At 59.5% G+C, this 57671-nt stretch carries 52 protein-coding genes and 1 pseudogene (2 of these 53 running past the window's edge); 27 read left to right on the top strand and 26 right to left on the bottom strand.

Annotation, left to right across the window (positions count from 1 at the left end; translation table 11 throughout):
* The 3 genes from ACM6IV_RS06910 to ACM6IV_RS06900 form a co-directional block, all read left to right on the top strand.
* Positions 1-636, top strand: partial view of an efflux transporter outer membrane subunit gene (locus ACM6IV_RS06910; RefSeq protein WP_414869286.1) — the 3' end only. The gene continues 759 nt to the left of window position 1, outside the view; only the last 636 of its 1395 coding nucleotides appear in the window; the start codon falls outside the window, past its left edge; it ends in the stop codon at positions 634-636.
* 156 nt (positions 637-792) lie between these two features.
* On the top strand, positions 793-1398 hold the full coding sequence (locus tag ACM6IV_RS06905) for an SCO family protein (RefSeq protein WP_007915980.1): 606 nt from the start codon (positions 793-795) through the stop codon (positions 1396-1398).
* Positions 1398-1877, top strand: coding sequence for a copper chaperone PCu(A)C (locus ACM6IV_RS06900; RefSeq protein WP_414869285.1), 480 nt, complete (start codon positions 1398-1400; stop codon positions 1875-1877). The genes ACM6IV_RS06905 and ACM6IV_RS06900 overlap by 1 nt, the downstream gene beginning before the upstream one ends.
* A gap of 77 nt (positions 1878-1954) precedes the next feature.
* On the opposite strand, the gene ACM6IV_RS06895 is transcribed toward ACM6IV_RS06900, so the two are convergent.
* On the bottom strand, positions 1955-2410 hold the full coding sequence (locus tag ACM6IV_RS06895; protein ID WP_414869284.1) for a hypothetical protein: 456 nt from the start codon (positions 2408-2410) through the stop codon (positions 1955-1957).
* A 256-nt stretch (positions 2411-2666) separates the two neighbouring features.
* Here ACM6IV_RS06895 and ACM6IV_RS06890 point away from each other — a divergent pair, with 256 nt between their 5' ends.
* Positions 2667-3041 (top strand): hypothetical protein, encoded by a 375-nt coding sequence (locus ACM6IV_RS06890; RefSeq protein WP_414869283.1) that lies wholly within the window; start codon positions 2667-2669, stop codon positions 3039-3041.
* The gene (locus ACM6IV_RS06885; protein ID WP_101159038.1) at positions 3038-3235 is read left to right on the top strand and encodes a helix-turn-helix transcriptional regulator; all 198 of its coding nucleotides are present in this window, start codon (positions 3038-3040) and stop codon (positions 3233-3235) included. The genes ACM6IV_RS06890 and ACM6IV_RS06885 overlap by 4 nt, the downstream gene beginning before the upstream one ends.
* 36 nt (positions 3236-3271) lie before the next feature.
* On the opposite strand, the gene ACM6IV_RS06880 is transcribed toward ACM6IV_RS06885, so the two are convergent.
* On the bottom strand, positions 3272-4288 hold the full coding sequence (locus ACM6IV_RS06880) for an ABC transporter substrate-binding protein (RefSeq protein ID WP_414869282.1): 1017 nt from the start codon (positions 4286-4288) through the stop codon (positions 3272-3274).
* Positions 4289-4697: 409 nt separating this feature from the next.
* Between ACM6IV_RS06880 and ACM6IV_RS06875 the strand changes: the two genes are divergently transcribed.
* Positions 4698-6905: an LTA synthase family protein gene (locus tag ACM6IV_RS06875; RefSeq protein WP_414869281.1), complete on the top strand. Its 2208-nt coding sequence runs from the start codon at positions 4698-4700 to the stop codon at positions 6903-6905.
* A gap of 94 nt (positions 6906-6999) precedes the next feature.
* Here the strand turns inward: ACM6IV_RS06875 and ACM6IV_RS06870 are convergent, their stop codons facing one another.
* On the bottom strand, positions 7000-7413 hold the full coding sequence (locus ACM6IV_RS06870) for a hypothetical protein (protein ID WP_414869280.1): 414 nt from the start codon (positions 7411-7413) through the stop codon (positions 7000-7002).
* A gap of 286 nt (positions 7414-7699) precedes the next feature.
* Between ACM6IV_RS06870 and katG the strand changes: the two genes are divergently transcribed.
* Positions 7700-9973: a catalase/peroxidase HPI gene (gene katG / locus ACM6IV_RS06865; RefSeq protein WP_414869279.1), complete on the top strand. Its 2274-nt coding sequence runs from the start codon at positions 7700-7702 to the stop codon at positions 9971-9973.
* 485 nt (positions 9974-10458) lie between these two features.
* On the opposite strand, the gene pepN is transcribed toward katG, so the two are convergent.
* The 6 genes from pepN to ACM6IV_RS06835 are packed head-to-tail and all read right to left on the bottom strand — an operon-like array spanning position 10459 to position 16976.
* On the bottom strand, positions 10459-13116 hold the full coding sequence (gene pepN / locus ACM6IV_RS06860) for an aminopeptidase N (RefSeq protein ID WP_414869278.1): 2658 nt from the start codon (positions 13114-13116) through the stop codon (positions 10459-10461).
* A 10-nt stretch (positions 13117-13126) separates the two neighbouring features.
* Entirely contained in the window at positions 13127-13957 is an 831-nt protein-coding gene (locus ACM6IV_RS06855) for a DUF2797 domain-containing protein (RefSeq protein WP_414869277.1), read from the bottom strand.
* Positions 13954-14214 carry a YeaC family protein gene (locus ACM6IV_RS06850; protein ID WP_007919229.1) on the bottom strand — a complete coding sequence of 87 codons (261 nt, stop codon included), beginning with the start codon at positions 14212-14214 and terminating at the stop codon, positions 13954-13956. Before ACM6IV_RS06850 ends, ACM6IV_RS06855 begins: the two co-directional genes overlap by 4 nt.
* Positions 14215-14248: 34 nt before the next feature.
* Complete coding sequence (locus ACM6IV_RS06845) at positions 14249-15118, bottom strand: rhomboid family intramembrane serine protease (protein WP_414869276.1); 870 nt, start codon at positions 15116-15118, stop codon at positions 14249-14251.
* Positions 15115-16086, bottom strand: a complete 972-nt coding sequence (locus ACM6IV_RS06840) for a metallophosphoesterase (protein ID WP_414869275.1) — start codon at positions 16084-16086, stop codon at positions 15115-15117. Before ACM6IV_RS06840 ends, ACM6IV_RS06845 begins: the two co-directional genes overlap by 4 nt.
* Positions 16086-16976, bottom strand: coding sequence for an NAD(+) kinase (locus ACM6IV_RS06835; protein ID WP_414869274.1), 891 nt, complete (start codon positions 16974-16976; stop codon positions 16086-16088). Before ACM6IV_RS06835 ends, ACM6IV_RS06840 begins: the two co-directional genes overlap by 1 nt.
* 115 nt (positions 16977-17091) lie before the next feature.
* Between ACM6IV_RS06835 and ACM6IV_RS06830 the strand changes: the two genes are divergently transcribed.
* On the top strand, positions 17092-18042 hold the full coding sequence (locus ACM6IV_RS06830; protein ID WP_414869273.1) for a DUF1853 family protein: 951 nt from the start codon (positions 17092-17094) through the stop codon (positions 18040-18042).
* 105 nt (positions 18043-18147) lie between these two features.
* Here ACM6IV_RS06830 and ACM6IV_RS06825 read toward each other — a convergent pair whose 3' ends face one another.
* Complete coding sequence (locus tag ACM6IV_RS06825; protein WP_414869272.1) at positions 18148-19431, bottom strand: arsenic transporter; 1284 nt, start codon at positions 19429-19431, stop codon at positions 18148-18150.
* Between the two features lie 146 nt (positions 19432-19577).
* Positions 19578-20135, bottom strand: coding sequence for an NADPH-dependent FMN reductase (locus ACM6IV_RS06820; protein WP_414869271.1), 558 nt, complete (start codon positions 20133-20135; stop codon positions 19578-19580).
* A gap of 183 nt (positions 20136-20318) precedes the next feature.
* Here ACM6IV_RS06820 and ACM6IV_RS06815 point away from each other — a divergent pair, with 183 nt between their 5' ends.
* Positions 20319-20549, top strand: coding sequence for a hypothetical protein (locus ACM6IV_RS06815; protein WP_414869270.1), 231 nt, complete (start codon positions 20319-20321; stop codon positions 20547-20549).
* Between the two features lie 85 nt (positions 20550-20634).
* Positions 20635-21528 carry a LysR family transcriptional regulator gene (locus ACM6IV_RS06810; RefSeq protein ID WP_414869269.1) on the top strand — a complete coding sequence of 298 codons (894 nt, stop codon included), beginning with the start codon at positions 20635-20637 and terminating at the stop codon, positions 21526-21528.
* Here ACM6IV_RS06810 and ACM6IV_RS06805 read toward each other — a convergent pair.
* From ACM6IV_RS06805 to ACM6IV_RS06785, 5 genes and pseudogenes are all read right to left on the bottom strand, one after another.
* Entirely contained in the window at positions 21494-22108 is a 615-nt protein-coding gene (locus ACM6IV_RS06805; RefSeq protein WP_414869268.1) for a GNAT family N-acetyltransferase, read from the bottom strand. The genes ACM6IV_RS06810 and ACM6IV_RS06805 overlap by 35 nt on opposite strands.
* Positions 22109-22122: 14 nt before the next feature.
* Positions 22123-22467, bottom strand: a pseudogene (locus tag ACM6IV_RS06800) (lysine decarboxylase); the annotation flags it as partial.
* Positions 22468-22638: 171 nt separating this feature from the next.
* On the bottom strand, positions 22639-23397 hold the full coding sequence (gene dnaQ / locus ACM6IV_RS06795; protein WP_414869267.1) for a DNA polymerase III subunit epsilon: 759 nt from the start codon (positions 23395-23397) through the stop codon (positions 22639-22641).
* A 193-nt stretch (positions 23398-23590) separates the two neighbouring features.
* Entirely contained in the window at positions 23591-24061 is a 471-nt protein-coding gene (gene rnhA, locus ACM6IV_RS06790) for a ribonuclease HI (protein WP_064390484.1), read from the bottom strand.
* Between the two features lie 91 nt (positions 24062-24152).
* Positions 24153-24911 carry a class I SAM-dependent methyltransferase gene (locus ACM6IV_RS06785; RefSeq protein ID WP_414869266.1) on the bottom strand — a complete coding sequence of 253 codons (759 nt, stop codon included), beginning with the start codon at positions 24909-24911 and terminating at the stop codon, positions 24153-24155.
* Positions 24912-24977: 66 nt separating this feature from the next.
* Between ACM6IV_RS06785 and gloB the strand changes: the two genes are divergently transcribed.
* The 9 genes from gloB (at position 24978) to ACM6IV_RS06740 (ending at position 39503) form a co-directional block, all read left to right on the top strand.
* Positions 24978-25745, top strand: a complete 768-nt coding sequence (gloB, locus tag ACM6IV_RS06780) for a hydroxyacylglutathione hydrolase (protein WP_414869265.1) — start codon at positions 24978-24980, stop codon at positions 25743-25745.
* Between the two features lie 99 nt (positions 25746-25844).
* On the top strand, positions 25845-27308 hold the full coding sequence (locus ACM6IV_RS06775; protein ID WP_414869264.1) for a transglycosylase SLT domain-containing protein: 1464 nt from the start codon (positions 25845-25847) through the stop codon (positions 27306-27308).
* 441 nt (positions 27309-27749) lie between these two features.
* Positions 27750-29582, top strand: a complete 1833-nt coding sequence (locus tag ACM6IV_RS06770) for an extracellular solute-binding protein (protein ID WP_414869263.1) — start codon at positions 27750-27752, stop codon at positions 29580-29582.
* The gene (locus ACM6IV_RS06765; RefSeq protein WP_414869262.1) at positions 29579-31420 is read left to right on the top strand and encodes an extracellular solute-binding protein; all 1842 of its coding nucleotides are present in this window, start codon (positions 29579-29581) and stop codon (positions 31418-31420) included. Before ACM6IV_RS06770 ends, ACM6IV_RS06765 begins: the two co-directional genes overlap by 4 nt.
* 4 nt (positions 31421-31424) lie before the next feature.
* Positions 31425-32498, top strand: coding sequence for a microcin C ABC transporter permease YejB (locus ACM6IV_RS06760; RefSeq protein WP_007910584.1), 1074 nt, complete (start codon positions 31425-31427; stop codon positions 32496-32498).
* A gap of 1 nt (position 32499) precedes the next feature.
* Complete coding sequence (locus ACM6IV_RS06755; protein ID WP_007965317.1) at positions 32500-33519, top strand: ABC transporter permease; 1020 nt, start codon at positions 32500-32502, stop codon at positions 33517-33519.
* 1 nt (position 33520) lies between these two features.
* Entirely contained in the window at positions 33521-35131 is a 1611-nt protein-coding gene (locus ACM6IV_RS06750; protein WP_414869261.1) for an ABC transporter ATP-binding protein, read from the top strand.
* A 19-nt stretch (positions 35132-35150) separates the two neighbouring features.
* Positions 35151-35945: an enoyl-ACP reductase FabI gene (fabI, locus tag ACM6IV_RS06745; protein ID WP_007906751.1), complete on the top strand. Its 795-nt coding sequence runs from the start codon at positions 35151-35153 to the stop codon at positions 35943-35945.
* Between the two features lie 144 nt (positions 35946-36089).
* Entirely contained in the window at positions 36090-39503 is a 3414-nt protein-coding gene (locus ACM6IV_RS06740) for a hypothetical protein (RefSeq protein WP_414869260.1), read from the top strand.
* A 126-nt stretch (positions 39504-39629) separates the two neighbouring features.
* Here ACM6IV_RS06740 and ACM6IV_RS06735 read toward each other — a convergent pair whose 3' ends face one another.
* From ACM6IV_RS06735 to ACM6IV_RS06710, 6 genes are all read right to left on the bottom strand, one after another.
* The gene (locus ACM6IV_RS06735) at positions 39630-40865 is read right to left on the bottom strand and encodes a hypothetical protein (protein ID WP_414869259.1); all 1236 of its coding nucleotides are present in this window, start codon (positions 40863-40865) and stop codon (positions 39630-39632) included.
* Positions 40866-41286: 421 nt separating this feature from the next.
* Positions 41287-42252, bottom strand: a complete 966-nt coding sequence (locus tag ACM6IV_RS06730; RefSeq protein WP_414869258.1) for a sensor domain-containing diguanylate cyclase — start codon at positions 42250-42252, stop codon at positions 41287-41289.
* A gap of 152 nt (positions 42253-42404) precedes the next feature.
* Positions 42405-45317, bottom strand: a complete 2913-nt coding sequence (locus ACM6IV_RS06725) for a hypothetical protein (RefSeq protein ID WP_414869257.1) — start codon at positions 45315-45317, stop codon at positions 42405-42407.
* Positions 45318-45459: 142 nt separating this feature from the next.
* Positions 45460-46038, bottom strand: a complete 579-nt coding sequence (locus ACM6IV_RS06720) for a hypothetical protein (protein WP_414869256.1) — start codon at positions 46036-46038, stop codon at positions 45460-45462.
* 1 nt (position 46039) lies between these two features.
* Positions 46040-48202, bottom strand: coding sequence for a molybdopterin cofactor-binding domain-containing protein (locus tag ACM6IV_RS06715; RefSeq protein WP_414869255.1), 2163 nt, complete (start codon positions 48200-48202; stop codon positions 46040-46042).
* Between the two features lie 19 nt (positions 48203-48221).
* Complete coding sequence (locus ACM6IV_RS06710; protein WP_003224136.1) at positions 48222-48677, bottom strand: (2Fe-2S)-binding protein; 456 nt, start codon at positions 48675-48677, stop codon at positions 48222-48224.
* Positions 48678-48944: 267 nt separating this feature from the next.
* On the opposite strand from ACM6IV_RS06710, the gene ACM6IV_RS06705 reads away from it, so the two are divergent.
* Positions 48945-49784, top strand: a complete 840-nt coding sequence (locus ACM6IV_RS06705) for an alpha/beta fold hydrolase (protein ID WP_414869254.1) — start codon at positions 48945-48947, stop codon at positions 49782-49784.
* Between the two features lie 170 nt (positions 49785-49954).
* On the opposite strand, the gene ACM6IV_RS06700 is transcribed toward ACM6IV_RS06705, so the two are convergent.
* The gene (locus ACM6IV_RS06700; RefSeq protein WP_414869253.1) at positions 49955-50347 is read right to left on the bottom strand and encodes a GFA family protein; all 393 of its coding nucleotides are present in this window, start codon (positions 50345-50347) and stop codon (positions 49955-49957) included.
* A 226-nt stretch (positions 50348-50573) separates the two neighbouring features.
* On the bottom strand, positions 50574-50720 hold the full coding sequence (locus tag ACM6IV_RS06695; protein WP_163004822.1) for a hypothetical protein: 147 nt from the start codon (positions 50718-50720) through the stop codon (positions 50574-50576).
* Between the two features lie 555 nt (positions 50721-51275).
* On the opposite strand from ACM6IV_RS06695, the gene ACM6IV_RS06690 reads away from it, so the two are divergent.
* From ACM6IV_RS06690 to ACM6IV_RS06660, 7 genes are all read left to right on the top strand, one after another.
* Entirely contained in the window at positions 51276-51641 is a 366-nt protein-coding gene (locus ACM6IV_RS06690) for a DUF6124 family protein (RefSeq protein WP_414869252.1), read from the top strand.
* Positions 51642-51804: 163 nt separating this feature from the next.
* Positions 51805-52473, top strand: coding sequence for a class I SAM-dependent methyltransferase (locus ACM6IV_RS06685; protein ID WP_414869251.1), 669 nt, complete (start codon positions 51805-51807; stop codon positions 52471-52473).
* Between the two features lie 142 nt (positions 52474-52615).
* Positions 52616-53119: a VOC family protein gene (locus ACM6IV_RS06680; protein WP_414869250.1), complete on the top strand. Its 504-nt coding sequence runs from the start codon at positions 52616-52618 to the stop codon at positions 53117-53119.
* Between the two features lie 35 nt (positions 53120-53154).
* A complete protein-coding gene (locus ACM6IV_RS06675) occupies positions 53155-53988 on the top strand; it encodes an AraC family transcriptional regulator (RefSeq protein ID WP_414869249.1) in 834 nt (277 codons plus the stop codon).
* Between the two features lie 191 nt (positions 53989-54179).
* Positions 54180-54482, top strand: a complete 303-nt coding sequence (locus tag ACM6IV_RS06670) for an ArsR/SmtB family transcription factor (protein ID WP_077572353.1) — start codon at positions 54180-54182, stop codon at positions 54480-54482.
* 61 nt (positions 54483-54543) lie between these two features.
* Positions 54544-55527 carry a zinc-dependent alcohol dehydrogenase family protein gene (locus ACM6IV_RS06665; protein ID WP_414869248.1) on the top strand — a complete coding sequence of 328 codons (984 nt, stop codon included), beginning with the start codon at positions 54544-54546 and terminating at the stop codon, positions 55525-55527.
* Positions 55528-55548: 21 nt separating this feature from the next.
* Complete coding sequence (locus tag ACM6IV_RS06660) at positions 55549-55857, top strand: antibiotic biosynthesis monooxygenase family protein (RefSeq protein ID WP_414869247.1); 309 nt, start codon at positions 55549-55551, stop codon at positions 55855-55857.
* Positions 55858-55994: 137 nt separating this feature from the next.
* Here the strand turns inward: ACM6IV_RS06660 and ACM6IV_RS06655 are convergent, their stop codons facing one another.
* Both ACM6IV_RS06655 and ACM6IV_RS06650 read right to left on the bottom strand, forming a co-directional pair.
* Positions 55995-56582: a LysE family translocator gene (locus ACM6IV_RS06655; RefSeq protein ID WP_414869246.1), complete on the bottom strand. Its 588-nt coding sequence runs from the start codon at positions 56580-56582 to the stop codon at positions 55995-55997.
* 207 nt (positions 56583-56789) lie between these two features.
* Positions 56790-57671 carry the 3' portion of an ATP-binding protein gene (locus ACM6IV_RS06650; RefSeq protein ID WP_414869245.1) on the bottom strand. It continues 1356 nt past the right edge of the window, so 882 of the gene's 2238 nt are visible here — the last part of the coding sequence; the start codon falls outside the window, past its right edge; it ends in the stop codon at positions 56790-56792.

The following is a 57671-nucleotide window of genomic DNA, read 5'->3' as shown; positions in this document are numbered from 1 at the left end:
CCCGCCCGTCCACTGGCCAGCGAGCTGGTCCGGCAACTGCCCGCCGGTTTGCCCTCGGATCTGCTGCAACGGCGCCCGGACATTTTGCAGGCCGAGTACAAACTCAAAGCCGCCAACGCCAATATCGGCGCGGCGCGGGCGGCGTTTTTCCCCAGTGTCAGCCTGACGGCGAATGCCGGCACGTCAAGTCGCGATCTGTCCGGGCTGTTCGGCGGCGGCTCGGGTGCCTGGACCTTTCAGCCGCAGATCAGCCTGCCGATTTTCAATGCCGGCAGTTTGCGCGCCAGTCTTGATTATTCGAAGTTGCAGAAGGATGTGGCGGTGGCCGAATACGAAAAATCGATTCAAACCGCGTTTCAGGAAGTTGCCGACGGCCTCGCCGCGCGCAGCACCTATGAGCAGCAATTGCAGGCGCAGCGCGATCTGGTCGCGGCCACGCAGACTTACTACAACCTGGCGCAGAACCGTTATCAGAATGGCGTCGACAGCAGCCTGACGTTCCTCGACGCGCAGCGTTCACTGTTCAATTCGCAGCAAGGTCTGATCACCGATCGCCTGGCGCAACTGGTCGCCGAGGTCAATCTGTACACCGCGCTGGGCGGCGGCTGGGGCGCCGATGGATCGCGTGTGCAGTAAGCCGTAGTCACTTTTTCTTACACCTTTTGTCGCGCGATCCTGTGCCGTGCGGCGATCCGTGGCCGGCGTCTGCCTTCAGTTTGGTATCATGCGCCGCTTTTACGGTTAACCCCCCGCCAGTCCTGCAGACTGACGGGCTGCAAAAGGCGGTATTAGATGACGGCTTTGTTGACTCGCCGCAAGGTGCTTGCGGGAATGGGCGTGCTCGGGCTAGGCCTGCTCGCCGGCTGCGACACCCGCGGCCAACTGTCGTACAAGTACGGCAAGGATCTGAGTAACAAGATCATGGGGCGCACCTTCAAACTGAAGAATACCGATGGCGAAACCATGACGCTGTCGAGCTTCCGCGGCATGATGCCGATGGTGTTCTTCGGCTTCACCCAATGCCCGGCAGTCTGCCCAACCACCCTCGCCCGCGCGGCGAAAATCAAGAAACTGATGGGCGCCGATGGCGATCGCTTGCAGGTGATCTTCATCACCCTCGACCCCGAGCGCGACACCCCGGAAATCCTCGACGCCTACATGAAAGCCTTCGACCCGACGTTCGTTGCGCTGTACGGCACGCTCGAGGAAACGGCAGCCACGGCCAAGGAATTCGACGTGTTCTACGAGAAAGTCCCGGCCGGCGACACGTACACCATCTCGCACACTGCCACCAGTTACGTTTACGACTCCAATGGCGGCCTGCGCCTGGGTCTGTCCACCTCGCTTTCGGCAGAACAATGCACGGAAGATTTGCTTACTGTTATGGAGGTTTGCTGATGCAACCTGTTCTGAACCAGATCAAACGCGCTGTCATCGGTCTTTCGCTGCTGGGCCTGGCGTTCCAGGCGTCCGCAGCGACCAAGGTCGATGACGCTTGGGTCCGTGCCACCGTGCCGACCCAGTCCGCCAGCGGTGCGTTCATGACCCTCACCGCCGACAGCGACAGCAAATTGCTCAGCGTTGCGACCCCCATGGCCAAAGATGTGCAGATTCACGAAATGTCGATGAAGAACGACGTGATGAGCATGGGCCCGGTGAAATCGGTCGACCTGCCGGCCGGCAAAGCAGTCAAGCTTGATCCGAACGGTTACCACGTGATGCTGATGGGCCTCACCGGCCAGTTGAAAGAAGGCGAAACAGTGCCGTTGACCCTGACCGTGGAAAACGCCAAGGGCGAGAAAGAAACCATCGAGGTGAAAGCACCGGTTCGCGCGCTGACCAACATGGAAGGTCACGATCACAGCAAAATGCACTGATCTGACTGAGCGGCAATAAAAGGGGCGGCCTGATCGATGATCAGGCCGCCCCTTTTCTGTTTCTGATGTGCGCCGAATTAACGCTTGCGGGCCAATGCGTTGCGCACGCTTTCCCGTGACATCCCTGAGCTGGAACGGGTCACGGGTTCAACGACGGTCGCCTTGGCCAACTGTTCCTTGCGCTTCGTCACCTGACGCCAGTGGTAAGCGAAATATCCGCCTGCCACTACAATCCCCAGCCAACCGAACACCGAACTCACGAAGAACCACAGCGCCAGTGTGATCCACACGGTTTTCGAGTTGAACAACTTCAAACTGCCGTCGGCAGGCACCGGTTCGACCGGCGTCTGTGGCGCCTCCGGTACTTTTTGCATCCCCTGCAGATCAAAGCGCAGCGCGAAGTCCGCCCCGGGCACAGGCACCTCGATCTGATTGCCTTCAGCTCGATGCACACGAACTTCGCCATCGACGAGCGATACGGAGCTGAAACTGATCTGGGTGTCACAGCGAATCTCACCGTTGACCAGGGTCACGACCGTTCGTTGTGAGTCAGTGGGAGTGTCGCGCATGTCGATTCCTTGAGCGTTCCACGTCGGACGACGTGCGAAGGGAAAATCCGTTGGAGGCGAATGCTACTGAGTGGCTACTACGCTGTCCAGAAAGCGTGAACCCGGCTGCAAGTTATCCGGCTCGAACATGTTTGAAGCAACCAGCCTGATGGAAAGTGTGCTTTACATCGGAAACAACATCAGCAAACATGTAAAGGGTCTTTTACATAGGAAGTGAAGAATGAGCCGGTACCACCTCGAATTGGGCGCAGCCTTAATCCTCTACATGCTGGTGCTGACAGCATCATTGATTGCCTCGCAATACCTGATGGACGCGCACCTCGTGCTGCGCTCGGCCGTCGCACTGACGCCGATCATTCCGGCAGGACTGATGTGTTGGGCCATCGTGCGGAACATGCGGCGCATGGACGAAATGCATCTGCGCATCCAGTTCGAAGCGCTGGGTTTTGCCTTCGCCGCCTCGGCATTGTTGACCTTCAGCTACGGTTTTCTGGAAAACGTCGGCGCCCCGCATATTCCGTGGACGTGTGTGTGGCCGGTGATGGGGCTGATGTGGATTGTCGGCCTGCACATTGCGCGACGCCGCTACCAATGAAAAACCGCCTCAAGGAATTGCGCGCCGAGCGCAAGTGGTCCCAGGTTGATCTGGCGGAACGCCTGAACGTGTCACGCCAGACGATCAACGCTATCGAAAACGAACGCTACGACCCGAGCCTGCCATTGGCCTTTCAGATTGCCCGGGCGTTCGAGCTGCCGATTGAGAGCATTTTTGATGATGGCGAATCTTGAATGGAAAAAGGGGCAACACACGTTGCCCCTGTTCGATCAACTCCCCGCACCACCATGGGCCTCTTCAAAGAAGTAATCCTTCCAGCTGTCGGCCTTGTTCTTCAGCACGCCCAGTTCCTGCAATTTCTCGGCGTAGATGAACGTACGCTGCGGCACCACAGTGAAATCAATTTCCGGGTCTTTGACGATTTGCTCCACTAGCGCCAGCGGCAACTTCGACTGCTCTACGCGCATGTACGCCTGAGCCGCCGCCGGTTTGTCAGCCTTGATGATCTTCTCGGCTTCGGCCAGCGCGTCATAGAAGGCCTTGTAGGTCTTCGGGTTATCGTCGTGGAATTTTTCCGTGGTGTAGAGCACGTTGAACGTCGCCTGACCGCCGAGCACGTCATAGGAACTCAGCACTTTGTGCACATTGGGATTCTGTAGGGCCTGGTACTGGAATGGCGGACTGGAGAAGTGCGAGTTGATTTCCGAGCCGCCGGCAATCAGCGCTGCCGTCGCATCGGGGTGCGGCAGGCTGACTGAGATGTCGTCGAATTTCTTGTACTGCGCGTCACCGAACTCTTTGGCGGTCTCGATCTGCAAGGTGCGCGACTGGAAACCCACGCCGGCGGCAGGCACGGCAATCCGGTCCTTGTCGGTGAAGTCCTTGAGCGTTTTGATGTTCGGGTTATTGGTCAGCAGATAGTTGGGCATCGAACCCAGTGCGGCGATGGCTTTGACGTTCTGTTTGCCCTTGGTGCGATCCCACACGGTGAGCATCGGCGGCACGCCAGCGGAAACCACGTCAAGCGAGCCGGTGAGCAACGCTTCGTTCATCGCCGTGGCGCCGGAGATGCTGTTCCAGTCGACCTTGATGTCGAGGCCCTGCGCCTTGCCGTGCTTTTCGATGAGATTCTGATCGCGCACCACATCGAGAATCAGGTAACCGATGCCGAATTGCTGGGCGATGCTGATCTTGCCTTCAGCCTGAGCGCCGGTGCTGAACAACGCGCTCGCGGCCAGGGATGCGGCCATCAGAGTCAGTGCGGAACGTTTGAACGGTGTGGCCATGACAACCTCGCAGCATGGGGTGGTGTGCTGAAAGGCCTGACTTTATCGCTATAAAAAACATAAATTAAATATCTTTATCGCATATCGATAGCACGGGTTGTTGGCCGAAAGGAAGCTGCAAGCTTTAGGTTCCGAGGTTTGGAGACAAGATCAAAGGATCGCAGCGGTCAGCCACTCTTACAGCAGGTCTCAGTGAGGACTCGGCTGTTTAAACAGCCTGAAACAATATAGCCGCTGGCGACAACATCCCCCGATTACCCTGTGACCCAAGAGCCGATCAGGGCTGCAGACCTTCTGCGGCCCGCGCACCAGCGCATCGGTTGCGCGTTTAAAAGGGCGATCCGACAGTCCGCGCTTGGTATCATCGCGCACACTTTTATGACGATTTAATGGCTGGAAGGTCTTTTTTGTGAGCGCTCTTTTTAACCGGTTGCGGCAGCCGTATGCCCGCCTCTTTTCCCTTATGGTTCTGGTGCTGGTGGTGCCAGTGTGCCTGCGTGCGGCACTCGGTTGGTCGACGCCGCTGGGTTACTTGTCGGACCTGGCGATCGGCAGCCTGCTGGTGCTGTTATTGCATCGTCGGGCGTGGTGGCTGGCCTTGCCGGTGCTGCTGTTCTGGGGATTGCTGGCGGTGGCGACCGCGGAACTGGTCAGCGCCGTCGGGCGTCTGCCGACGCCTTCGGATATCCATTACCTGATCGATCCGCAGTTCGTCGAGAACTCCTCCGGTGGCGGGTTGGCGCACCCGGCATTGGGCATCACCTTGCTGCTGGCCCTGTCGATCTGGTTGCTGACCCAGTTCGCCGGTCGCGGCATACCGCGTCCGCCCCTGCCCCGCGCGGCCTGGAGCGCACCGCTGGTGTTGTTCGCCGCACACTGGGGTGCGCAAAATCTGTGGCCGAGCGAAGCGGATCCGTGGCGCCAGTACAACCTGCCGCACCAATTGCTGGCCAGCGAAGTCGCCGATCTGCAGATTGAGGCCGAGGAATGGCTGGACGGCGATGTCGAAGAACCCGCGCCGGCCATGGCCGGACTTACCGATGTAGATCTCAACGGACAGAAACTGCTCGCCGCGCCGGGACAAGCGCGCAACGTACTGATCATCGCTCTCGAAGGCATTCCCGGTGCTTACCTGCGCGCCAACCGCGAAGCCATCGGCAGCCACTATCAGGAAGACTTGATGCCGAATCTGAGCCGCTGGGCCGAGCGCGGCATGAACACCCCGGATTACGTGCTGCATACGCACCAGACCATTCGCGGTCTGTACGCGATGCTCTGCGGCGATTACGACAAACTCAACAACGGCACGCCCAAGGGCGTGGAGATGCTCACCCTCAACGAGCGCAATCAGGCCTGCCTGCCGGCGCAACTGCGTGAACATGGCTTCAGCACGCACTATCTGCAAGGCGCCGGGCTACGCTTCATGGCCAAAGACAAGATCATGCCGCACATCGGTTTCGATGCGACCCATGGTCTGGAATGGTTCACCAACAGCAATTATCTGGAGTTCCCTTGGGGCAAGGATGACAGGGCGTTTTTCGAAGGCGCGCTGGACTACGTCGGCCAACTGAAAAAACACAAACAGCCGTGGATGCTGACGCTGCTGACCGTCGGCACCCATCAGCCCTACTCCGCGCCCGAGGACTACCTGGAGCGCTACGAAACGCCGAAACAGGCGGCCGTCGGTTATCTCGACGATGCGCTGGAGCAATTCCTCAGCGGTCTCGAACGCCAAGGTGTTCTGAAAGACACGCTGGTGGTGATCACTTCGGATGAATCCCACGGCATCGACGGTGTGCGCCTGGCGTCGTCGTGGGGTTTCAGTCTGATCCTGGCGCCGGAGCAGGAACAACTGCCACGGCTCAACAAAGGCGTGTATGGCCACGTCGATCTGAGCACGTCCATCCTCGACTATTTCGACCTGCCGGTGCCTTCCGCGCTGAGCGGCCGTTCGCTGTTTCGCGACTACGACAGCGGCCGCGAAATCATGTCCTTCACCAACGGCAAGCTGCGCTATCACAACGGTCAGGGAATCTTTTCCGAGTGCGACATGCCGCGCCGTTGCCGCTACTACGAAAGTGCCGGGTTCATCGCCGAAAGCGCCCTCTACAAAGGCAACTACAGCGGCCACCCGGCCCGGCAGATCGCCGCCCGGGCCAACGCTCTGGATTTGTCGCTGCTGCGCACGCCGCTCAATCATCGCTATCAGTTCGGCAGCACCAACATCATCCCGCTGCAGGCGCAGATCAACGATGACTGGGCCGACAACCTGATCGGCGCGCAATACCTGGAAATGCCCAAAGGCTCGCACACCCGCGTACGCCTGACCGTGCGCTCGGTCGATCCGCAGCAGGCGGCGTACATTCAGCTCAAGGCCAAGGAGTTTGAGCAGGACGTGCAGATTGGCCTACCGCAGGAGATGGTGGCAACCGCCGACCAGCCACTGGAAATGAACTTCAGCTTCGACAACCCGCAAGAGCGCAAAGCGTTTTCTTTCCATTTGCTGGGGTATGGATTGGGTGCGGTTGAAGTGACGGATTTCAGTGTGATTACCGAGTTGCCGGGGCAGGAGGATTTGCTGGATGAAGTGCCGGAGGATGAGAGGAGTACAAGCTAATCACGAATCCGGAAGTGTGTCGTACGCTTTGATTCACCATTACGAGCTTCTCATTTAATGGAAGGCAGGGTATTGATACACCCTGCCTGCATTTTCACTTATTCCATATATCGAAATCCCCCCTCACTTTGGTCGCTCCAGAGGTAAAATCAAATTTTCCGAAAACGCCGCCTTTCCCAGGCTTATATGAGAAGGTCACACTTCCCTCATCAACTTTATAATATGTATCTTTAATGTGAAACGCCCACTCCAAGGAATTATGATGAAGTAGAACAACATGATTAGGCTGGTTCTCAGGCAGATCATTCGGCAGAGAAAAAGCTACCCAATTCTGATCAAAGTTGTCGTCTAACTGCTGACTCCCGATTATCAACTCATGCGATTCCGCACGCAGGTAATCAACAGTTTTACTATCAAGAAATTGTTCACCATTCTCCATATAACCACGAAGATGCCCACTGGTTTTTCCTTTATTACTTCCAACCAACGCCTTCCACTTTTGCAACATGGCAATTACTCCTTTTAAATCCATCAAGTCAAACTAACAATAACCTCATACTTCAGATAAAAAATTAAATCACTCACCCGATTTTCACCACTGTAATAAATGACAGTTCTTTAGAACCATTAGCGATAACAAACAAAAAACCGGCAAAGAAATGGTTGATAGGTAAAAGAGTTTCGCTATCACTCTCCAATACTCGACCTATTAGCCGACTCGCCAACTCGGGTCTAGCCTTACTAGTCCGAAGTCGGCACGAGCCGGCCGTAGACGACCTGATAGGGATCCGAACATGGCAAACGAATCGAAATGCCCGTTCAACCACGCCGCCGGTGGTGGTACGACGAACCGTGACTGGTGGCCGAATCAACTCAATCTGAAAATCCTGAGTCAGCACTCGCCCAAGTCCGATCCGTTGGGCAAGGACTTCGACTACGCCAAAGCCTTCAAGAGCCTGGACTTCCAGGCGTTGAAACAAGACCTCAATGCACTGATGACCGACTCCCAGGACTGGTGGCCGGCCGACTTTGGCCACTACGGCCCGCTCTTCGTGCGCATGGCCTGGCACAGCGCCGGGACCTATCGCACTGCTGATGGCCGTGGTGGCGCCGGTTCCGGCCAACAGCGTTTCGCCCCACTGAACAGCTGGCCGGATAACGTCAGCCTCGACAAGGCCCGGCGCCTGCTGTGGCCGATCAAGCAGAAATATGGCCGCAACATTTCCTGGGCTGACTTGATCGTGCTCACCGGCAATGTCGCGCTGGAATCCATGGGTTTCAAAACCTTCGGCTTCTCCGGTGGCCGTCCCGATGTGTGGGAGCCGGACGAAGACGTTTACTGGGGTTCAGAAACCGAGTGGCTCGGCGGCGATAACCGTTACGGCAAGAGCAACGGCCCGGTGCAGGAGCCCGGCGACGGCACGCTGGTGGCGGAGCCGGATCTGCATGGCCGCGAAGAAAGCCGCACCGACCAAGGCGAACGCAACCTGGAAAATCCCCTCGCTGCCGTGCAAATGGGCCTGATCTATGTGAATCCGGAGGGCCCTGAAGGCAATCCGGATCCGGTGGCCTCGGCCAAGGACATCCGCGAAACGTTCGGCCGCATGGCCATGAACGACGAGGAAACCGTGGCGTTGATCGCTGGCGGTCATGCCTTCGGTAAAACCCACGGTGCCGGGCCTGCGGACAATGTTGGCCCCGAGCCGGAAGCGGCGGGCCTCGAGCAACAAGGCCTGGGCTGGAAAAACGCCTTCGGCACCGGCAAAGGGGCCGACACCATCACCAGCGGCCTGGAGGTGACCTGGACCACCACGCCGACGCAGTGGAGCAACAACTACCTGGAAAACCTGTTCGGCTTCGAGTGGGAATTGACCAAGAGCCCCGCGGGCGCCAACCAGTGGCAACCGAAAAACGGCGCCGGTGCCGGCACCGTGCCCCACGCTCACGACCCGAACAAGAAGCTCTCGCCGACCATGCTGACGTCCGATCTGGCGCTGCGTTTCGATCCGGCGTATGAGCAGATTTCGCGTCGATTCCTGGCCAATCCCGATCAACTCGCCGATGCGTTTGCTCGCGCCTGGTACAAGCTGATCCATCGCGACATGGGTCCGCTCTCGCGCTATCTCGGCCCGGAATTGCCGCAAGAGGAATTGCTCTGGCAGGACCCACTGCCCGACGTGACGCATCCGCTGATTGATGACAGCGACGCAACGGCGCTGAAAAGCAAGGTGCTGGCTTCGGGGCTATCGGTATCGCAACTGGTCTCTACCGCCTGGGCGTCCGTGTCGACCTTCCGCGGCTCGGACAAGCGCGGCGGCGCCAATGGCGGACGCTTGCGGCTGGCCCCGCAGAAGTTCTGGCAGGCCAACCAGCCCGAGCAACTGGACAAGGTGCTGAGTACGCTGGAAGGCATTCAGACCGAGTTCAACAACAGCGCAGCCGGCGGCAAGAAAATCTCGCTGGCGGACCTGATCGTGTTGGCCGGTAATGCCGGGGTGGAAAAAGCAGCGCAAAACGCGGGGCAGTCGGTGTCGGTGCCGTTTTCGCCGGGCCGCGTCGATGCTTCGCAAGAACAAACCGATGTCGAATCGTTCGGTTTCCTTGAACCGATCGCCGATGGTTTCCGCAATTACAGCAAGGGCAAATACACCGTTGCAGCGGAAACCCTGCTGATCGACAAGGCGCAATTACTCACGCTCACCGCACCGGAAATGACGGTGCTGTTGGGTGGTTTGCGCGTGCTGAACACTAACGTCGGGCAGACGCGGCATGGCGTGTTCACCGATAAAACCGAAGCGCTGACCAACGACTTCTTCACCAACCTGCTGGACATGGGCGTGGAGTGGAAGCCAACTTCGAGGGATGCGGATGAGTTCGAGGGGCGCGACCGTAAAACCGGCAATGTGAAGTGGACGGCGACGCGGGTTGACCTGGTGTTTGGTTCCAATGCGCAGTTGAGGGCGCTGGCTGAGGTGTATGCCAGTTCGGATGCGAAGGAGCAGTTCGTCAGCGATTTCGTTGCGGCATGGACGAAGGTGACGAATCTGGATCGGTTTGATTTGAAGTAATTTTTCGGAAAATGAAAACGCCGCATGGGTTAATGCGGCGTTTTTTGTGCGTACGGCTTGGGAGTTGTGGTGATGTTTGAATCTTACCCCCTCACCCCAGCCCTCTCCCCCAGGGGGGCGAGGGGGAAAGGGAGCAGATCGGGGGCTTTTCAAAACCTGAGTTCGACTCCTGTTTTTCAGGTCGGTGTACTCAAGCATTCACCTCGATCAGTCCCCTCTCCCGCTATGAGAGAGGGAAAGGGAGCAAATCGGGGCTATTCAAAACCTGAGTTCGACTCCGGTCTTTCAGGTCGGTGTTACTCAAGCATTCACCTCGGTCAGTCCCCTCTCCCGCTATGAGAGAGGGAAAGGGAGCAGATTGGGGGCTATTCAAAACCTGAGTTCGACTCCTGTCTTTCAGGTCGGCGTATAGCGCAAAAACACCTCGGTCAGTCCCCTCTCCCACTGGGAGAGGGTTAGGGTGAGGGAAAGCGCCACCACAGATCTCAAGCCAGACTCTTGCTCACCACCTCATACACATCACTCGACAACTGCCCCGACGCCAGAATCCGCTCCAGCTCAGCCTTCATCAACGCCTGGCGCGCGACGTCGTATTTGCGCCAGCGGGTCAGCGGCGCCAGTTGGCGCGAAGCGATCTGCGGGTTGAAGCCATTCAGTTCGATCACCAGGTCCGCGAGGAAGCGATAACCCGAACCATCGGCGGCGTGGAAGTTGATCAGGTTCTGCCCGGCAAACGCACCAATCAGCGCACGCACCTTGTTCGGGTTCTTGATGTTGAACGCCGGGTGCTGCATCAACGCTTTCACCCGCTGCAGACCGCCCGGCAAGGTGCTGCCGGCCTGCACGCTGAACCACTGATCCATGACCAGCGGATTGTCCTTGAAGTGCTCGGCGAAACTGGCCAGCGCCAGGGCTTTCTGCTCTTCGAACGGCGAGTTGACCAACACCGCCAGCGCGGTCAGGCGCTCGGTCATGTTGTCGGCTGTTTCGAACTGCTCCAGCGCCGCCGCCAGTACTTCCGGCTTGCCGCTGAGCATCAGGTACGACAGCGCAATATTCTGCAGCGCGCGACGGGCGAAATGGTCGGCTTCGGCCACATACGGGGTTTTCTTCGACAGGTCACGGTTGGCCTGATAACGCAGCCACAGTGCCTCAAACAGACCTTCGGCCAGTTGCTGGCGGGCGAACTCACGGGCGATATGGATCGCGTCGACGTCAGCCACTTCGCTGATTTCGGTGAGATAAGCCTCACCCGGCAGCGAGAGCATTTCAGCGACCATCGCCTGATCCAGCGATTCGTCCGACAGCACGGTACGCAGTGCCGAGACCAGACGCGGATCAAGCTTCAGGCTCTCGCCCTTCTGCTGCTGGCCGATCAACTCTTGCAGGACCTGCACCGCCAGTTGCTGACCGGCATCCCAACGGTTGAAGCCGTCGCTGTCGTGCTGCATCAGGAACATCAATTGATCGCGGTTGTACGGGAAGCTCAGCTTCACCGGCGCCGAGAAGCCGCGCAGCAGCGATGGCAGCGGCTGTTCGGCGATGTCGACGAAGGTAAACGTCTGCTCGGCTTCGGTCACCGAGATCACGCGGGTGGTGCCTTGCGCCGCTGCCTCGCCGCTCAGACGCAGGGCAATCTCGTTGCCTTGGCTGTCCAGCAAGCCGAGTTCGACCGGAATCACGAACGGCAGTTTTTCAACTTTGTCCGGGGTTTCCGGGCAGCTCTGGCGGAAAGTCAGGCTGTAGGTTTTTGCGGCAGCGTCGTAAGACTCGCTCACCGCCAGACGCGGTGTGCCCGCCTGGCTGTACCAGCGCTTGAACTGGGTCAGGTCGACGCCGTTGGCATCTTCCATCGCCTTGATGAAATCGTCGCAGGTCACCGCTTGGCCGTCATGACGTTCGAAGTACAGATCGCTGCCCTTACGGAAGCCTTCGGCGCCGAGCAAGGTGTGGATCATGCCGACCACTTCCGAACCCTTCTCGTACACGGTCAGGGTGTAGAAGTTGGAAATTTCGATAAAGCTGTCCGGGCGCACCGCGTGGGCCATGGGACCTGCATCTTCGGCGAACTGGTGGGTCCGCAGGTACGCCACGTCCTGAATGCGCTTGACCGTGGCCGAGTTCATGTCGGCGGAGAAGCCGGAATCGCGGAACACGGTGAAGCCTTCTTTCAGCGACAGCTGGAACCAGTCGCGGCAGGTCACGCGGTTACCCGACCAGTTGTGGAAGTATTCGTGGGCGACGATTGCTTCGACCCGCTGGTGTGCGGCGTCGGTCGCGGTTTCGGCGCGGGCCAGTACGGCGCTGGAGTTGAAGATGTTGAGGCCCTTGTTCTCCATCGCGCCCATGTTGAAATCGTTGACGGCGACGATCATGAAAATGTCCAGGTCGTACTCGCGACCGTAAACCTCTTCGTCCCAGCGCATCGACTTCTTCAGGCTGTTCATCGCGTGCTGGCACTTGTCGATGTTTTCCGGCTCGACATAAATACGCAGCGCAACATTACGGTTGGTCATGGTGGTGAAGCTGTCTTCAACGCACCACAAATCACCGGCCACCAGCGCGAACAGGTACGCCGGTTTCATGAACGGGTCTTCCCAGGTTGCCCAGTGCCGGCCGTCTTCGCCCGGGCCAGAAGCAATCGGGTTGCCGTTGGAGAGCAGCACCGGATAGCTGTGCTGTTCGGCGACCACGGTGGTGGTGAACTTGCTCATCACATCCGGGCGGTCGAGGTAATAAGTGATCTTGCGGAAACCTTCGGCCTCGCACTGGGTGCAGAACATCGTGCCGGACTTGTACAGGCCTTCCAGCGCGGTGTTGGTTTCCGGGTGGATCCTGACGCTGGTATCGACCGTGAAGGTTGTGCTGGCCGGTTGCAGAGTCAGGTGGTTTTCGGTGAGCTGGTAATCGCCCTCGGAAAGTTCCTGGTCAGCCAGCGTCACCGACAGCAGCTCCAGCTGCTGGCCGTCGAGCACCAGTGGCGGCAGGCCCAGGCCACGCGCCGGGTTGCGGCGCATCACCAACTGCGCGTGCACCAGGCTGTGATCCTCGAACAACTCGAAGGTCAGGTGTGTTTCGTCGATCAGGTACTCGGGCGCCTGATAGTCCTTCAGGTAAATCATCTTCGGTTGTTCGGTGCGCATGCTGGCGTCCTTATTGATGCACGGCGAGCTGATAAGCCGTGTACTTGCGAATATTGATCACGCCGGTGTCGAAGATCAGGTACTGGCCCTTGATCCCCAACAACGTGCCTTCGGCAATCGGGTTCTTGTCCAGGTTGAAGCTGACGATTTTCGCCGGGTATTGCTCGACCGGGTAGCGAATTTCCAGCGGCTCGACATCGGCAATGGTCTGAATGGCCTGCAGGCCGAATCGCTCTTGCAGGCCTTGCAGCCCTTCAGCGCAACTTTCGAAGAGCTGGTCACGCACGTGTGCCAGATCCACCGCCGCCGCATCGCCCTTGAGCAACGCGCGCCAGTTGGTCTTGTCGGCGACCTGACTGCGGAACAGGTCCTCAACAAAGCCCGATTGCTGCCGTGTGGCAACGCGCATGATCGGCAACGCCTGACTGGCGCCCTGATCGAGCCAACGGGTCGGCAATTGCGTAGCACGGGTGATGCCAACCTTGATCCCCGACGAATTGGCCAGGTAAACCACATGGTCGGTCATGCAGAACTTCTCACCCCACTCAGGCTCGCGGCAGGTGCCGGCCTCATAGTGGCAGCGCTCCGGGCTCATGATGCACAGGTCGCACTGCGCCAGTTTGGTCATGCACGGGTAGCAGTAACCCTGACTGAAACTGGTTTTGGTCTTGCGCCCGCAATGGGTGCAGTGGATCGCCCCCAGATACTCCAGACGCACCGTGCTGCCGATCAACGGGTTGACCGGCACCTCGACGTCATCCAGACGAAACGCGTATTGCACGTTCGGCCCGTCCAGGCGCGCCGACATCTTGCTGATTGCACCGCGGCCAATCTCGATCAATGGATGGCATCCGACTTGAACAGGATGTTCGGCACTTCGATCGACTTCGATGCACATTCCTGCGGGCCCATGTAACCGGTGCGCTGGTCTTCAGGCAGGTTCTGGATTTCCCAGGCAATCATCGCCTGCAGCGACAGCTCGCGCTGTTCGGCGGTGAGTTTGCCACCGTCGGACCACTTGCCGATTTCCACGGCCAGTTTCAGGCTCTCGTAGATGTCCGGGGTGATGTTGTTGATCATGTCGTTAAAAGAGGACATCAGGGTCTCCGTGCTCTTTATCTGCAGAAAAATGTCAGGCCGCCAGTTTACGGCGGTTATACAAACCGCCCAACAAACCGGTGAAGCATCCGATGAGTAACCCGCCGACGTGGGCGGCGTTGGCGATTTCGCCGAAACCGATCATCGAGATCAGCCCCGACATGCACACCAGCAACCACACCAGCATCATCACCAGCACGCCACGCGGCAGGCGATAGGCCGGGTTCGGCGCCAGCAGCTGGAAGATCCAGCAATGCCCGAGCAAGCCGTAAAGTACGCCGGACAGGCCGCCAAACAAGGTCGGCCCGCTCCAGGCAAATTGCGCGTAGTTGGACACCAGGCTGAACAGCAGCGTCAGGCCGATCAGGTTGATGCTGCCCTGGCGCGACTCGATGCGCCGCCCCAGCTCCCAGTACCACATGCCGTTCATGGCCAGATGGAGGATGCCGAAGTGAATCAGCATCGGCGTGACCAGACGCCACCACTGCCCCGCCGCCAGACTGTCGGCCAGCGGCGTGAAGTGGATGTACTCGCCGATCACCTGAAAATCGAGAAAGGTCAGCCAGCGCAAGGTTTGCAGGTTCTCCCCGAGGTACGTCAATCCGCCGACGATCAGGCACAGCAACAGGATTAACCCGGTGGCCTTGGCGTATTTCAGCTGTTCGGCAAAACCCGGACGCCTGGAAGTCTGCGCCAGCGGGATGTCCAGGGTTTGCTCGGGATCGCCCGCCGGGAAGCGTTCGTACAGCGAGCGCACGTCTTCGCTGATTTCCGCCGGCGCCCACAACACTTGCTCGCCCGCCTCCTCGCTGACGCGATGCGGGACCTGCATGCGTTGCAGCAGCTTGACGAAACCGCTCAGGTCCACTGCCAACGGCAGTCGTAATACCGCCACCGCACTCATTGCAGCACCTCCGGCCGCTCGACATCGACCCAGACAAATTTATGCGGATCCAGACGGGTTTCCTGATCCAGACGATAGGCGACCAGTTTGCCGTAGAGCACCGCGCTGTAATCCAGGCACGCGAGGTTCGGGCGGATCGGCGCCGGTTTGCCGCTGCGCCAGTAATGGCCGACGAACAACAATGGTTCGTCGACGCCGTAGCGCAGCAGGTTGTTTTTTTCGCTGGACGTCAGCGGTTTCTGCGCCACCGGATCGGGCAGTGCATCGGGTTGAAAAACGATGTCGCCATAGGTTTTCGGATCGTCTTCCCAGAACTTGGTGCGGAAGAACGAACGCACCAGACCGTCGCCACTGGTCATGGTCAGGCCATCCGGCAGGCGCATGTCGGTGCCGCGCAGCAGACGGTCGAACACGGTGCAGGCGAAGCTGTCCGGCACGGCCGAGGCCTGCAGGAAGTGTTCATCGATGCAGCCATTGGGGAACAGCGCACGTAACGGTTCGATCAGGCCGGCATCCCAGCAGGCATGCACGACCCGGAAGCGTCCGGCGTCGACAAACAGCGGCAACTCATAGAACCAGCGCTGAAAATCACGCCAGTCGCCGGGATGGTCTTCGAACTGAGTCAGGGTTTCATGGAGCAGACGCGCATGGCGCGGGGTGTGTTCGCGCACGAACTGCTTGCCGCTGCCCGGCGGCGCCGGGGTGCTCCAGCCCAACGCGTTGAATTCGTGGTTACCCATGATGCACAAGGCCTGGCCGGCCTCGACCATGTCGTGAACGATGTGCAGCGCCTCGCGGATGCGCGGGCCACGGTCGATGATGTCGCCGACGAACACCGCCATGCGCGACGGATGCCGCCAGACCCCGCCCTGCTTGTGATAACCGAGACGGTCGAGCAAGTGTTCGAGGGTCAGGGCGCATCCGTGCACGTCACCAATCAGGTCATAACTGCGCGCGGGATCGAGCATCAGTCGCCTCCACCACCCAACTTGCTGCCCCAGCCGAGCTTGGTCCGGCAGACTTCGTAGTAGTTGTGGTCGAGCGGGTGAATCAGCCGCAGCTTCTGCGCTTTCTTGCTGACGGTGATGGTGTCGCCCGGTGCGCAGGTGAAGTGGTTCTGCCCGTCGCAGGAGACTTGCGGATAGATCTGCATGTTTTTCGACACGACGATTTTCAGCTCACTGTTGCCATCGACCACAATTGGCCGGCTCGACAACATATGGGGGTACATCGGCACGATCACAATGGCATCGAGCTTGGGATGCATGATCGGCCCGCCGGCGGACAGTGCGTACGCGGTGGAACCGGTCGGCGTCGCGACGATCAGGCCGTCAGCCTTCTGGCTGCAGACGAACTGACCGTCGATGTACAGCTCGAACTCGATCATCCGCGTCGATTTGCCCGGGTGCAGCACCACATCGTTGAGCGCATCGCCCTGGCCGATGGCTTCGGCATGCCGACGGACTTCGGCTTGCAGCAGGAAGCGGTTTTCCACCAGATAGTGGCCGTCCAGCACCTTGGCGACTTCGACTTCCAGATCATCGGGGCGAATGTCGGTGAGGAAGCCGAGGCTGCCGCGGTTGATACCGAGCACCGGAATATTGTGTTTGGCCAGTGCCCGGGCGGCGCCGAGCAGGCTGCCGTCACCGCCGACAACGATGACCATGTCGCAGACTTCGCCGAGCATCTTGCGCGATGAGGTTTGCAGGCCGTGGCCCGGCAGGACTTCGGCAATGGTGTCTTCGAGGATCACATGCAGATGCCGATCGAGCAGAAACCGTTTCAGTCGGCGGACGGTATCCAGCACCTGGGAACTGCCCAGGCGACCGATGATGCCGATATTACGAAATTGCTCCATGGGACCTCTGCGGACAATCGGAAACGCGAAAACCACGATTATGGGCGAAAGCGCCGGTTAGACAAAATCCTTTCAGCCTCAAGGGTGTGCTCGTGTTTCAGGCTATGCTCGCAAGATGATCCTGTTTCCCGACTTGCTGCAGTTGCCCCACCAATTACGCCACCCGGAAGTGCGGGATCTGGCGTGGGTGATTCTCGCCCCGCCGATGCTCGCCACCACGCCATGGCCGCAGCGTCATCCGTTGGCCGGCAGTGATTGGGTGCATGACCCGCAGCGACTGGAGCACTGGTTGCGCCAGCTCGACCGCGACAGTTATGGCCTGCTGCATTGGCTGTCGCAGGCGCGAACACGGCGTCTGGGCCTGTATTACGAACGGCTGTGGCAGTTTGCCGTGGAGCATGCGCCGGGCATTGAGCTGATCGCCGCCAACCTGCCGATCCGCCGTGAGGGGCATACGCTCGGCGAACTGGACATGCTGCTGCGCGACCGCGACGGCGTGCATCACCTGGAACTGGCGATCAAGCTTTACCTCGGCCCGCAAAATGGCGACGGCCGTGATCCGGCGCAGTGGCTGGGGCCGGGTTGTCATGATCGCCTGGATCGCAAACTGGCACATCTGGCCGAGCATCAATTGCCGATCTCGGCGCGCCCGGAGAGTCGCGAAGTGCTGGCGGCACTGGATATCGAGGTATTCAGCGCGCAGCTGTGGCTCGGTGGCTATTTGCTGTACCCGTGGCCCGGGCCGGCTGAAGCACCGAGCGGCGCGCATCCGCAGCATTTGCGTGGTAGCTGGTTGCATCAGAAGGATTGGCCGGCGTTTTTCGCGCAACGCCCGCCTGGACGCTGGCAACCCCTGCCCCGCCATGCCTGGCTGGCGCCGGCGCATTATCCGGCGGATCAGACGTGGAGCCTTGAACATCTGCAGACATGGCTGGACGATCTGGAACCCCTGGCTCCGGCACAGTTAATGGTGCGCCTGCTCGAGAATTCACAAGGGGAATGGGAAGAGGCAGAACGGTTGTTCCTGGTGTCGGATCTTTGGCCGAATGTGCCGGGCCAGGCCTGAGATTTTCGTGGCGTTTGTACCGCCCCCATCGCGAGCAGGCTCACTCCTGCATTGGAATGCGTTCCCCTGTAGGAGTGAGCCTGCTCGCGATAGGGTCACCTCGGTCTAGAGGGAAAGCCGCACCGCCAAAGCCGCCAACGTCACCAACAACACCGGCACCGTCAACACGATCCCGACCCGGAAGTAATAGCCCCAGCCAATGTGGATCCCCTTGCGCTCCAGCACATGCAGCCATAACAAAGTCGCCAGGCTGCCAATCGGCGTGATTTTCGGCCCCAGGTCACTGCCAATCACGTTGGCATAAATCATCGCCTCCTTGACCACGCCGCTGGCCTGACTGGCATCAATCGACAGCAAGCCAATCAACACCGTCGGCAAGTTGTTCATGATCGATGACAGCAACGCAGTCAGCACACCGGTGCCCATGGCCGCGCCCCAAACGCCATGACCGGCAAAGACATCCAGCCAACCGGCCAGATACCCGGTGAGTCCGGCATTGCGCAGGCCATACACCACCAGATACATGCCCAACGAGAAAATCACGATCTGCCACGGCGCTTCTTTCATCACTTTGCGCGTGGAAATCTTGTGGCCCCGGGCGGCGATGCCCAGCAATAGCGCGGCGCACACGGCGGAAATCGCACTGATCGGAATGCCCAGCGGCTCCAGCGCAAAACAGCCGATCAGCAGAATCACCAGCACTGCCCAACCGGCGTAGAACGTGGCCTTATCGTGAATCGCGGTTTCCGGGTGCGCCAGTTGTTCAGGGTCGTACGCCGCCGGAATGTCCCGGCGAAAGAACCACAGCAACATGCCCAGGGTCGCCGCCACGCTGACGAAGTTGACCGGCACCATCACCGCTGCGTAGCGGTTGAAGCCAATGTGAAAGAAGTCCGCCGAGACGATGTTGACCAGGTTCGACACCACCAGCGGCAGGCTCGCCGTGTCCGCAATAAAACCCGCGCCCATGACGAACGCCAGGGTCGCCGCCGGAGAAAAGCGCAGTGCCAGCAACATCGAAATCACGATCGGGGTGAGGATCAGCGCCGCGCCGTCATTGGCAAACAACGCGGACACCAGCGCACCGAGCAGCACCATGAAGGCAAACAGTTTGCGCCCATTGCCCCGCCCCCAACGCGCCACGTGCAGCGCGGCCCAGTTGAAGAACCCGGCTTCGTCGAGCAACAGGCTGATGATGATCAGGGCGACAAAGGTGCCGGTGGCGTTCCAGATGATCTGCCAGACCAGCGGGATGTCGCTGAGGTGCACAACACCGAAGATCAGCGCGAGCACGGCGCCAAGTGTCGCACTCCAGCCGACGCCGAGGCCTTTGGGTTGCCAGATGACAAGGGTAATGGTCAGCAGAAAAATCAGTGACGCAGCGAGCATCCGCAACAGCCTTAAATGAAATGAGTGAAGATCCAAAAATGTGGGAGCGGGCTTGCTCGCGAAAGCGGTGTGTCAGTTGACAAGTCAGTACCTGACACACCGCTTTCGCGAGCAAGCCCGCTCCCACATTTGTTTTTTGGGTGAAGTTACTTCTTGTGTTGTTCTACGAATTGCCCGTAAGCATCGATGAATTTTTGCAGAAACGGTTTCACCGATTCGCTCAATTTACCGGCCTCATCGAACGCCGAACCCGCGCCGCCCAGATACGCTTCCGGCTGCTGCATGCACGGCACATCGAGAAACACGAACGACTGGCGCAGATGCTGATTGGCGCCAAAACCACCGATGGCACCCGGCGATACGCTGATCACGGCCCCCGGTTTGCCGCTCCAGACAGCCTTGCCATAAGGCCGCGACCCCACGTCGATGGCATTCTTCAGTGGCGCCGGCACCGAGCGGTTGTACTCGGGCGTGACAAACAGCACCGCGTCGGAAGAACCCACTTTTTGCCGGAAAGTGCTGTAGGCTGCTGGCGGGGAATCACCGTCGATGTCTTCGTTATACAGTGGCAGATCGCCAATTTCGACAATCTCCAGCTTGAGATTCGCCGGGGCCAGCTCTGCCAGTGCCAGGGCGACTTTGCGATTGATCGATGCTTTGCGCAGGCTACCGACCACTACAGCGACGTTGTAGACATTACTCATGGAAGACTCTCGATGATCCGTGGGAGGAGCCAGTAGTTATAAATGATCCGGTGACGATTCCACCAGCACGCGATGGAAAATCCTGCGCGCTGATTATTTTTTTCCTGTAGGAAAACTTACAGGCCTTGATGGCGGTCTACCAAGCCGCAAATCAAGCGTTTTATCTCCAGAGGTTCTAAGCAGATGGCAGCAGTACTCGTCGGTCAGTTCCATGCAAGAGATGCGGAAGGCCGCGTTTATTCCGTGCATGAGTTCCAGGAATCCAACCCGTCGGCAGACGGTTCCACTGGCTCGGAGCCGATTTACAGACTGGCCATTGGCGATCGCGTCAACAAGGTCAGTGAGAGCGAGTTTCTTCTGGTTCAGTCAGGCATCACCCTGATCCGCGAGCCTGAGCCAACCGTCGCTTCATAACCGGCCGTTATGAGCAGAAGTCATATGCGCAGACTTGGGGTAGGATTCAGCCACTGACCCCACCTGCTGAACATGGACTTCACGCATGCGTTTACGTCATATCGAAGTGATTCAGGCGCTCTTGCAGACCGGTCACCTGGGCACTGCCGCCGAATGGCTGCAGTTGCCGGTGACCGAGGTCGAAGAGCGTTTGCGCGAAGCCGAGAGTCAGTTGGGGTTCATGCTGTTCGCCAGCGTGCGTGGGCGTCTGCAATCGACGCCCGAAGCGCGGGCGTTGCAGGTCGAAATCGCGCATGTCTATGAAGCGCTGGAGCCGGTGCAGCGCCTGGCCAGCAGTCTCAAGCAATACCTCGCCCCACCTTTGCGCATCATCGGCACCCCGCCGCTGGCGCAGCAATTACTGCCACAAAGCCTAGCCGCCCTGCGCCGACGCCTGCCCGATGCGCCGTGCAGTCTGCTCAGCGCGCCGACCCGCGACATCGTCCGCAGCCTGTTGTTGCGCGAAAGCGATCTCGGCTTGAGCCTGCACGACCCCGAACACCCCGACATCGAGTGCCGGCCACTGGCCCAGGGCAAGCTGCAACTGCTCGCGCCCCATGGCTGGCTGCAACCGAAACAGAAATACATTTCCCTGCAGGATCTGGCCGGTCAGGCCATGCTCGGTCTCGAGGGCCAGGACCCGCTGAGCCCGGCACTGGAAAACAAACTCCAGGCCTTGCGCCCGGCGCCGAGCATCCAGACCCGCGTGCAAACCCATCAGATGATGCGCAGCATGGTCGAGGCCGGTGAAGGCCTGGCCATCGTCGACCCGTTCACGGCGCTGGGCGCGCGTGCCGCCGGACTGGATGTCTGCCCGTTGTCGCCAGCCGTGCCGATCAGCCTTTACGCCCTGACATTCAAGCACGCCGCACCCTCATCGGCAGTGCAGACGCTATTGACGATCATCACGGAACAAGCCGGGGCGATGCTGGCGAACTGAAGGGATTTTCCAGTGGATTATCGAACAATCGATACCAGAACAGCGCCACTTCGGCCGTGTTCGGATCAATGCCGCGATAGCGCAACTGGTCGATACCGCCAATGACATAGCCGCAACGCTCATACAGCCGACAGGCGCCGAGGTTGTTGTTCTGGGTTTCGAGCATGATCCCCGGCAGCTTTTTCTTGCGGCTCCAGAACTGCGCAACATCGAGCAACGCCTTGGCCACGCCATGGCGCCGGGCCGGCGCATGCACCGCCAGCTCATCAATATGGGCGAAGCCGTTCCAGTTGGTGCTGATCACCAGATGCCCGACCGGCTCGTCATCCAGGTAGGCCATGAAAATCGCGCTGTCCGGTGCGTTGTGAAAAGCGCTGAACTCCTCCGGGTCGATGCCATAGCACTTGCGGTACGGCACGATCGGTGTCACCCGCCATCGCTCGACAGGCTGGCCGATCACGGCGGCGCCATAGGCAGCGACTTCGAAACTGAAGTCGCTGCCCCAGATATACGGCGCAAAGCCTTCATCGGCGACACGCACCGACAGCCCTGGGTATTTCGGATTCATGACCGGTTGCATACTGGGAAAAGTCCTCATTCCTTGACGCAATCGACGGTGCATTGCCGCCCATTGCCTTCATCTTCGTGCTGCAATCCATGCACATCCGCAACAAAACCGGGGAAGCTGCTATCGAACGTGCGAGCAAATTTCAGGTAATCAATGATCGAGCGCGTCGATTCGGTAAAGCGCTCGCCGGGCATGAACAGCGGTATCCCCGGCGGATACGGCACCAGCCTCAACGCGGCGACGCGTCTTTCCAGTTCATCGATAGGCACCGCCTCGACGTCGCCGCGCGCCGCAACCGTGTCGGCCTTGATGTCGCGATGGACGATCAACACCGGGAACTTCAAATCTTTGTACATGAGGCTCAGTGTCCTGAGGCGGCAGGTTTGAATCTGCCAATGCACTCAGGGTAGAGGGTTGCAACGAAAGTGGCGAGGGTGGCCAGTTGGCTTCATGCCGCCAGAAGCAGAAGATCGCAGCGTGCGGCAGCTGCATTGGAATGCGATCCCTGCAGGAGTTGCCGAAGGCTGCGATCTTTTGATCTTTCAGGCTTGAGCGTCAGCCTCGGCAATCTGCGTCCACAACGCCGGGCCACCGGCAGACTTGGCAATGATTTCCAGCCGCGCCAGGTGCGCCGCCAGTTCTTCTTCCGTCGCACGAATGATCCGCGCCGGCTGACGTTCCGCCGGCAACCGGCGAATCTCGGTCGCCGAGTTGTCCGCGCCCTCGCCCGTGCCATTACCGTCAGACGCATTGCCGGCCAGCGACAGGCTTGTCTGGCCGCCAGTCATGGTCAGGTAAACGTCGGCAAGAATCTCCGAGTCGAGCAAGGCGCCGTGCAGTTCACGGCCGGAGTTGTCGACGCCATAACGCTTGCACAACGCATCGAGGCTGTTGCGCTGCCCGGGGTGACGTTCCCGGGCCATCATCAGGGTGTCGAGGATGCTGCAGTGTTGCGTGATGTCAGCGCGATCGTGCTGACCCATCAGGGCGAATTCGTTGTTGATGAAGCCAACGTCGAACGCCGCGTTGTGGATGATCAGCTGCGCGCCTTTGATGAACTCGAAGAACTCATCGGCGACTTCGGCAAAGCGCGGCTTGCCGACGAGGAATTCGTTGGTGATGCCGTGAACGCCGATGGCGCCTTCATCACTCTCGCGATCCGGTTGCAGGTAAACGTGAAAGTGCCGGCCCGTCAGGCGTCGGCCGATCAGTTCGACGCAACCGATTTCAATGATCCGGTGACCATCGGTCACCGGCATGCCGGTGGTTTCGGTATCGAGTACAACGGATCTGGTGGCCATCAGTGTTCAGCTCTCAGCGGGTCGATCTTGCAAAAAACGCGGATGTTAACACGCTCGTCGGGGGTGTTTCAGGTGGACCGTGGCGTCCCATTCGCGAGCAAGCTCGCTCCCACAGTGGATTTGTGTTGTGAACACGATCCAGTGTGGGAGCGAGCTTGCTCGCGAATGGCCGCACCACGGTTGAGAAGCGAAATCAGGTCTGCTTGTAACCGCGTACTTCGTCCACCCCACGGTTAGCCAACTGGTCCGCTCGCTCGTTACCGTGATGGCCGATATGCCCACGCACCCATTTCCAGGTGACCTTGTGGCGGTTGACTTGTTCGTCCAGCTCTTTCCATAGATCAGCGTTCTTCACCGGCTCTTTCGCGGCGGTTTTCCAGCCGCGCTTCTTCCAGTTGGCCATCCACTCATTGATGCCCTTCATCACGTATTGCGAGTCGGTCACCAGTAGCACTTCACACGGGCGCTTCAAGGCTTCGAGGCCGCGAATGGCGCCCAGCAGTTCCATACGGTTGTTGGTGGTATTGGCTTCGCCGCCCCACAGTTCCTTTTCGACGCCCTTGCACACCAGCAAGGCGCCCCAACCGCCGGGGCCGGGGTTGCCCTTGCAGGCACCGTCGGTGAACAGCTCTACGGTGTCGACGCTTTCAACGCTTTCGCTCATGCCACTCTATCCAGAAAAATGCCTGTCTTGCCGATCACGGATCGACAATGACCGAGGCCGGGGAAAACCCGGCCACGAATAAAAAGAAGGTTTACGGTTCGATGCGGCGGCGGTTGACCTTGGCCATCGGCAGCGGAATCAGCTTGCCCATCGGCTCGCGACGCTCCTGACGCAGCGGCCGCAACCCGACCACGATCTTGCGCGCGACCAATAAATAGAAGCCGCCACCCGCCAGTTGCCAATCACCGGCCTTGCGTTCCCAGCCGGCCAGACGGGCCTGCCACTTGGGTGACGCGAGCGGCGGACGATAGCACCCGAAGCGGCGTTTCTCCAGCGCAAAGCCCAGCAGATTGAGCCAGTCAGCGACCCGCGATGGCGAGATGCAGCGCGCCTGGCGCAAGGCGTCGTGGGCGAACACATGGCGCAGGCCCCAGGTACTCCAGGGGTTGATACCAATGATCAGCAAATGTCCGCCGGGGCGCACGCTGCTCGCCGCTTCACGCAGCAAACCGTGGGGCGACAGGCAGAAATCCAGACCGTGCTGCATCACCACCACGTCAGCGGCATGCTCGCTCAGCGGCCACGCCTGTTCTTCGCAGACAATCTCGACGCCGGGCAACGGTGCCCCCAGACGCACGTTGCGCTGCACCTGCGGCGCCGCCGGCGGGGTTTCGGCCGAAGGCCCGTAATGCACCAGATAACCGCCAAAGAAACGGCCCAACTCGTCTTCGAGCATGCGCCGCTCTTCATCGAGCAGAAATTGCCCGAGCGGGCCGGACAACCATTCACGAGCTGCACCGATCAGGGCCAGCCAGTCAGGATCAGCCTGTGCGAACGCTTTATCACTCATCGCATTCTCCAAAGCGCCAGGAACTACTAAGATGCGCCAATGTTTTCCGCTTGGCGAATTCCGACGATGATACAGATCAGTGCCCTGCCCGCGTTCACCGACAACTACATCTGGTTGTTACAGGATCACCGCACCCAGCGCTGCGCGGTGGTCGACCCTGGCGATGCCGCGCCAGTGCAGGCATGGCTCGCCGCCCATCCAGGCTGGGTGCTGAGCGATATCCTGATCACCCACCATCACCATGATCACGTCGGCGGCGTCGAACGCCTGAAAGCGGCGACCGGTGCCAGGGTTTACGGTCCGGCCAGCGAAAGCATCCCGGCGCGCGATGTGGCGCTCAAGGACAACGACTCGGTCAGCGTGCTCGGCTGGGATTTCGACGTCTATGCGGTGCCCGGTCACACCTTGGGCCACATTGCCTATTACCACCATGGCCTGCTGTTCTGCGGCGACACCCTGTTCGCTGCCGGTTGCGGTCGTTTGTTCGAAGGCACGCCGGAGCAAATGCACCACTCGCTCAGCCGCCTCGCCGCGTTGCCTGAAGATACGCTGGTGTACTGCACCCATGAATACACCCTGAGCAACCTCAAGTTTGCCGCCGCCGTCGAGCCGGGCAACCCCGACATTGCCGCCCGTCTGGAAAAAGTTACTCAACAACGGCAAAACGGTGTGATGACCCTGCCCTCGACCTTGGCCCTGGAAAAGCTCACCAATCCCTTTTTACGCACCACTGAAACATTAGTTACACAAAAAGTGGACGAACGGGCAGGCGCTCAAAACCGGGCGCCGAGTGAGGTATTTGCGGCGCTGCGGGCGTGGAAAGATAAGTTCTAAGCCCCCCGCCATCGGGTACAAAAATTCTGAATGGTTGACCGCAGGGGGTGCGCTTTCTAGAATCGCCCGACATTTTTGCCCGGAACTTACTTCCAGCCAATGTCGTCATCCATACGTAAGTCCGTCAATTCAGACGCATTGACCCGCCTGGCGCAAGCCATCGCGGTGGCTGTGTCCGCCACGCTGGCGGGCTGTTCCAGCCATGCTCCGCAGACTGAAGCGACCCATACGCCGAACATTGCTGCGCGAGCCAAGCAGAAGCCGATCTGGCTGACCGAAAAGCCCAGCCCACAGGTTCCCCAGGACATCTGGGAACGCATGCGCCAGGGCTTTCAGCTGCAGGAAGGCCTCGGCGTCAACCCGCGCATCGAGCAACAGCGCCTGTGGTTCGCCAGCAATCCCTCTTTCCTCGAGAACGCCGGCGAACGCGGCAGTCTCTATATTCACTACATCGTCGAACGCCTCGAAGAACGCAACATGCCGCTGGAACTGGCCTTGCTGCCAGTGATTGAAAGCGCCTACAACCCGATGGCCTATTCCCGGGCCGATGCGGTGGGGCTGTGGCAATTCATCCCGTCCACCGGGCGTTACTTCAATCTGCGCCAGACGCGCTTCTATGATGGCCGTCGCGATATCACCGCCTCGACCACGGCAGCGATGGACTACCTGACCCGCCTGCACGACATGTTCAACGGTGACTGGCTGCTGGCCCTCGCGGCCTACAATGCTGGCGAAGGCACCGTAAGCCGCGCCATCGAGCGTAACGAAAAGCTCGGTCTGCCAACCGACTACTGGAACCTGCCGCTGCCAGCGGAAACCCAGGCCTACGTGCCGAAGCTGCTGGCGTTGTCGCAAGTGGTGCTGGCGCCGGAAGCCTACGGCGTGAACCTCAATCCGATCGCCAACGAACCGTACTTCCAGGTCGTCGAAATCAACCAGCGCATGGATCTGTCCAAGGTCGCAGCGGTTGCCAACATCGATGAAGACGAACTGTTCCAGCTCAACCCGGCCTTCAAGCAACGCACCACCATCGACGGCCCTCAGCATCTGCTGGTGCCAACCTCGAAGGCGCAGTTGCTGACCGCCAGCCTGCAGACCATGCGGCCTGACGAACTGATCAGCCCGCGCTCGTTGAAACCGGTGTTTGAAGGCGCCGATCCCTCGGAAGTGGCGCAGCTCAAGCGCGCCTATCGCGTGAAGCGTGGCGACAACCTCGGTTCCATCGCCAAGGCCAACAAGGTCGAAGTGAAAGATCTGCAGCGCTGGAACAAGCTGACCGGCAAAAACCTCAAGGTCGGCCAGACTCTGGTGATGCAGGACAACACCAAGCGTGCGCCGGCTCGCAAGTCCGGGCGCGTCAACACAGTGGTTGCGGCCAACAGCAAGAGCAAAGGCAAGGACGACAGCCAGCAGCAGACCCAGTACAAGGTCAAGCGCGGCGACACGTTGTACGTGGTGGCCAAGCGTTTCAACGTTGAGATGCAGCACCTCAAGCGCTGGAATCCGGGTGCGGGCAAGGCGTTGAAACCGGGGCAGATGCTCACGGTTTATCAGCCGCATTGATTGAAAGAGCCTCTGAAATTTCAGGGGCTTTTTTCTGGATCAGGTTTTTGGGGTGTGCTTTAGATCCATCCCCCCTCACCCCAGCCCTCTCCCCACAAGGGGGCGAGGGGGAAAGGGAGCCGACCGGGGGCTTTTCAAAACGTGAGTCCGGCTCGGTATTTCAGGTCGGCGTATCTCCCCCAATCACCACAGTCAGTCCCCTCTCCCTCCGGGAGAGGGTTAGGGTGAGGGGCTTTTCAAAACGTGAGTTCGACTCGACAGTTCAGGTCGGCGTAGCTCGAAGAAACAACTCGGTCAGTCCCCTCTCCCCTTGGGAGAGGGTTAGGGTGAGGGGCTCTTCGCGCAAACGATTAACCGCGCATTAACCCGCATCTTTTTCCTGTCCAGACAAGCTGTTACTGTACGGCCCACAAAGCCCAAGCCGCCTGGATCGAATCTGAGTTGAAGCGTGCCCTCCTCCTGCTCCTGATCAGCCTGGCCTTGAGCTCAACCGCAAGCGCGACGATTACCGAAAGTCACGGTTATGCGCAATTCGGCACGCTCAAGTACCCGGCCAGATTTACCCACTTCGATTGGGTCAACCCGCAAGCGCCCAAGGGCGGTACGTTGCGGGTGATGGCGTTCGGCACCTTCGATACGGTCAACCCGTACACGTTCAAGGGCACCAGCCCGGTCACCACAGCGAATTTCCTCCAGTACGGCATCAATGAGCTGAACGAGCCGTTGATGGTCGGTACCGGCCAGTACTCGCCGTCCGGCGACGAGCCCGCGTCCAGCTACGGCTTGATCGCGCAATCGGTGGAGTACAGCGAAGATCGCAGCTGGGTTGTCTTCAATCTGCGTCCCGAAGCGCGCTTCCACGATGGCACACCGATCACCGCTTATGACGTGGCGTTCTCCTATCGAACACTGCTCAAGGACGGTCATCCGCTGTACCGCACCGCATTGCAGGAAGTGCTGCGGGTCGACATTCTCAACAAACAGCGCATTCGCTTCGTGCTCAAGCGCTCCGGCAATCCGCTGTTGATCCTGCGCCTCGGCGAATTGCCGGTGCTGCCGCAGCATTACTGGAAAGACCGCGACTTCAAGGCCACCACCTTCGAACCGCCGCTGGGCAGCGGGCCGTATCGCATCACCTCGGTGACGCCGGGCCGGCAGTTGATCTTCGAACGGGTCAAGGATTACTGGGGCAAGGACTTGCCGGTCAATCGCGGCAAGTACAACTTCGATCGCATGGAAGTCGAGTTCTACCGCGACAGCGACGTGGCCTTTGAAGCGTTCAAGGCTGGCGAGTTCGACATCTACATCGAGCATCAAGCGAAGAATTGGGCCAACGGCTACAACTTCCCCGCCGTGCGCCGTGGCGAGGTGATCAAGGCACAGATCCCGCATCAGATCCCGACCCAGACTCAGGGCCTGTTCATGAACACCCGCCGCGCGACGTTCGCGGATGTGAAAACCCGCGAAGCGCTGGGCCTGATGTTCGACTTCGAGTGGACCAACCGCGCGCTGTTCAGCGATGCCTACAAACGCACAACCAGTTACTACCCCAACAGTGAATTCACTACCTCCGGCCTGCCGGTCGGGCGTGAATGGCTGATGCTCAAGCCGTACAAGGATCAATTGCCGGCCAAACTGTTCACCGAGCCGTTCACCCTGCCAAAAACCGACGGTCGCGGCATTCCCCGGGAAACCATGCGCAAGGCATTGACATTGCTCGCCGAAGCCGGCTGGAAGCTCAACGGTCAGCGTCTGCAAAACGCCGACGGCCAACCGCTGCGGTTCGAACTGCTGCTGGTCAATCCGAACCTCGAGCGCCTCTACCAGCCCTACATCGAGAACCTCCAAAGCATTGGCATCGACGCGCGCCTGCGCACCGTGGATCGGGCGCAGTACAAACAGCGTCTCGATCAATTTGATTTCGACATGATCTCGATGACGCTCGGTCAGACCCTCAGCCCGGGTCTGGAACAGTGGCAGTACTTCCACTCCAGTCAGGTGAACGTCAAGGGCAGCAAGAATTACGCAGGCATCGCCAACCCGGTGGTCGATCACCTGCTCGAACAATTGCTCGCCGCGCGCACCCGCGACGAGCAGGTCGCCGCCGGCAAGGCGCTCGACCGCGTGCTGCTCTGGCAGCACTACAGCATTCCCAACTGGTACCTCAATTATCACCGTCTGGCCTACCGCAACCGGTTGGCCTTCGTCACCACGCCGCCCTACACCCTGGGTCTGAGCGCGTGGTGGCTGAAGTCTTCGGAGAAAGATCAATGAAACCGATCCGCGCCCTGCTCGTCCAGGCCAGCGGTTTGCTGTTCGCCGGGCTGGCCTTCGCCGCTCCGCAACACGCCGTGACGCTGTACAACGAGCCGCCAAAATACCCGGCCGATTTCAAGCATTTCGACTACGTGAACCCCGATGCGCCCAAGGGTGGCATCTTCCGTCAGGCCGGTTTCGGCGGCTTCGACAGCCTCAATCCGTTTATCAGCAAAGGCGTGCCGGCCGATGACGTCGGGCAGATCTACGACACCCTGACCAAGCACAGTCTCGACGAACCCTTCACCGAATATGGCCTGATCGCCCGGCAGATCGAAAGAGCCCCGGACAACAGCTGGGTGCGGTTCTACCTGCGCCCCGAAGCGCGCTTTCACGACGGTCACCCGGTACGCGCCGACGATGTGGTGTTCAGCTTCAACACGCTGACAAAGGAAGGCTCGCCGATGTTTCGCGGCTACTACAGCGACGTTTCCGAAGTCATCGCCGAAGATCCGCTGAAAGTGCTGTTCAAGTTCAAGCACAGCAACAACCGCGAACTGCCGCTGATCCTCGGCCAGCTGCCGGTGCTGCCAAAACACTGGTGGGCCGATCGCGATTTCAACAAGGGCAACCTGGAAATTCCGCTGGGCAGCGGCCCGTACAAGGTCGCCGAAGTGAAGGCCGGGCGCTCGGTGCGTTACGAACGGGTCAAGGATTACTGGGGCAAGGACCTGCCGGTCAACCGTGGTTTCTATAACTTCGACACGATGACCACCGATTACTACCGCGACAACACCGTGGCCCTTGAAGCGCTGAAAGCCGGGCAGTTCGATTACTGGCTGGAGATGACCGCAAAGAACTGGGCCAATGCTTACAACATCCCGGCGGTCACCGAAGGCCGCTTGATCAAGGAACAGATCGCCAACAGCAACCCGACCGGCATGCAGGGCTTCGTCTTCAATCTGCGCCGTCCGGTGTTTCAGGATGTGCGGGTGCGTCAGGCGCTGGGTCTGCTGTTCGACTTCGAGTGGACCAACAAACAGCTGTTCAACAGTGCCTATTTCCGCACCCGCAGCTATTTCGAGAACTCGGAAATGGCCGCCACCGGCCTGCCTGATGCCGATCAAGTGGCGATCCTCGAGCCGTTCCGCAGCAAACTGCCGGCGCAGGTGTTCAGCGAAGCCTTCGAAAATCCGAAGACCGACGCCAGCGGCATGATCCGTACCCAGCAGCGCGAGGCTTATCAATTGCTGCAAGAGGCTGGCTGGAAGATCGTCGACGACAAAATGGTCGACGCCACCGGCAAACCGGTGGTGATCGAGTTCCTGCTGGCGCAGACCGAGTTCGAACGCGTGCTGCTGCCGTTCAAGCGCAACCTCAGCGACCTCGGCATCGATCTGGTTATCCGCCGTGTCGACGTCTCGCAGTACATCAACCGCGTGCGTTCGCGGGACTTCGACATGATGGTTGGCAGCTTCCCGCAGTCGAACTCGCCGGGTAACGAACAGCGCGAATTCTGGATGAGCGCCGCTGCCGACAAACCGAGCAGCCGCAACACCATCGGCCTGAAGGATCCGATTGTCGATCAACTGGTCGAGAACCTGATCAACGCCGACTCACGCAAAAGCCTGGTGGCCCACGCCCGCGCGCTGGATCGCGTGCTGCAATGGGGGTTCTACGTGGTGCCCAACTGGCACATCAAGACCTGGCGCGTGGCCTACTGGAACCACATCGGTCACCCGAAAGTCTCGCCCAAGTACGACATCGGGATTAACACCTGGTGGGTCAAGCCCGACGCAAAACCGGCGATAGAAGTCGAAACCAAACTGCAAGCCGACCCTGTGGGCACGGAGTAATCAGATGCTGGCGTATATTTTTCGGCGACTGCTGCTGATCATCCCGACCTTGTTCGGCATCCTGCTGATCAACTTCGTGATCATCCAGGCCGCGCCCGGTGGCCCGGTGGAACAGATGATCGCCAAGCTCGAAGGCTTCGAAGGCGCCACCAGCCGGATTGCCGGCGGCGGCGCCGAGGTGTCGGTGGCCGGCTCGTCCTATCGCGGCGCGCAGGGCCTGGACCCGGCGCTGATCAAGGAAATCGAGCACATGTACGGGTTCGACAAGTCGGCCCCGGAACGTCTGTGGATCATGGTCAAGAACTACGCGCAGCTGGATTTCGGCGACAGTTTCTTCCGCGACGCCAAGGTCATCGACCTGATCAAGGAAAAGATGCCGGTGTCGATCTCGCTGGGGCTGTGGAGCACGCTGATCATGTACCTGGTGTCGATCCCGCTGGGGATCGCCAAGGCCACACGGCACGGCAGCCACTTCGACGTCTGGACCAGTTCGGCGATCATCGTCGGCTACGCAATCCCGGCATTCCTGTTTGCGATCCTGCTGATCGTGGTGTTCGCCGGCGGCAGTTATCTCGACTGGTTCCCGTTACGCGGACTGACCTCGAACAACTTCGATGAACTGAGTTTCGGCGGCAAGATCCTCGATTACTTCTGGCACCTGGCGCTGCCCGTGACGGCGCTGGTGATCGGCAACTTCGCGACCATGACCCTGCTGACCAAAAACAGCTTCCTCGACGAGATCAACAAACAGTACGTGGTCACCGCCAAGGCCAAAGGCCTGACCCGCCACCGCGTGCTCTACGGCCACGTGTTCCGCAACGCCATGCTGCTGGTGATTGCCGGGTTTCCGTCGGCGTTCATCGGCATTTTCTTCACCGGTTCGCTGCTGGTGGAAGTGATCTTCTCCCTCGACGGTCTCGGCCTGATGAGTTTCGAGGCGGCGATCAACCGCGATTACCCGGTGGTGTTCGGCACCCTGTTCATCTTCACCCTGCTGGGGCTGGTGGTGAAACTGATCGGCGACCTCACTTACACCCTGGTCGATCCGCGTATCGACTTCGAAAGCCGGGAGCATTGAGATGAACCTGTCCCCTCTCAACCGCCGCCGCTTCGAACTGTTCAAGGCCAACAAGCGTGGCTGGTGGTCGCTGTGGCTGTTTTTGATTCTGTTTGGCCTGAGCCTCGGCGCCGAGCTGATCGCCAACGACAAGCCGTTGGTGGTGCATTACGACAACCACTGGTACTTCCCGGCGATCAAGCGTTACCCGGAAACCACCTTCGGCGGTGAATTCCCGCTGGAAGCCAACTACAAGAGCCCGTACATCCGCGAACTGCTCAAAGCCAAGGACGCATGGGTGCTGTGGGCGCCGATCCCCTACAGCTACCAGAGCATCAACTACGACCTGAAAGTCCCGGCCCCGGCGCCACCGTCGGCGGACAATCTGCTCGGCACCGACGATCAGGGTCGCGATGTGCTGGCGCGGGTGATTTACGGCTTCCGGATTTCGGTGCTGTTCGCGCTGACGCTGACCGTGTTGAGTTCGATCATCGGCGTGATTGCCGGTGCTTTGCAGGGCTTTTATGGCGGCTGGGTCGATCTGGCCGGGCAGCGCTTTCTCGAGATCTGGTCAGGGCTGCCGGTGCTGTACCTGTTGATCATCCTCGCCAGTTTCGTCCAGCCGAACTTTTGGTGGCTGCTGGGCATCATGCTGCTGTTCTCGTGGATGAGCCTGGTCGATGTGGTGCGCGCCGAATTCCTCCGTGGGCGCAACCTCGAATACGTGCGTGCGGCACGGGCGCTGGGCATGCAGAACGGCGCGATCATGTTTCGCCACATCCTGCCCAACGCGATGGTCTCGACCATGACCTTCATGCCGTTCATCCTCACTGGCGCCATCGGCACCCTCACCGCACTGGACTTCCTTGGTTTCGGCCTGCCGGCCGGCAGTCCGTCGCTGGGTGAACTGGTCGCCCAGGGTAAATCCAACCTGCAAGCGCCGTGGCTGGGCATGAGTGCCTTTGCCGTGCTGGCGTTGATGTTGAGTTTGCTGGTGTTTATCGGCGAGTCCGCTCGCGATGCCTTCGACCCGAGGAAGTGAAATGAATCAGGACAATCTGATCGAAGTGCGCGACCTCGCCGTCGAATTCGGTTTCGGCGAGCGCGTGCACCGGGTCGTCGAAGGTGTGAGTTTCGACATCAAGCGTGGCGAAACCCTGGCGCTGGTCGGCGAATCCGGCTCGGGCAAATCGGTGACCGCGCACTCGATCCTGCGCCTGCTGCCCTACCCGATGGCGCGCCATCCGGCCGGCAGCATCAACTATGCCGGGCAAAACCTGCTGGGCCTCAGCGAAAAAACCATCCGCCACATTCGCGGTAACCGCATCGCGATGATCTTCCAGGAGCCGATGACTTCGCTGAATCCGCTGCATTCCATCGAGAAGCAGATCAACGAAGTGCTCGGCATTCACAAGGGCCTGACCGGCAAAGTCGCGACCCAACGCACGCTGGAGCTGCTGGAGATGGTCGGCATCCCCGAGCCGCACAAGCGCCTCAAGGCCCTGCCCCACGAACTGTCCGGCGGCCAGCGCCAGCGCGTGATGATCGCCATGGCCCTGGCCAACGAACCGGAACTGCTGATTGCCGACGAGCCGACCACCGCTCTGGACGTGACCGTTCAGCTGAAAATCCTCGATTTGCTCAAGGAACTTCAGGCCAGATTGGGCATGTCGCTGTTACTGATCAGTCACGATTTGAACCTGGTGCGAAGAATTGCGCATCGCGTATGTGTCATGCAGCGCGGTTGCATCGTCGAACAGGCATCGTGCGCAGAGCTGTTCCGTTCGCCGCAGCATCCGTACACTCGGGAATTGCTCGGCGCGGAGCCCAGCGGCGGCCCGGCGAGCAATAAAATCGGCGCGCCGCTGCTGGAAGTCGAGGACCTGAAAGTCTGGTTCCCGATCAAGAAAGGTCTGCTCAAACGCACGGTGGATCACGTCAGGGCAGTGGACGGCATCAATTTCAGCCTGCCGCAGGGTCAGACCCTGGGGATTGTAGGCGAAAGCGGTTCCGGCAAGTCCACGCTGGGTCTGGCGATTTTGCGGCTGATTGGCAGCAAAGGCGCGATCCGCTTTGAGGGCAAGCAGCTAGACTGCCTGACGCAGAACGAGGTTCGCCCGTTGCGTCGGGAAATGCAGGTGGTGTTTCAGGACCCGTTTGGCAGCCTGAGCCCACGCATGTGTGTCAGTGACATCGTTGGCGAAGGCTTGCGGATTCACAAGATGGGCACCGCCGAGGAGCAAGAGGCGGCGATTATTGCGGCATTGAAGGAGGTAGGTCTGGATCCGGAAACCCGGCACCGCTACCCCCACGAATTTTCCGGTGGGCAACGGCAACGAATCGCCATTGCCCGGGCTTTGGTGCTGAAACCGGCGCTGATCCTGCTGGACGAGCCGACGTCGGCGCTCGACCGGACGGTGCAGCGGCAAGTGGTGGAGCTGTTGCGTTCACTGCAAGCCAAGTACAACCTGACGTATTTGTTCATCAGCCATGACCTGGCTGTCGTCAAAGCGCTGAGCCACCAGTTGATGGTGGTCAAGCATGGCCAAGTGGTCGAACAGGGAGATGCGCAAGAAATTTTTGCCGCCCCCCAACATCCGTATACACAGCAGTTGCTGGAAGCCGCTTTTTTGGCACCAGCCACTGCGCAATAACCTGAAAGAGGAGCAACACATGGGTTTTCTCGCCGGTAAGCGCGTACTGATCGTCGGTGTCGCCAGCAAGCTGTCCATCGCATCCGGCATCGCTGCCGCCATGCATCGCGAGGGCGCTGAGCTTGCCTTCACTTATCAGAACGACAAACTGAAAGGTCGTGTTGAAGAATTCGCCCAAGGCTGGGGTTCGAGCCCTGAGCTGTGCTTCCCGTGCGACGTGGCCAGCGATGAAGAAATCGCCAAGGTCTTCGAAGCACTGAGCAAGAAGTGGGACGGCCTGGACTGCATCGTGCACTCCGTCGGCTTCGCACCGGGCGACCAACTGGACGGCGACTTCACCGAAGCCACCACCCGTGAAGGTTTCCGCATCGCGCACGACATCAGCGCTTACAGCTTCGTGGCCCTGGCCAAGGCTGGTCGCGAAATGATGAAGGGCCGCAATGGCAGCCTGCTGACCCTGTCGTACCTGGGCGCCGAGCGCACCATGCCGAACTACAACGTGATGGGCATGGCCAAGGCTTCGCTGGAAGCTGGTGTGCGTTACCTGGCCGGCTCGCTGGGTCCGGACGGCACCCGCGTCAACTGCGTATCGGCTGGTCCGATCCGTACCCTGGCCGCCTCGGGCATCAAGAACTTCCGCAAGATGCTGGCCGCCAACGAAGCGCAAACCCCGCTGCGTCGCAACGTCACCATCGACGAAGTCGGCAACGCCGGCGCCTTCCTGTGCTCCGACCTGGCGTCGGGCATCAGCGGTGAAATCATGTACGTCGACGGTGGTTTCAACACCACCGCCATGGGCAACATCGAAGAGTGATCTTCGCCTAGCCGATAAAAAGACCCGCCAATACGGCGGGTTTTTTTATGGGCGCCAAAGCACTAACTATGTACCGCACGCGCCCGCCCCACCCATTCGACAATCGACCCCGGCAAATCCTTTGCCGCCCTTTGGAGAATGCCTATGAACCCTGTAGCACCGCCCCACGATGCCGCGAGGCAAAACGCCAGAATCGTCCAGACCCTCATCGAGGAACTGACAGCGTTTCCGACCGTAAATCAGGACGACGCCGCTTCGCGCTCGCTGACGATTCCCAGGCAAAGCCTGTTGCATGACTGGATCGAACTGTATTGGCAATCGTTGGAGCGTTCGGAATTTCTGGATTGGGCCAGTCGCTTTGACATTGACCTGGACACCTTCCGTCTCGAAGGCGACACGCTGCATGCCTCCGTCACGCACGACGGGGTCACTTCTGCCCGAGTGTTCATGCTCGAGGACGAATCCGGCTGGTGGCAGGTGGCCCCGCCGATCCTCGCCGTGGCGCGTAAAATCGACCCGCACGGCCGAGGCCTGCCTTACATCGGTGGTAAATCCGCCAACCCGCTCCATCAGTTCCCCCGCCATCTGGTGCTGGAGTTTCACGGCTATCCCGAGCCGGAAAATCGCCAACAGGCGTACGTCATCATCAATGAATTGAAAACGCGTGGATTGGCCAGCATCGGCAGTGATGCCCATACCACGTCGGCCGTGGTCGGCGAACGTGCCGCGCAGTTGCAAGATCTTGCCGCCAGCGCCAATGCGCTGGAGCAAACGCTGGCCATTCACGCGCAACAGAAACAGCCCTACGACGCGGTTTTACTGGGTAATACGCAGGTGCGACTGCGTGACGGCTCCTTCCTGGCCGCAGCCATGCAAAAGGCCGGGACCGCGCTCTCGACAGTCACCCGTCACGCTGCATTCATCAGCGCCGCCGGCGAGGCCGCGCCGTTTGCCAGCTGCCGCTATGCAGCGTCCACCCAAACCTTCTTCCTTGTCGGTAACGACCGCAAAGTCAGCGAGTTGCCTGAGACTTCACTGGTCGGCAAGGTGCCGGAAAAACTGCTCACTTCACTCAACCTCGCGGCGAAAGCCGTCGATGCCGACGTATCCAGCGACGGTTTTTTCAGTCTCGATCAATTGCTCAATTGCTACGACTTCTTTATCCCCGAAACGCTTGCCGAGGCCGGAGACCTGATCACGCGGCTGCGCGAAAAAACCTGGACGCGCCTGCCCTACGTCAGCGAATACCTGCAGACACGCGCGCCCATCCTGCGCCATCAACAAGCTTTCGCCGATGCCGAGGATTACCGGCATATCGCCCTGCGCCTCCAGGAACTCGGTAGCCATACGGATAACGACGTCAGTGTCGCACTGCAGGAACTCAACAGGCCGGTGCCCGGATCATCGCTGTACAAAGCCATCGAGGAAGGCTGGCGCGAATTGCGACAGTTGAGGGGCAGACCCGAACTTCAACGGCTGCTCACCCGCGAACGACTGCCCGCACACTCTCGCTTGCGGCTGACCGGCACCGGCGAGGTCAGCGTTATCAACCCGGGACACAATCCGATCGATCTGACAGCGAAAGTCGCAAGCCAGGCCGCCCTGACAGCGCGGGTCAACCGCCTCAAGGAACTCGCCGTAGAAGCTGGCGGCGCCTTGCGCAGCGACGGGCTCGCCAGCCTGGCGCAGATGCTGGAGTTTTACGCCATTCCGCGTCGTCTGACACCCGAAGAAGCGCGAATTACCGGGCTCTGGACCAAACCGGCGTACCGGCTGGCGCCTAACCTCAATAATCACTGGGCACTCTTGGGGCGCCCCGGACACGCCATCAAAGGTTTGTCCCGCAGCAAACGGCAAAAAATTCTCGACACCACCAACGCATTTCTGGAAGGCGTTACCCATCCCCTCATCGACCACCTGTGCGAAGGCATCACGGATGACCTCGAACCGGCGCTCCAGCAGGCCAGAGCCGATGCGCTGCTGGGGCTGATCCTCATCACCCCGCAGGCGCACGAGTTGGGCAATCGTTTGCTGATGGCACTGGCGCCGGCCAGTTGGGATGAAAAGGTATTGCGGGCAGTGCTGCGCGAACAATTGGTTTTGACCGCGTTGATCCTGAGCCTCGACCCGGAGGCCGGACGCCAGCCCGACAAGGTGATCGGTCAGGCGCTGGATGATCCGTTCTTCTGGGGCGAGCCAATGGCCGAAGTGCGACGTTTCATCGCCAATCAGTTCGCCTTACATCTGGTCAAGAACAAGACTCTGGCGACTCACCTGCTGCTATCGGGGCTTGCCCCGGTGTTTTTGGTGCGCGGCATCCCTGCATGGCTCGCGTACATGAGTTCCAATCAATGGGTCAAACTCACGCAGGTGGTGATGTTTATCGAACAGAGCGCGCCCGGCCTGGCCCGCCTGATGACGTTCAGCGAGCTGATGGACCTGACGATGCAACCGTCCATTGAGCAGCTGGAGGATATTCGGGCGCAACCAGCATCGACGCTGGCGCAGCTCGACTGGGCGGTGGCCAGGGGGCTGATTCATCGGGATGCGGGCGCACACTCGGTGGATACTGCAACGCGGATGAAGGCCGAAAAAGCCTTCGTCGAGCACAGTCAGCTCCTGTTCAACCATCTGGAACTGGCCTTCCGCCGCCCTTTTCCGACGCCCTACACCGTTGCGCTCGCCGATCTGCGCAAAGTGTTCCCCGACAATCTGTATCTCGAAGAAAAATGCCTGCATCGGCAGATTGCCCAGGACGCCGAAACCGAAAAACCGCCGTTGTACTCGCTGGTCGAACTGCACATCGCCCAACAATTGCAAGGCGCACTGCAAGACTGGAGCTGTACCCAGCCACTGCTGAAACTGGCCGAACTGTCGCCACAGTTCGTTCGCTTGAGCGCCGTCAGTGAGCAGTTCGCGCCGCTGCTCGAATCCAGACTACGGCGCATGGCGGCAGCTCAGGTCGCGATGATCAAGGAGCTGTTCTGCCAGTTGCCACTGCATCAGCGCCAGGATCTGGAACGCGGTGCGCTGAGGCTGTTCACGCTGCACCCGGTGCCCGCAGGCTTTGCCGAACCGCCCGCCGGCTCGCCATGGGATGTGCCCGCCGGTACATTCGGCATCATCGTTTCGTGCCAAAGCAATCCGCATCGGCTCTATGAGGTGATGGTGCGGGATACGGCGGTTGTCTTGCGCCGCGACGTCCAGAACACATTGCTGCCGAGCACATCCGATACGCTGCCGCGGCAACTGCCGTTCGACGCCCAGGCGTATCAGCAAGGTTTGCGCCCCCGCGCTCAACGCAGCTGTCGCGGGATGCTCAAGGCCTTGGCGATCGAGGGTGCGCCACTGGCTGACGCCGCTGGGCAAGTGGTCCCTGACACGTTCAACTCTGTGCGGGTCGAGGCCATTGCGCGCACGGCCGTGAAACAGCTGTCCGCTGCAGCCGAGCGCCTGGTCGCCCGTCAGATGCAAAGCCAGACAAACCTGGAAAAGGCCGCACAAAGCCATCGACAGTGGCTGGCGTTTTATCAGACGCTGACGTCCCCGGGGGTGTGACCGGGTTGCGGCAGGTTCATTTCAAAGCCCGCCTGTACCCGTAAATCGCGGCGCCTGCGTCGGCCAACAGTCGATCCACCGATTCATGATGTGTTCGATCTGGCCGACGCTAGCTCTCCCTGGCATTTAACTCAGGATTCCGAGAATTTTCGGTTTGAGTTCAGCTGAGTCCAACGCAACAAGTATCCGTTGTGCATTTCTCTGAACCAACGCACCGCCCAGTACATGGGCCGGTTCATGCACTCGAATTCCCTGCTCTCCGAAACCGGGATCCAGTACCCCACTGGGTTGTACACGTAACCAGTAAGACTGCAATGCCAGGCCAGCATAGCCAGCGGCAATTATTTTCCCGTCTGCCTGCACAGCTACAGAAGAACACGTGACGAACTCCCTGGGCATACTCACTGGTATGTCTACCAACAGACTGCTGCCGTTGTTAAACGTCTTATCAAACTCGCCATCGGCAGTCAGCCGGGAAATGCACGCATGATATTCCCCGGCTCCCGCCCCCTCAGTTCCGACAACAATGATCCTTTGCTCATCATCAAGGATAATCCGCCCCATGAATGTGGAATCTTTCGCCTGCCAATACCCCTGCCTGCCGAAGGTCTCGTCAAGAGCACCGAGGGAGGTAAAACGTGCGATCGATTGTCTGCTGCCGGAAATTTCAAGTGTCCCCGCCACCAGAATCTTCCCGTCCTGGCCGTTCTCAATACTTTTAATGGCTGTATTTTGCCCATTGAAACGCAATTCGATAAAACCCTGCCCTCCGCCAAACTCCAGATCCTGCTCGCCGTTGGTCTGAAGTCGATAGAGCCTGGCTCCTTTGTAAATAACGTTTCCTTCTTGATCCAACCGCATATAAGGCGCTGCGACGAGGATTTTCCCGTCGGGTTGCAAACATCCATACGAAGGAAGTTCGGTCAGTACATGGTCTTCTGCCGGCAACGGCAGAACCTTATTGCCGAACACCAGATCCGGCGTTCCATTGCTGTTAAAACGGGTCAGCGCAACCTGTGACTGGCGATCATCCATTACGTTGCGTAGCGACCCGATCAATACATATTTGCCATCTGCCTGGATGAGTAATTGAACCGGAACGGACACCTTTCTCGGGGCAAATCCCCATTTCGTGACACCTTCTTCTCCAAACCCGGGATCCGCACTTCCATCAGCAAAAATCCTGTACAGCCAGATTTCATCACGTACCCAGACGCCATGGACAATCGCCCCCTGTTCATCTTCAACCATGCACCTGATGGTCCCTGAACCACTGGGAATTTGTACAACGCCCTCTACGCCAAAGCTGGGATCAAGATCGCCGGGATTGTTAACAGCAGGAGAGTTAGCCGCGTTGCTCATTTTAGTTGTCCTTTTCATTGCACTGCTCGCACTTCCCTGCGCGAATGGATGATCTGGAAGTCTTGAGACAGTCAATAAATTTGCGCAACTGACTGTCACCTGAAGCACAGGCGAAAACACCTGTCATAAATGACAGTCTGACTATCTTTATGAGCCAGATTAGTGTCCCTCAGGCTCCAAACGGCTCACGCCGATTCATCTGGCTGCCACAAGAACCTCCGGCGAAACGGGATTACGTGAACACTCGGGACCCTGCAGGAGTTAGCCTGCCAGCGATAGCGGTGGGTCACCAGTGAAGATGCTGAATCGGCGGACGCCTTCGCTGGCAAGCCCGCTCTCACAAGGGATGTGTGGTGAACCGGAAATATGCTGAACACCCAAAAAACCTGTGGCGGCCGACTTGGCAGCGATGCGGCCCGTGCTAACAGCGCTTCAGGGCCTGCTTATGCTCATACATCGCACTGTCCGCATCCGCCAGCAGTCGCTCCACGCTTTCGTGGCGCTTGGGGTCGTATTCGATCTGACCGACGCTGAAGCGAATCGCATAGCCGCGATGCAGCGTGGCGTTACGTTCTTCGAGGATTTCCTTGAGGCGCGCCATGATCGCCGTGGTTTCGACATGGCTGGAGCCGGTCAGCAACGCGACAAATTCGTCGCCGCCCAGACGCCCGACCACATCACTTTCGCGAAAGGCGATGCGCAGCACATCGGCAAAAGTCTTCAGCGCACTGTCGCCCTCGGCATGGCCGTACAGATCGTTGATTTGCTTGAAGTCATTGAGGTCGAAAAACAGCAGCGTCGCCGGGCGGTCGAGACGCGCACAGGCGTCCAGCGCATGCTGGGCCAGTTGCTTGAAGCCGCGACGGTTGGACAGCAGCGTCAACTCGTCCATGCTGGCGATCTGCACGGCGGTCAGCTCTTGCTCGGCCATTTGCGCCAGATCACGCAACAGCGCGCGCTCTTCGTCGTCGAGTTCGCGCGGCTTGGTGTCGATCAGGCACAACGTGCCCATTTTGTTGCCGTTGGGCACGGTCAGCGGGTAACCGGCGTAGAAGCGGATGTTGGGTGCGCCGGTGACCAGCGGATTGTCATGGAAGCGCTCATCTTCGCGGGCATCGGGTACGAGCAACATCTCATCCTGGAGAATCGCGTGGCCGCAGAACGAGACATCCCTTGGGGTCTCTGTGGTGTTGAGGCCGACGCAGGACTTGAACCACTGGCGATCCTTGTCCACCAGCGTGACCAGCGCGATCGGCACGTTGAACAGACGCTTGGCCAGCCGCGTCAGCCGGTCGAAGCGCTCCTCGGGGGCAGAATCGAGGAGATTGAGGCCTTGCAGCGCTTGCAGGCGCGCTGTTTCGTTGGCGGGTTTTCCGGGGGCCAGCATCGTGTGCTCCATCAGCGTTGATAAGCTAAGAGTAGCGCGATTTTTTGAGGAGAGCTCATCCCGTCAAGTACCACTCCGACTCGCACGGAACTTGAATGGCCAAATACCAACGCATCCGGCGGACATGGACCTGCCCGGGCCCTAAAGAAATTTCATGCGATCTCTCTCAGACGAATATCATCGAAATAAAACGCCGCATACTCTGATGAGAGTCTCACCGTGAGAGTCGTACTTGTAGTTACGAATTCGTGACGTATTGATTTCCATACTTGGCCGGCTTCATATACACCTACTGTGCTTGCATTTAACGAAAGATAAAATTTTAATGAGCTGTTTGAAGCCGTAGAATAACAATCAAAGCTAAGTTCAAACTTGGCGCCCACTTTCAAATTAGTAAATGTTTTACTACCTCCCAAAGGCCCTGATCCCGACCATGCTACTTCTCGGTTATCTATCTTTGTATACCCCAGCCCCCCAGGTGCTTGACTCGCCCATCCGTTCATATTTTTTCCTGTAAATGTCGTCAGGTCATCAAAAAGCACTCTATACATCCTGTATATTCGAGTCGGACACACCAATGCATCCGCCAACACGGCCGCCTTGAACAATCCAACTTTAAGCTCAATCGTCACAGTCGAATTCTCAAGGCACTCCCGCAACCACTGCACTTCCGCAGTCAAGGCAAGCCCATCCCCCTGATTATGCGGGAGTCCAACTAACTGATCTTTATATCGTGACGTTCCATCCTGCCTTTGTTCGGTATAACGCAACCAGACCGGCCCACCAGACAACTGAAATGGCCATGCTTTGCATATCACCTGCGTGTCATCACGCATTTCGTTCAGATAGATCAACTCGCCTTCAAACCCTTCCAGCTGCGGCCTCGGCATGCTCTGCTCCAGCAACGTCCCCACCTGCAACGGCAACGTCTTGGAAGGCAACGGCCCTGAAGCACGTACAACGTCATAACGAATGTTGACCTCCCGCGACATATTGGCCGCCGTAATCAACGCGGCAATCGAAAAATAAAGCGGTTCCGGCCCCGAAACATACCGCCGCTCCGGCCGAACCGACCCCTCGCCGGCTCGTCCCTCAATGATCAAATCAATGCCATCATTGTCCTGCAATGCGGTTGTGTCGACCCGCACCGTAAATCCGCTTTGATGAGTATTGGGGTCGAGTTGTCCGGTAGGGGCTTCCAGTACGGTGGGCGCGTCCCATTGGGGCATTGCCTGGCCAATGGTCAACGTGCGGGTCTGTGAGTAGCGCGTCGGTTTGCCCGAGGCAAAAATGACGTAGTAGCTGACGTCGACCTTGCCATTGCGATTGGGCTCGATGTGCGCGGGCTGCACGTGAAACGGCACGGGGAAACCGGCGCTGTGGGTGCTCAGGGGAATTTCATATTTAGGATGCGGGCCGCTGATGGAACCGACCCAGCGCAGGCCGACGATGTCGTCTTTCACCGTATCGGCAAAGGGTGCGGTCACGTCGGCGCCGTTGGGTGCGTTTTCCGGCAGCAGAATGTCCTGGTCGTCCGCCTGGGCCACATCCGGTTTCTGCAGATCGGGTCGGGCGTCGCCAACGGTAAGGTTCAGTGGCAGCGAGTTGCGCACGCTGCTGAGCATCACGTCGTCATTGGCCACGGTGTACCAGACTTTCACCGAGCCGCCGTCCAGCGGCAGGATTTCCTTAGCCGGCACCTCGCGGACGATGGCCGTGCCTTCCGGTTCGTCGGCGACGATGATCCTGATCGGGTAATAGGTATCACCGCCGCCGGGACGTTTGCCTTCCCAATACACCACGATCAGATCGCCCCTGCGTCGCCCTTCGTAATACGGCACCGTCACCGTGGCGCGCGGCGCGTCCGCCGGCAATTGGCCGCCGGACGCCTCAAGTACGCGCGGGGCCTGCAAACTGCTGATTTCGCCCTTGACGGTGGCACTGGCGTTTCTTGAGGGGCGGACAATGACGCCGTCACGGTTCAATGTATACGCTACCAGCGCCGAACCCATGGCGATGGCCTTGACCTTGGCGTTAGGGATCTTGAAGACCACTTGCACGCCGGTGCGAATAACCGGTAACTCGATTGGCCCGTGGATAACCTGCGATCCTGAGGGCGGGGTGCCGGTCCACGTCAATACGACGGAATCACCGGTCTTGAAAGGTTCACCATCAGTGTTGACCAGCACGGTGACATCCTTTTCCCCCAACGTTTCCAGCTCGATGATCCCCGTGTCCGGGTCAGCGTCCAGCACAACGGGCGGGCTAAGCCGCTTCCGTTCGAGATCAACCAGCAGGTAGGTGGTCGCCGACCAGGGCGAGCGCTCGTCCGGGTAGTTGCCCACTTCGTCGATCACCTGATAGTGCACGCTGATCCTTGGGCCATCGCCAACCTCCTCAATGGTCTCCTTGTCGAGGAGTACGATCAATGGATGATTGGTCGGATCTTTAACGTGCTCGAGGGTGACGCGCTCGATCAGTCGCTTCGAGCCAAAGATAAGATGGACAGCGTCGTTCACCCGCATGAACGGGTACGGCAGGATGGTGACCTCTACCCCCGCCGCGGCTTCGACCGGACCGATGCCATGGTCGATGATGGCTTGCGGGATCGAATACTGCAGACGTGAATGACCGTCCTCATTGTAGTCATCATCAAATCCGCCGGGACGGTCGAGCTTGACCAGTACCTTGAGTTTCGGTGTGGAATTTTCCCAACCCTGAGTCGGACGCTTGACCGAATAAAACACCTGATCAACGTCCCCCCTGATCACGTGCCCGGAAGGAATCAGGCCGTGCAACGGCGTGTTTTCCTCGCCGGCCAACACGGTGTGGCTCCACACCTCATGAGTGTCATTACCCCAGTAAACCCTGACTTCATCGCCCGCAGCCATGATGGGGCCCCACGGATTGACCGTAAATCGCAGCCCCCCTTCGACCGCCCCTACACCGAAGCCGCCGTCGTATCCCTGGACGGGCGTTCGCATGCTGGAAAAAATCGGTGGCCGCAGCTCCAGCGGTTCGACGGGCTGAGATTGCGTTTCGTCTGTCGGTACAGGGAGGTTCATGGGCTGGCTCCGGGTCTGGGGGACGCAGAAGCCATGAAACAGGAAAAAACGCGCGGGGGCACCTGTCAGATCTGACAGGTGCCGACGGATGGTTGCGGGTGTAGGCTGGCACGTTGCGCGGGACCGTGCCAAGCAAAGCACGTCAGCCGCCCGCCACCGGACACGGCCCGCCCGCATCGGCCCAGAGCTTGAATTGCGCGACAAAAATATCGTGCGGCACCGGCACCGGCGCGCGCCCTGCTCCAGGATTCCAGCCCCAGAGCACCAGTTTGTCCTCGCTGACGTGCTTGAGCAGCGCGGCGAAGTCGCGATCGCCATTGCTCGAACGGTCCTTGATCATTGCGCAGAGTTTGTCCGGCGGCAGACCGATCCAGGCCATTTTGTGCGCCGCCGGTGGCAGGCTCCAGTGCGGCGCGCCCGGTGGCGCATGCGGGCCGTAACTGGCGGGTGGATTGTTTTCCGCGTGGCAGGTGGCGCAGGGCAAACCGGCGGCGCCCTTGCCGTCCATTCCGCGCACCACATTCATGGCGTGGGGAATACCGGCGTCGAATTGCAACGGCGAATCACCGGGAATGTGACAGTTCTGGCAGCGCGGGCTCTGGAAGACTTTCTGCACTGTGCCGAACGCTTTCAGCGCTTCCTGATCATCGGCGAACAGGTCCGAGGCGTAACCGCCCAGCCCCAGCAGAATGACTGTGCCCAACAACAAATGTCGTTTCATCTCACACCCCCGACAGTTGCAGCGGCAGTTCGCGCAGGCGTTGCCCGGTCAGGGCGAACACCGCGTTGGCCACCGCTGGCGCGGTCGGCGGTACACCGGCCTCGCCGATACCGCCGGGTTTGTCGCTGCTGGGCACGATGTGCACTTCCACCACCGGCATCTCGTTGAGCCGCAGCACCTGATAATCGTGATAGTTGGACTGCACCACCGCGCCGTCCTTGAGCGTCAGCTTGCTGTGCAGCGCCATGCCCAGGCCGAAAGTGATGCACGATTCCATCTGCGCGGCGATGCTCTGCGGGTTCACCGCAATCCCGCAGTCCACGGCACAAACCACGCGATGCACGCGAATCGCCAGATTGTCCTGCGACACCTCGGCGACCTGCGCCACGTAACTGCCGAACGATTCGTGGACCGCCACGCCCAGTGCATGGCCGTCCGGCAGCGGCGCTTTCCAGTTGGCCTTCTCCACCGCCAGATTGAGCACGCCCAAATGCCGAGGATGATCCTTGAGCAAGGCTCGTCGGTATTCGACCGGATCCTTGCCCGCCGCAGTGGCCATTTCATCGATCAGCGATTCCATGACGAAGCCCGTATGGCTGTGCCCCACCGAGCGCAGCCACAACACATTGATCCCGGTCTGCGGCGAATGCAGATCGACCTGATGATGGGCCAGGCCTTTGACGTACGGGCTGTCGGCAACGCCTTCGACCGACGTTGCATCAACGCCGTTCTTGACCATGGTTTGTTCCAGCATCGTGCCGGCCATGATTGACTGCCCGACCAGCACGTGTTGCCAGCTCGACGGCATGCCATCGGCACCGAGTCCGATCTTCGCCTGATGCAGGAACATCGAGCGGTAATAACCGCCGCGAATGTCATCCTCGCGCGACCACACGGTTTTCACCGGCATGGCAGCGGCTTTCGCCACTTGCACGGCTTCAGCGACAAAGTCTGAAGTGGGATTGGCGCGGCGCCCGAATCCACCGCCCAAAAACTCAGTGTGTATTTCGACCTGCTCGGGCTTCAGGCCGGTGATCTTGCCAGCGACCATTTGATCCAGCGTCTGGAATTGTGTGCCGGTCCAGATCTCGCACTTCTGCGCGCTGATTTTCACCGTGCAGTTGAGCGGTTCCATCGGCGCGTGGGCCAGATACGGCACGCTGTACTCGACGTCGATTTTCTTCGCCGCTTTGCCGAAACTGCCCTTGGCGTCCCCGGCCTGACTCGCCGATGTGCCTTGGGTGGTGGCCAGTTTGCGAAAACTTTCCAGCAGCTTCTCGCTGCTCAGGTCTGCATGCGGCCCCAGATCCCAATCGACCTTCAGCGCATCACGCCCCAGTTTCGCCGCCCAGTAATGTTCGGCAATCACCGCCACGCCCGTCGGCACTTGCACGACTTTGTGCACGCCCGGCACTGCCAGCGCTTCGGCGCCTTCGAAGGATTTAACAGTGGCACCGAATACCGGTGGGCGCGCAACCATGGCGGTCATCAAACCGTCGAACTGCACGTCCATGCCGAATTTGGCGCGGCCGGTGATTTTCTCCGGGGTGTCGAGGCGTTTGGTCGGTTTGCCGATGATTTTCCAGTCCTTGGCTTCCTTGAAGGTGATCGATTTCGGATCGGGCACCGGCAGTTGCCCGGCGGCATCTGCCAACTCGCCGTAAGTCGCCCGTTTCTCGCCAGCAATTACCACACCCGATTCGGTGCGAATCGCCGACGGTGCCACCTCAAAGCGCTGCGCCGCCGCCTCCACCAGCATCTGCCGCGCGGTCGCGCCTGCCAGGCGATAACGGTCAAACTCCATCCACGTCGACGTCGAGCCGCCGGTAATCTGCATGCCGCCAAACCCCGGCATGCCGTAATCCGCCGCCGATGCTGGCGAATGCTCGACGCGGATTTTCGACCAGTCAGCGTCCAGCTCCTCGGCAATCAACATGGTCAGGCCGGTCCAGATCCCCTGTCCCATCTCCGAATGCCCGAGCAACACGGTGACGCTGTTATCCGCCGCAATTCGCAAAAACGCATTCGGCGCAAACACCTTGCCTTCATTCTCGGCCGCATAGGCAAACTTGTGGCCGCCGGGGATGACAAACGCCACCACCAACCCGCCGCCCAACACGGCACTGCCCTTGAGAAAACCGCGACGCGATACAGGACTGTTCATCGTCTAACTCCCACGTAAATCAGCCGATTTCCGACGCGCGTTTTACCGCTGCGCGGATCCGTGGATAGGTACCGCAGCGGCAGATATTGCCGGAGAGCGCCTGATCGATATCGCTGTCGGTGGGTTTGGGGATTTTCGCCAGCAGCGCGGCAGCCGACATGATCTGCCCCGACTGACAGTAACCGCACTGCACCACGTCGAGTTCGGCCCAGGCTTGCTGCACCGGGTGCGAACCGTCGGTGGACAGGCCTTCGATGGTGAGGATTTTCTGCCCGTGGGCCACGGCGGTAGCGGGCGTGATGCAGGCGCGCAATGGCGCGCCGTCAACGTGCACGGTGCAGGCCCCGCACTGGGCCATGCCACAGCCGAACTTGGTACCGGTCAGGTGCGCGACATCGCGCAAGACCCAGAGCAACGGCATGTCCGCGGGGACATCGAGCTCCTGATCCTTGCCATTGATATTCAAGGTCAACATCGGGGAATTTCCTCAGACTCACGGTGTTCTGAAGGGGCGCCGCTGTGGCCATCAATGCCTACGCGCGCCTCGGCTTATCCCTTTCAGCAAAGCCTAATTTGCGCACGAAGCCAGACGTTGCGACCACCGGTCATGCAGATGTCGACTTTAATCCTACAGTTGATAACGGCTCGCACCGAGCCGGCGCAGTAGAAAAACTCGTCATGAGCGAAACCGGTCCGCGATTACCGCGCGGGTTATCCATCAGATTGGTCTGGAGTTGCGAACATGGGATTTGTCACCAGCAAAGACGGCGTCGAGATTTTCTACAAGGACTGGGGACCGAAAGACGCGCCAGTGATCCACTTTCACCACGGCTGGCCGCTCAGTTCGGACGATTGGGATGCGCAGATGCTGTTCTTTCTGGGCAAAGGGTATCGGGTGGTTGCCCATGATCGCCGTGGGCATGGGCGTTCGAGCCAGGTCTGGGACGGCCACGACATGGATCACTACGCCGATGATGCGTTGGCGGTGGTCAATCATCTAGGCCTGAAGAACGTCGTACATGTCGGCCACTCGACCGGTGGCGGTGAGGTGATTCATTACATAGCCCGGCATGGTCAGGACAACGTCGCCAAAGGCGTGCTGATCAGTGCCGTGCCGCCGTTGATGGTGCAGACCGAGAGCAATCCGGGTGGTTTGCCGAAGTCGGTGTTCGATGATTTCCAGGCGCAACTCGCCGCGAATCGCGCGCAGTTTTATCGGGATATTCCGACCGGGCCGTTTTATGGCTACAACCGGCCGGGCGCCACACCTTCAGAGGGGATTATTGCCAACTGGTGGCGTCAGGGCATGATCGGCGCCGCCAAGGCGCACTACGACGGGATCGTCGCGTTCTCGCAGACGGATTTCACCGAGGACTTGAAGAAGGTCACGGTGCCGGTGCTGGTGATGCATGGCGAGGATGATCAGATTGTGCCGTATGCGAATTCGGGGCCGTTGTCGGCCAAGTTGTTGCCAAACGGCACGTTGAAATCGTATCCGGGGTTTCCGCACGGGATGCCGACGACGGAGGCCGAGACGATCAACGCGGATCTGCTGGCCTTTATTCGTGGTGAAGATTTGTAAGTTTATGCACTGCACCCTGTGGGAGCGAGCTTGCTCGCGAAAGCGTCATTACTTTCAATATTGATGTCGACTGACACGACGCCTTCGCGAGCAAGCTCGCTCCCACAGGGGCTATGCGGCATGCCAATAATCCTCACTCCATTCCAGCTCCCGCGACTTTCCTACCCTCTCTAATCCTCCGTGCGCCCCGTGCTTTCACGATCACGTTCATAGTGGTGAGTCAAGGGCAGCGCCGGCAGCCAAGACTCGCGGCGAATGGTCCAGAGTTCGTAAGTGGGTTTGAACTGATTAGGCTCATCGAGCGATCCGACGTTGACCTCTACTTCATCTTCGGAACGCGTGAACACCGGTGAGCCGCAGCGCGGACAGAAAAAGCGCCCATTGAAGTCGCGGGTTTCGCCGGTGACTTTCAGCGCATCCTCGGGAAATATTGCCGAGGTGTGAAAGAGCGTGCCGTGACGTTTGCGGCAGTCGAGGCAGTGACAAATACCGACGCGGTAAGGCTGCCCCGTCACTTCGAAACGGACATCGCCGCATAGGCATCCGCCAGTCAATCGATCCATGTCACACCTCCTCTGCTCGACTGCAAATTACAGATCGTCCAAATCGGGAAAGGCAATCCTGCCCAGCGTCCAAGGCTCAACAATCTGGCAATGCACACTGCGCAGAAATGAGCCCCACTCGCTTCGGTTATGCGCATCCGGGCCGGTTATAAAAATGAGCAGCGAAGTTTTGCCAGTTAGTGATTTGTTCAAAAAGCGCAGAAATCTTGATGGCTGGCATTCAGGCCTACTTTGTAATAGGTAGCCTGCCAGTGATCACAAATTTATCGAACACTTTCTGCCCATCACGCGCGGCTTGCCGAACATCAAGGAATGTCAGCTCATCACGAACTTCCTTTTTGTTAGGTTTGTCGGTCTTTCTGGTGGTGGCCATCGGAGCCTCCGAAGGATGTGTATTCATGCTGACCAGCTTAAGTGATTAAGTTTTGACCGGCAAACGATAGGATCTTGTTTCAACGCAGACAAGTCGGCGGATTCTTGCAGATCTGTAGGTCATGACACCCAAAATTGTAGTCCGTAAAACTCCTGAATTTGGATCTCGTTGCTCGGCAATGCCCATTGGTAAACGTCATCCGGTTATCACGTTTAAAACACACAAACCGTTACGCCATCCTCCCTACAACACCTTGCGTCGTTACCTACGCGTACGCCAGAATCCGCCGGCTTACACGGCTATGGGCCGGGCTATATCGTTTGCCTGTCACTGCAAAACAGTGATCGGGTTTGGTAGCCCGCTTCGGTACGGTCGTATAGCGTCACCTTATGCAGCCTCCTTTTGAGGCCGCGCTTCATATGGTGGGCATGCGTGGGGCTCACTCGTGAGCGCCGGGTTTCCGTATCGACCGGTCTACCAACCCGCGCATGGCCGCCACCCATCGTTTGGTAGCGAGGGTGATGGCTCCTATTTCTTCGATACGGAGCTTTATCTATGTTCAAAATCACGCCCAACCCACCCGCCACAGATTCAATTACCCACGATCCCTCACTTGACCCGCAAAAGGTCAAAGAGGCAACCGACCGCGCCCTCGACTACTACCTGCGGCCCGAAGCACTGGGCGCTCCGCCAAGCCCGCCCAAGTTCCGCCCCGTCTATCTGGTCGACCCCACGCTGGATGAAGAAACCCTGCTGGTCGAAGCTTGCGAATCGCTTTCATACGCCCACTCCATGGCCGGTAACATCGCCAACTCGATAGGCGGCCCGGAGCGCAAACCGCTGCTGGCGCTGCAACAGGTGATCATGCTGAACGAACTGTTGGTCAATCGACTGCTGGACAAGCTGCGCGTACCGCAATAGTCACCAGACGGAATGAGTGAGGGGTTCTCCCCTCACTTTCGCTCTGCCGCATCCCTCACCTCGCTGACTGTTCTCCCCACGCCCAACGGGAGATCGACATGCACAAGCGCACACGACAACTACTGCGTCCATACTGATTTTTTCGACCACTTGGGACACTGACATGCCCTCCCCCGAATCCAGCCTTTTGCAGAGCTGGCACGACAACGCTAATGCCTGGATCGAAGTGATCCGCAGCGGCGCCATCGAAAGCCGTCAGCAGGTGACCGATCAAGCGATTCTGCTGGCGATCATGGGCCGGCAGCCTGAGCGCGTGCTCGATCTTGGTTGTGGCGAAGGCTGGTTGTTGCGGGCACTGGCGGATCGGGGGGTTGAAGCTGTCGGTGTGGATGGCGATCCGCGGCTGGTCGAGGCGGCGCGTCTGGCGGGGACGGCGCAAGTGCATGTCGCCAGTTATGACGCGCTGGTCGAAGCGAAGGTCGACGTGGGCCGTGACTACGATTTGATCTGTGCCAATTTCTCACTGCTGCACCAGGACATTATTCCGCTGCTGACTGCGATGAATGGGTTGCTCAGCCCCGGCGGCAATGTACTCATCCAGACGCTGCATCCATGGGTCGTCGCGGCCGGTGATTATCAGGATGGCTGGCGTGAAGAGTCGTTCGCCGGATTCAAGGGCCAATGGCAACCGATGCCCTGGTATTTCCGCACATTGTCGAGCTGGCTGAATGCGCTGGACATGGCCGGGTTCCAACTGGCCAGCCTGCAAGAGCCACAGCACCCGCAAAGTCCGGTGCCGCAGTCATTGTTGATGGTGGCCGAGCGGCGCTAAATCTGGAAAACACCGCCCACTGTGCTCGACATTAAGAACTGTTTCTAACCCCGGGTTACTTGTCGATCTACGGCACCGGCAATCGACCAGGGACTGACTACGCTGTAAATCCAGCGTGTCTAACCTGCCGAGGATGACTGCCATGCAACGCTTTCAGAAACTCACGCCCTGCCTGTGGTTCGACGATCAGGCCGAAGCCGCCGCGAAGTTTTATTGCTCGATCTTCGATCAGTCGAAAATCACCGGCCTGACCCACTACAGCAAGGTCGGTCAGGAATTTCACGGCAAACCGGAAGGCGCGGTGATGACCGTCAGTTTTGAACTCGACGGCCAGACTTTCACCGGGCTCAATGGTGGGCCGATGTTCACGTTCAGCGAGGCGATCTCGTTTCAGGTCAATTGCCAGAATCAGGAAGAAGTCGACCATTTCTGGGGCAATCTGTCCGAGGGTGGCCCCGTCGAAGCCCAGCAGTGTGGCTGGCTCAAGGACAAGTTCGGGGTGTCGTGGCAGATTGTGCCGGTGGCGTTCATGCACATGATGCAGGATGCCGACACCCGCAAATCGCAGCGCGCCATGCAGGCTATGTTCACAATGAAAAAACTCGACATTGCCGAACTCGAACGGGCCTTTGCCGGCCAGAGCTAATACACTGGCGCCCTGGCCTGCCGGGAATAAAAACGATGAGACACGCTGCCGCCAAACACCCTGAAAAAGCCCCGCGTTTCTGGCGTGACGCGGCGCTGCCCTTTATTGAGGCGCGGGCCATCGCCGATGGCCGCGAGGTCTGCTACGCGCGACATTCCCACGCGCATTTTTCCATCGGGGCGATCACCGCCGGGCGCAGCACTTATGTGCATGAGCAGGCACAGTTCGAAGTGGCGTCGGGCACGGTGGTGCTGATGAATCCCGGCGATGTGCATGCGTGCAATCCGATCGATGATCAGCCTTGGTCGTATGTGATGTTGTACGTCGAGACGCCGTGGTTGACGGATCTGCAGCATCAACTGGGCTTTGCCAGTGATCTTGAGTTTCGGCGATTTTCCACGACTCACCTCGACGACGCCGCGCTGTTCAATAACCTCAATGAGCTTTATGCAACATTGGTCGACGAACAACAGGACGTACTGCGCAAGCAAAGCGCTGCGGTGGAGTTCTTCAGCGACCTGCAACTGCGCTTGAATCCCGCCGCCCCCTCCCTGCGCGAGCCGAATTTCAAACTTCAACTCGCGGCCGATTTCATCCGCGCACACTGCACCGAGGTGCTGAACCTCGACGACATCTGCGCCGCGGCACAGCTGTCACCGTCGTACCTGATCCGCGCCTTCAAACAACATTACGGCATGACGCCCCACGCGTTTCTGGTCAACCAGCGCATCCAGTTCGCCCGCGAGCGTTTGCGCAGCGGGCAGTTGATCGCTGATGTGGCGCTAGAGGCGGGGTTTGCCGATCAGGCGCATTTTCAGCGAGCGTTCAAGCAACATCTGGCGGCGACGCCCGGCCAATATCGCGGCTGACACCTCATCTGAAACTCAACACTTCCCGCTGTGGGAGCAAGCTTGCTCGCGAATGCGGTGGAACAGTCAGCACATCCATTGACTGACACACCGCCTTCGCGAGCAAGCTCGCTCCCACAGGGTCAGATGACACAGCTCTGGCCAACACATTCAGATATTGACATATCGGTAAATTCCGATATCTTCGCGGCATGGAACTACTCGAAATCTTCAAAGCCCTCTCGAACCGTACACGCCTGGAAATTCTCAAAGGCCTGAAGGATCCCGAGAAACACTTTCCTCCCCAGGATGAGGGTGACGTGCACACGGTGGGCGTTTGCGTCAGCAGCATTCAGGAAGGCGTCGGGCTGTCGCAGTCGACGGTGTCCGATTATCTGGCGACGCTGCAACGCGCAGGCCTGGTCGAGGTCAGGCGCATTGGGCAGTGGACCTATTACAAACGTAACGAAGCAGCGATCAGTGCGCTGGCCGAGATCATCGGCAGCGAGCTGTAATTTTTTGCCCCATGATATCGAGAATTCCCGATATCCCTTTTTACCGAAACGAGGAAATGCAATGAAAGCGATGATCCTTACTTCATTTGGCGGCGCGCAATCGTTCGAACTTTGTGACGTGCCCAAGCCAGTGCCACAAGCGGGCGAAGTGCTGGTGCGGGTGCACGCCACCTCCATCAATCCGCTCGATTATCAGGTTCGCCGTGGCGACTATGCCGATCTGGTGCCCCTGCCAGCCATCACCGGTCACGACGTTTCCGGCGTCATTGAAGCCGTCGGGCCCGGAGTGACGGCGTTCGTGCCGGGTGACGAAGTCTGGTACACCCCGCAAATATTTGACGGCCCGGGCAGTTATGCCGAGTACCACGTTGCAGCCGCAAGCATTGTCGGCAAGAAGCCGCCCTCGCTGAGCCACCTTGAAGCGGCCAGCCTGAGCCTGGTTGGCGGCACGGCGTGGGAAGCGCTGGTTGTGCGGGCGGCGCTGAGGGTCGGCGAAAGCATTCTGATCCACGGCGGCGCGGGCGGCGTCGGTCATGTGGCGATTCAGCTGGCCAAAGCCATCGGCGCGAAGGTCTTCACCACCGTGCGTGAAGGTAATTTCGAGTTCGCAAAGCGCATGGGTGCCGATGTGCTGATCGACTACGAAAAGGAGGATTACGTCGACGCAATCCTGCGTGAAACCAAGGGCCGCGGCGTCGATGTCGTGTTCGACACCATCGGCGGCAACACCCTGGCGCGTAGCGCCGACGCCCTCGCACAACTGGGCCGCGTGGTATCGATCGTGGACATTGCCCAGCCGCAGAACCTGATTCAGGCTTGGGGCAAGAACGCCAGCTACCACTTCGTTTTCACCCGGCAGAATCGCGGCAAGCTCGACGAGCTAAGCGCATTGATCGCGAACGGTCAGTTGCGCCCGCACGTTGGCGCGGCCTATGCGCTAGCCGACATCGGCCTCGCCCATGCCCGGCTGGAAACGCCCAACAACGGCGTCCAAGGCAAAATCGCGATTGCCGTCGCGCCGTCGTCCGAACTCGCCAATCGCTGAACTCAGTGCCAGGAGAACACCATGATTTATGAGATCGCGTTACTGCCCGTTCACAAAGAACAAACTGAAGCGTTTCGGCGTGCGTTTGCCGAGGTCGAGCCTTTGCTCAAACGTGCAAAGGGTTACGGCGGCCACCTGCTCGCGCCGGGCATCGAAACACCAGAAGTATTCAATCTGATCGTGCGCTGGCAATCCCTCGAAGATCACACGCCGGGTTTTGAAGCGAGTGAAGACCATCGGGTATTCATGCTGGGGCTGGAGGATTATTTTTCGGACGAACCGAAGGTCTGGCACATTGAAGGCGGCGCGTTTCATAAGCCGTTCAATTAGCGCCGGAAAGTGACGAGCGCTCTCTCGGCTGCCCGAGATCCATTGTAGGAGTGAGCCTGCTCGCGATCGCGGTGTATCAGTCGACATTTATATTGACGGATACACCGCGATCGCGAGCAGGCTCACTCCTACAGGGTTTACGGTAGCAGCAGGTAAATTGCACTCAGTGCCAACAACCCCGCCATCACTCGATTGAACCAGCGCATCCCCGCCGCGTTGCTCAGATACCCGCGCAAAAACGTCCCGGCATACGCCCAGCAGCCGACCGACAGGTAACAGATCACCAGATACACCGCCGCAAACTGCCAGACCAGCCGCGCTTCGCCATCGGCGACAAACGCGCCCATGCCCGCGACGCAGGCCAGCCAGGCTTTCGGGTTGAGCCATTGCATCACCGCGCCATAGAGCATTGATGGCGCCCGCCCGGAATCCTTGGCGTTCAACTGTCCATCATCCATGGCCAGTTTCCAGGCCATGAACAGCAGAAACGCCACACCCGCCAGTTGCACCACCCGGGTCAGGAATGGCCAGAGTTTCAGCACTTCATGCAGGCCCAGCCCCATCAACACCAGCAGCAACACAAATCCCAGCGTCGCCCCGGCGACATGCCGCTGGCTGGCGCGAAAGCCGAACTGCGCCCCGGCACTCAACGCGACAATGTTCACCGGCCCCGGCGTAATGGACGCCGCCAGCGCAAACGCCGCCATGGAAACAATCAGACTCATCGCACACCTGCTTCAAATCGGGGAACAAGGTGCTCACGGTATCGAGTACGCGATCCTCGGTATTGAAGAAAATGCCCCTGCCTGCACATCTCCATGTGATTCCCCTGTGGGAGCGAGCCTGCTCGCGAAAGCGGTGGGTGATTCAATGCTGCATAGACAGAACAGCCCCATTCGCGAGCAGGCTCGCTCCCACACAAACATCGATGTTCAGTCCAGGCGCGGCACGGTAAAGCGGAACTCGCTGCCCTGCCCCGGCTCGCTCTCGGCGAAGATTCGCCCGCCGTGGGCTTCGACGATACCTTGAGTGATGTACAAGCCCAGACCAGTGCCGGTCGGGTTCCCCTCTTTCACCGTCCAGTAGCGGTCGAATACGTGTGGCAGATGCTCCTTGGGAATGCCCTCGCCGCTGTCACGCACGGTGAAGACGATTTCATCGCCGACAGATGTGGCATGCACGCCCACCGTGCCCAGGCGCGGGGTGAACTTGATCGCGTTGCCGACCAGATTGGACAACACCTGAAACAGCCGCTCGGGGTCGGCGTGAATGCGCAGATCAGGATCGGCAGCAAAGGAAATGCTGATGTCCTTGTCCATTGCCAGTGGCGCGAGCAGTGCCTGCGCCTCCTCGAACATCTGCCCGACGTCGAGTTTCTGCGGGGTGATGGAGTAGCGCCCGGCGTCGATTTTCGAGGTGTCGAGTAAATCTTCCAGCAGCGTATTCATACGTCCGGCGGCCTGTTGCATGGTGTCGATGGCCGTGGAGATGCGCCGCGAAGTGTGCGGGCCGTCGGAGCTGAAGGCCTTCTGCATCATGCCGCACAGCATCGAGATCACGGTCATCGGGTTGCGCAGATCGTGGGAAACCACCGCCACCAGCTCATCGCGGGCGCGCACCGCTTCCTGCTCGCGACGCACCTGCCGGGCCAGATCGTTTTCCAGCGCCGAACGGCGCAGATCGTTGGCGGCGAACAGATCACCGTGGCTCCACTTGGTGGAAATCCCGGCCATCTCGACTTTCCAGATTTCGAACGAGGTGCGCGGGCGCAAGCGCAGGCCAGCATCGGAGTTTTCAAGATCCAGCGGCTTGCG

The organism is Pseudomonas sp. IT-347P, from assembly GCF_949768005.1.
Taxonomy (GTDB): domain Bacteria; phylum Pseudomonadota; class Gammaproteobacteria; order Pseudomonadales; family Pseudomonadaceae; genus Aquipseudomonas.
The sequence above is the reverse complement of the archived record's forward strand: the minus strand, read 5'-3'. Positions and strand labels throughout refer to the sequence as shown.

Coding starts and splice junctions, on each gene's coding strand:
- ACM6IV_RS06755 (WP_007965317.1), top strand. CDS start 32,500: ATGAACCTGTCCCCTCTCAACCGCCGCCGCTTCGAACTGTTCAAGGCC.
- ACM6IV_RS06870 (WP_414869280.1), bottom strand. CDS start 7,413: ATGTTGCAAAAGTGGAAGGCGTTGGTTGGAAGTAATAAAGGAAAAACC.
- ACM6IV_RS06665 (WP_414869248.1), top strand. CDS start 54,544: ATGAAAGCGATGATCCTTACTTCATTTGGCGGCGCGCAATCGTTCGAA.
- ACM6IV_RS06805 (WP_414869268.1), bottom strand. CDS start 22,108: ATGCAACCGGTCATGAATCCGAAATACCCAGGGCTGTCGGTGCGTGTC.
- ACM6IV_RS06785 (WP_414869266.1), bottom strand. CDS start 24,911: ATGAGTGATAAAGCGTTCGCACAGGCTGATCCTGACTGGCTGGCCCTG.
- ACM6IV_RS06720 (WP_414869256.1), bottom strand. CDS start 46,038: ATGAAACGACATTTGTTGTTGGGCACAGTCATTCTGCTGGGGCTGGGC.
- ACM6IV_RS06680 (WP_414869250.1), top strand. CDS start 52,616: ATGCAACGCTTTCAGAAACTCACGCCCTGCCTGTGGTTCGACGATCAG.
- gloB (WP_414869265.1), top strand. CDS start 24,978: ATGATACAGATCAGTGCCCTGCCCGCGTTCACCGACAACTACATCTGG.
- ACM6IV_RS06890 (WP_414869283.1), top strand. CDS start 2,667: ATGAGCCGGTACCACCTCGAATTGGGCGCAGCCTTAATCCTCTACATG.
- ACM6IV_RS06850 (WP_007919229.1), bottom strand. CDS start 14,214: ATGTCCTCTTTTAACGACATGATCAACAACATCACCCCGGACATCTAC.
- ACM6IV_RS06710 (WP_003224136.1), bottom strand. CDS start 48,677: ATGTTGACCTTGAATATCAATGGCAAGGATCAGGAGCTCGATGTCCCC.
- ACM6IV_RS06840 (WP_414869275.1), bottom strand. CDS start 16,086: ATGCTCGATCCCGCGCGCAGTTATGACCTGATTGGTGACGTGCACGGA.
- ACM6IV_RS06880 (WP_414869282.1), bottom strand. CDS start 4,288: ATGGCCACACCGTTCAAACGTTCCGCACTGACTCTGATGGCCGCATCC.
- ACM6IV_RS06695 (WP_163004822.1), bottom strand. CDS start 50,720: ATGGCCACCACCAGAAAGACCGACAAACCTAACAAAAAGGAAGTTCGT.
- ACM6IV_RS06845 (WP_414869276.1), bottom strand. CDS start 15,118: ATGAGTGCGGTGGCGGTATTACGACTGCCGTTGGCAGTGGACCTGAGC.
- ACM6IV_RS06775 (WP_414869264.1), top strand. CDS start 25,845: ATGTCGTCATCCATACGTAAGTCCGTCAATTCAGACGCATTGACCCGC.
- ACM6IV_RS06700 (WP_414869253.1), bottom strand. CDS start 50,347: ATGGATCGATTGACTGGCGGATGCCTATGCGGCGATGTCCGTTTCGAA.
- dnaQ (WP_414869267.1), bottom strand. CDS start 23,397: ATGGCCACCAGATCCGTTGTACTCGATACCGAAACCACCGGCATGCCG.
- ACM6IV_RS06885 (WP_101159038.1), top strand. CDS start 3,038: ATGAAAAACCGCCTCAAGGAATTGCGCGCCGAGCGCAAGTGGTCCCAG.
- ACM6IV_RS06690 (WP_414869252.1), top strand. CDS start 51,276: ATGTTCAAAATCACGCCCAACCCACCCGCCACAGATTCAATTACCCAC.
- ACM6IV_RS06660 (WP_414869247.1), top strand. CDS start 55,549: ATGATTTATGAGATCGCGTTACTGCCCGTTCACAAAGAACAAACTGAA.
- ACM6IV_RS06900 (WP_414869285.1), top strand. CDS start 1,398: ATGCAACCTGTTCTGAACCAGATCAAACGCGCTGTCATCGGTCTTTCG.
- ACM6IV_RS06820 (WP_414869271.1), bottom strand. CDS start 20,135: ATGAGTAATGTCTACAACGTCGCTGTAGTGGTCGGTAGCCTGCGCAAA.
- ACM6IV_RS06825 (WP_414869272.1), bottom strand. CDS start 19,431: ATGCTCGCTGCGTCACTGATTTTTCTGCTGACCATTACCCTTGTCATC.
- ACM6IV_RS06830 (WP_414869273.1), top strand. CDS start 17,092: ATGATCCTGTTTCCCGACTTGCTGCAGTTGCCCCACCAATTACGCCAC.
- ACM6IV_RS06670 (WP_077572353.1), top strand. CDS start 54,180: ATGGAACTACTCGAAATCTTCAAAGCCCTCTCGAACCGTACACGCCTG.
- ACM6IV_RS06810 (WP_414869269.1), top strand. CDS start 20,635: ATGCGTTTACGTCATATCGAAGTGATTCAGGCGCTCTTGCAGACCGGT.
- ACM6IV_RS06725 (WP_414869257.1), bottom strand. CDS start 45,317: ATGAACCTCCCTGTACCGACAGACGAAACGCAATCTCAGCCCGTCGAA.
- ACM6IV_RS06730 (WP_414869258.1), bottom strand. CDS start 42,252: ATGCTGGCCCCCGGAAAACCCGCCAACGAAACAGCGCGCCTGCAAGCG.
- ACM6IV_RS06655 (WP_414869246.1), bottom strand. CDS start 56,582: ATGAGTCTGATTGTTTCCATGGCGGCGTTTGCGCTGGCGGCGTCCATT.
- katG (WP_414869279.1), top strand. CDS start 7,700: ATGGCAAACGAATCGAAATGCCCGTTCAACCACGCCGCCGGTGGTGGT.
- ACM6IV_RS06760 (WP_007910584.1), top strand. CDS start 31,425: ATGCTGGCGTATATTTTTCGGCGACTGCTGCTGATCATCCCGACCTTG.
- ACM6IV_RS06675 (WP_414869249.1), top strand. CDS start 53,155: ATGAGACACGCTGCCGCCAAACACCCTGAAAAAGCCCCGCGTTTCTGG.
- ACM6IV_RS06765 (WP_414869262.1), top strand. CDS start 29,579: ATGAAACCGATCCGCGCCCTGCTCGTCCAGGCCAGCGGTTTGCTGTTC.
- pepN (WP_414869278.1), bottom strand. CDS start 13,116: ATGCGCACCGAACAACCGAAGATGATTTACCTGAAGGACTATCAGGCG.
- fabI (WP_007906751.1), top strand. CDS start 35,151: ATGGGTTTTCTCGCCGGTAAGCGCGTACTGATCGTCGGTGTCGCCAGC.
- ACM6IV_RS06735 (WP_414869259.1), bottom strand. CDS start 40,865: ATGAGCAACGCGGCTAACTCTCCTGCTGTTAACAATCCCGGCGATCTT.
- ACM6IV_RS06905 (WP_007915980.1), top strand. CDS start 793: ATGACGGCTTTGTTGACTCGCCGCAAGGTGCTTGCGGGAATGGGCGTG.
- ACM6IV_RS06715 (WP_414869255.1), bottom strand. CDS start 48,202: ATGAACAGTCCTGTATCGCGTCGCGGTTTTCTCAAGGGCAGTGCCGTG.
- ACM6IV_RS06685 (WP_414869251.1), top strand. CDS start 51,805: ATGCCCTCCCCCGAATCCAGCCTTTTGCAGAGCTGGCACGACAACGCT.
- ACM6IV_RS06750 (WP_414869261.1), top strand. CDS start 33,521: ATGAATCAGGACAATCTGATCGAAGTGCGCGACCTCGCCGTCGAATTC.
- ACM6IV_RS06705 (WP_414869254.1), top strand. CDS start 48,945: ATGGGATTTGTCACCAGCAAAGACGGCGTCGAGATTTTCTACAAGGAC.
- rnhA (WP_064390484.1), bottom strand. CDS start 24,061: ATGAGCGAAAGCGTTGAAAGCGTCGACACCGTAGAGCTGTTCACCGAC.
- ACM6IV_RS06740 (WP_414869260.1), top strand. CDS start 36,090: ATGAACCCTGTAGCACCGCCCCACGATGCCGCGAGGCAAAACGCCAGA.
- ACM6IV_RS06835 (WP_414869274.1), bottom strand. CDS start 16,976: ATGGAGCAATTTCGTAATATCGGCATCATCGGTCGCCTGGGCAGTTCC.
- ACM6IV_RS06815 (WP_414869270.1), top strand. CDS start 20,319: ATGGCAGCAGTACTCGTCGGTCAGTTCCATGCAAGAGATGCGGAAGGC.